This is a genomic window from Collimonas sp. (assembly GCF_035566375.1).
Lineage (GTDB): Bacteria > Pseudomonadota > Gammaproteobacteria > Burkholderiales > Burkholderiaceae_D > Collimonas.
In genome coordinates, this window is the sequence record NZ_DATMRK010000045.1 from 1 (window position 1) to 56,279 (window position 56,279).

Here is a 56,279-nt window from a genome sequence, read left to right on the forward strand (position 1 = left end):
ATTTGAAAGACGCTATTTTATGGCAACAGGTACAGTCAAGTGGTTCAACGATTCTAAGGGCTTCGGCTTTATCACTCCGGATGACGGCGGTGAAGATTTGTTTGCACACTTTTCCGCAATCCAGATGAACGGCTTCAAGACTCTCAAAGAAGGTCAAAAAGTCCAGTTCGAAGTCACGCAAGGCCCTAAAGGCAAGCAAGCTTCTAACATCCAAGCACCTTAATTTCGCTTTGCGTTATTAAGCGGTTTTTGTAAAAAACCTCACTGCGGTGAGGTTTTTTTATTCGTGTGGTCAGAATCTAGCAAAACAGCGCGAAAAAAAAGCCAGAACAAGTTCTGGCTTTTTCTTATAAAAACAACAAAACTTACATGTTTTCGATCAGGACTTCGCCGAAACCGGAGCAGGAAACCTGAGTTGCACCTTCCATCAAGCGTGCAAAGTCGTAGGTGACCTTTTTCGATGTGATCGATTTTTGCATCGATTCAATGATCAGGTCAGCAGCTTCGACCCAGCCCATGTGGCGCAACATCATTTCCGCCGACAGGATCAGCGAACCCGGGTTGACATAGTCCTTGCCGGCATATTTTGGTGCAGTACCGTGGGTCGCCTCAAACATGGCCACCGAATCCGACAGGTTGGCGCCTGGAGCGATGCCGATGCCGCCGACTTGTGCTGCCAGTGCGTCGGAAATGTAATCGCCGTTCAGGTTCAGGGTGGCGATTACGCTGTATTCGTTCGGACGCAACAGGATTTGTTGCAAGAACGCATCAGCGATCGAATCCTTGACGATGATTTCACGGCCGGTTTTCGGGTTCTTGAATTTCGCCCATGGACCGCCATCGATCAATTCAGCGCCGAATTCTTTTTGCGCCAGTGCATACGCCCAATCACGGAAGCCACCTTCGGTGAACTTCATGATGTTGCCCTTGTGGACGATGGTAACGGATGGCTTGTCGTTGTCGATCGCGTATTGGATCGCCTTGCGTACCAGACGCTCGGTGCCTTCACGCGAGACTGGCTTGACGCCGATACCGGAAGTATTCGGGAAACGGATCTTCTTGACGCCCATTTCCTTGATCAGGAAATCGATCAGTTTCTTGGCGCCGTCGCTGCCCTCTTGCCACTCGATGCCAGCATAGATGTCTTCCGAATTTTCACGGAAAATCACCATGTCGGTCTTTTCCGGCTCACGCACCGGTGAAGGCACGCCCTTGAAATAACGCACAGGACGCAAGCAGACATACAGATCCAGCTCTTGGCGCAGCGCCACGTTGAGCGAACGGATGCCACCGCCGACCGGCGTTGTCAAAGGGCCCTTGATCGATACGACATAATCCTTGATCGCTGCCAAAGTCTCTTCCGGCAACCAGACATCAGGACCATACACTTGCGTCGATTTTTCACCGGCAAACACTTCCATCCAGCTGATCTTGCGCTTGCCTGCATAAGCCTTGGAGACAGCGGCGTCCACTACCTTGATCATGACCGGGTTGATATCCACACCGGTGCCATCGCCTTCGATGTATGGAATGATTGGATTGTCAGGAACGTTGATCGAAAAATCGGCGTTGACGGTGATTTTTTTGCCTTCAGCAGGCACTTTGATATGTTGGGACATCAGTGTATCTCCGGAGTTGAGGAGGTAAAAACTACCAGTGCGGTTGGATTTGAAACACGGTTGGTCTTATATAAGACATAAGACAAGAATTCCATATTATGCACTAGTATTTTACTAGACGCTATGTTTTTGCGACACCGGTCGAGTGCCTAGGGCGTGTTGACATATGATTTGGGAGATGCGTTCCAACCAAAACGTGTGGTGGCAAGGCGCGTGGCGCAGCTGGGGCTGGTGCCCCAGCAAGCCATGCAACGCGGCCAGCGCACGTTTTGGTTGGAACCCTCCGGGAACGGCTGCAGGCGTCGCATGCCGCGCGTTCGCACTCCCAAGTCATATGTCAACACGCCCTAGCCAATCATGAAGCACTATACTAGCGGCATGCCCCTGATTTTATTCAACAAACCATTTCAAGTGATGTGCCAGTTTTCGGCCCATCCCAGCCGCCCTACCCTCGCTGACTATATAACCATTCCCGACATCTATCCGGCAGGACGTCTCGATGCCGATAGTGAAGGATTATTGCTGCTCACCGATGACGGCCAACTGCAGCACAATATCAGCCACCCTGCACTGAAACAGCCAAAGACTTACATGGCGCAAGTGGAAGGCACGCCAACCCAGGCGTTGCTGGCGCGCTTACGGAACGGCGTCGATCTCGGCGATTTCCGCAGCCAGCCGTGCCAGGCGCGCGAGATCGAGGCGCCAGACTGGCTGTGGCCGCGCGATCCGCCGATACGCCAGCGCCAGGACAAGCCCACCAGCTGGCTGGCGCTGACCCTGACCGAGGGTAAGAATCGCCAGGTGCGGCGCATGACGGCTGCGGTGGGATTGCCGACCCTGCGGCTGGTGCGGGTGGCGATTGGCCAGGTGTCACTGCAGAGCCATCCGTTATGGCCGGGCGAGTCAATGGAAATCAACCCGGCAGATCTGACAGACTTAAAAAAGTAACAGGAAGTAGGCCCAGATACAAATTGATGCAGATTTTCGATCTTTTTAAAAAAAGATGTCAACCATCGCTTTCCGAGCCTCGTTAATTGCAGTGATTCAAGTGAATCATCGATTGATTAACTCGCTAACTGACTGGATTTAAAAATGAAAAAACTGATCGCTGTTCTGATTGCTGGCCTGTTCGCTTCTTCCGTTTTCGCTGCTGACGCTGCTCCTGCTGCACCAGCCGCACCTGCAGCCGCTTCTGCAGAAGCTTCGGCTCCTGTCGCTAAGAAGGCAACTCACAAAGTCAAGAAGGCTAAAAAAGCCGCTAAAGCTAAAGCTGAAGCTCCAGCAGCTGAAGCCGCTCCTGCTGCGAAGTAATTCCAGCATCAGCTTCAATAGAAAGGCAGGTGCGTCCTGCCTTTTTTTACGTCCTGAAACAAATAAAATCCAGCACCGACGCCCCTCCGCCGATTTAGCTCTCTGTATAATCTCCCGATCCTAAAGGAGCTTTATCAACATGAGAAAAATTCGCGCCACTTACCTTGCAGCAGCGACTGCATGCATCGCAACCTTCGCTGTCGTCGCCGCTGTTGCCACAGCCCCCGCAGCCGCGCAAGAAAGCCAGCAACTCCCGGTAACGTCCCTGAATATTGGCATCCACGTGATCAAGGCTGAAGTTGCGCGCTCGGAGCCGCAACGCGAGCAAGGCCTCATGTTCCGCAAGAAAATGGGCAGCAACGAAGGCATGGTATTTGTGTTCGATACACCGGCAGGCATCTGCATGTGGATGAAAAATACCCTGATTCCGCTGTCAGTCGCGTTCATCGACGCCAAAGGCACAATCCTGAATGTCGAGGAAATGAAGGCGCAGACGCTGGATTCCCATTGCGCCCAGGGAGCAGCATCTTATGCGCTGGAGATGAACAAGAGCTGGTTCAAGGACAAGAACATCAAACCCGGCACTGTGATCCAAGGTTTGCCACAATTATAAACACCGCCGGCGGCAGTAGCTTGAGCACTTGCCGCCGAGATAGCAAAAACAAAACAGAAAAACCCTGCATAACATATGTCATGCAGGGTTTTTCTTAATCCACTAACAAGCTAGTACGACAGGCAGCTGAGCTGCCAGTCAAATACTCAAGCTCAATTAAGCAGCCAGCGCTTTCAGAGCGGCGTTCAAACGGCTCTTATGGCGTGCAGCCTTGTTCTTGTGGATGATTTTCTTGTCCGCGATACGGTCGATAACCGATACGGAGTTTTGCAGAACCAGGGCTGCTGCAGCTTTGTCGCCGCCAGTGATTGCCTTACGTGCAGCTTTGATTGCTGTGCGCAGGGTCGAACGCTGACTGGAATTGTGCAGGTTTTGCTGAACTGCTTGACGAGCACGCTTACGTGCTTGTGCGGTATTTGCCATTTATATTTCCTAAAACGAGGTCGGGAATGCTTACGCGGCATAAACAAACCAGACCGCGACGCAGAATTCTGTAAAGCCACGGATTATAACCAGTTTTTGAAAAACAGGCAAACACCTCTTGCTTCGCAGGCAATTCTGTCGCAAGAAAGCACATTTGCCAGAGTGACAAGCCGATATTATGTTCGCCACGGGAACATTCCGACCCGGACGTTATCACAGTCAGTGTTTGCCGGCAGCAAGTAAAATCCGGCTGGCGAATCCGCTACGAACTCCGCTTTTTCACCCTCCGAGAAAGCTGCGGCAGGCGATCTGCTCCAGCTATAATGCCGCTCCATGAACTTGCATAAAACGCTTGCCACCGTCTCTGGCATGACAATGGTGTCGCGTGTGACGGGCCTGATTCGAGAAATCTTGTACGCGCGCGCTTTCGGCGCCGACGGCTATACAGACGCCTTCGCCATCGCTTTCCGTATTCCCAATCTGTTGCGCCGGTTGTTTGCCGAAGGCGCTTTTTCGCAAGCCTTTGTGCCGATCCTGGGCGAATACAAGAACCAGAAAGGCGAAGCTGCGACCAAACAACTGGTCGATCACGTCGCCACTGTGCTGACCTGGGCCATGCTGTTTACCTGCATCATCGGCATTCTGGCCACGCCGGTGCTGGTGTATTTCATCGCCACCGGCCTCAAAGACAACAAAGAAATATTCGACGCCTCGGTGTTCATGACCAGAATCATGTTTCCCTACATCGGCTTCATGTCTTTTGTGGCCCTGGCTGGCGGCATTTTAAATACCTGGCAGGAATTCAAGATTCCCGCCTTCACCTCAGTGCTGCTGAACCTGGCCTTTATTGTCGCTTCGCTATTCGTTGCCCCCTATCTGCAACACCCTATTTATGCGATGGCGTTTGCAGTGCTGGTCGGCGGCGTGCTGCAGGTGGCGCTCCAGGTGCCGGCGCTGATCAAGATCGGCATGCTGCCACGGCTTGCGCTCAATCCCATGATCGGCATGCGCGACCAGGGCGTGCAACGGGTGCTGAAAAAAATGGGGCCGGCGGTATTTGCAGTGTCTGCCGCTCAACTCAGCCTGCTCATCAACACCAATATCGCCTCACGGCTAGGGCACGGCAGCGTGTCTTTATTGACCTACGGCGATCGCCTGATGGAATTCCCGACGGCATTACTGGGCGTCGCCCTCGGCACCATTTTGTTGCCTAGCTTGTCCAAAGCCAACGCGGATAAAGATCACGGCGAGTACTCATCGCTGCTGGACTGGGGTTTGCGCCTCACCTTTTTGCTGGCACTGCCGTCCGCAGTCGGCCTGGCAACCTTGTCGGTGCCGTTGACGGCGACCTTGTTCCAGCACGGAAAATTCGATGCCGCCTCGGTCGCGGTCACCAGCCAGGTCTTGATTGCCTACGGCGTAGGCTTGATCGGTCTGATCGTGGTGAAGATCCTGGCGCCGGGCTTTTATGCCAAGCAAGATATCAGGACACCGGTCAAGATTGCGATCGGCGTGCTGATCGCCACCCAATTGATGAATTACCTCTTTGTACCGGTTTTTGCGGTGGCCGGCCTGGCGCTATCGATCAGCGTCGGCGCTTGCCTGAACGCTGGCTTCTTGCTGTGGAGCCTGATGCGGCGCGGCATCTACAAGCCGGAAGCAGGCTGGATTCGCTATTTCATGCGCCTGCTCGGCGCCCTGTTCCTGATGGCGGCGGTGGCATTGTGGAGCAGCCAGCAATTCGACTGGACCGGCCCGCATACCAGCTCTCTGGCGCGCATCGCGGCCTTGTGCGTAGTGATGGCGGCCTGTGGTGCTACTTACTTTGGAGCATTACTGGCGATGGGGTTCCGTTTCCGCGATTTCAAACGTATCGCACGCTAAGCCAATCGCGCAGGAGAAAATAGTTTGCTAGGATAGAGTCATGACGATCACATCACTAGACTACTTTACCTCGCTGGTGCAACAAGCCAACGATGTTCCTTTGTTCGAGGCAGCACTGGCGATCGCGCAGGACGTCTATCCCCAGCTGGATTTCGACGTGCCCCAGAACGAGCTGGACCGGCTGGCCAATACCTTGCGCCAGCGCCTGCCTTCGGACTCTTCGGCGATCCAGAAATTACGCCAGCTGAATCACTTCTTCTACCAGGAGCTAGGATTCGCGATCAACGTCAATCATTATTACGACACCGACAACAGCTATCTGCAGCGGGTGATCGCTAAACGGCGCGGTATTCCGATTTCACTGGCGCTGATCTACATGGAACTGGCGCAACAGGTCGGCTTGCCGGTAAAAGGGGTGTCCTTCCCCGGCCATTTTCTGATGAAACTCACTGTGCCGTCCGGCGACATCATGATCGATCCGGCCAACGGCGCCAGCCTCTCACGCGAAGAACTGGAAGAGCGGCTGGAACCTTATCTGCCGACAAATACCGACGAGGAAAAAGCCGCCAGCCGGCTATCGCTGATCAGTTACCTGCAAATCGCCCACCCGCACGACATCCTGGTTCGCATGTTGCGCAATCTGAAAGCCATCTACCAGCAAGGCAATCACTGGCAACGGCTGCTGGAAGTACAACAACGGCTGTTGATCCTGTTGCCGGGCGACGCCGTGGAACGGCGCGATCGCGGACTGGCGTTCGCGCAGCTGGATTGCCCGCAAGCGGCCTTGGAAGATTTGGAAAATTATCTGGCGCAACGGCCGCAGGCTTCGGATGCTGCAGTCTTGCTGCAGCAAATTGCAGAGTTGCGTGAGGCCTGCCGGCGTTTGAATTAATCGGGTTCGAATTAATCGGGTTCGAATTAATCGGATTTGAATTAATCAGTACTAGCGGCTGGCCACTCGCTACGCAGCAACGAGAGCTGCAACATGTCGTGGTACTGTCCGCCCCCAGTAACCAACCTGGCGCAAACGCCCCTCGTCGACGAAACCGAGTTGACGCAGCAATTTGAGAGACCCCAGGTTATCCGGATGGACCATGGCCTCGATACGATTCAAGGCCATCTGCGCAAAACCCCAGGTCATGACGGCTGTCAGCGTCTCCCGCATGAAACCCTGCTTCTGAGCATGCGATGCAAGTTCATAACCAATCATGCATTTGCGCCAGTTTCTATCCCACCTGAACAAGCCGCATGTGCCCAGTAACCCTGGCTGCTCTTTGACCTGAATTCCCCAGCGCGCTCCCGGATTTTCATCCAGCCGCCAGCTGGCAAACCGCTTGATCAAACCTTGTGCCTCCGCCAGGTCTGTTAACGGATCGGTGCCAAACCAGCGCATCAGTTCTGGATCGCCATGCATGGCAAGAATCTGCCCGGCATCGCGCGCGATTATTTCGCGTAGAACCAGGCGTTCGGTCTGGATGACTGGGAAAGCTGCTGTTTCACTCATTGCTTAACTATGTCCTTAAATGAAGAATAGCTAAATATTAAATGAAGCCGCAGCATTCCGCCCGCAACAAGATTTTGCCGTGTTACGCCTTACTGCGCGCCTCGATCACTTCCCATTTCTCCAGGCTCTCCAGCAGCAAGCCGTCGATTTCAGCGAAGCGGTCGTTCAGGCGCTTCACTTCATCCGGTTTCTGCTTGTACAAATCGGGATCGGCCAGCTGGCTGGAAATGGTTTTCTGTTCAGCTTCCAGTTTGGCAATCAGCAGCGGCAATTCTTCCAGCTCACGCTGCTCTTTATAGCTGAGTTTTTTCTGCTTGACAGCAGCTTGCACCGGCTCGGCTTTCGCTTCTGCCTTGGCTTTGGCGATCACTGCCGATTGCGTCGGACGCACCCGTTCCCAGTCGGTGTAGCCGCCCACGTATTCGCGCCACATGCCGTCGCCTTCAGCGGCGATTACCTGCGTCACCACATTGTCGAGGAAGGTACGATCATGGCTGACCAGGAATACGGTGCCGCTATAGTCTTCGAGTAATTCTTCCAGCAGTTCCAGGGTATCGATATCCAGATCGTTGGTCGGCTCATCCAGCACCAGCACGTTGGCCGGCTTGGCGAACAAGCGCGCCAGCAGCAGACGGTTGCGTTCGCCGCCGGACAGCGATTTGACGGGCGAGCGCGCGCGCTCCGGAGCGAACAGGAAATCGTTCAGATAAGTCATCACGTGTTTGCGCTGGCCGTTGATTTCAACCCAGTCGCTACCCGGCGCGATGGTGTCGGCCAGGCTTGCGTCCTCGTTCAACTGCGCCCGCATCTGGTCGAAATACGCGATCTGCAATTTGGTGCCCTGCTTGACCGTGCCGCTGTCCGGCTGGTCTTCGCCCAGGATCAGTTTCAACAGCGTAGTCTTGCCGGCGCCGTTCTGGCCGATCAGGCCAACCTTGTCACCGCGCATGATGGTGGCGGTGAAGTCACGCACGATGACCTTGCTGCCATAAGCCTTGTTGACATCGGTCAGCTCGGCCACGATCTTGCCGGAACGTTCGCCCGACGATACATCCAGCTTAACCTGGCCTTGTTGATCGCGGCGTGCGCTACGCGCCAGGCGCAACGCTTCCAGGCGCCTGACACGGCCCTCGTCGCGGGTGCGGCGCGCTTGCACGCCCTTGCGGATCCAGACTTCTTCCTGCGCCAGGAACTTGTCGAACTTGGCATTTTCGACTTCTTCGATTTCCAGCTGCTCAGCCTTGCGCACCTGGTATGCCGTGAAATTACCCGGGAAGGACAGAATCCGGCCGCGATCCAGTTCGATGATGCGGGTGGCGACGTTATCCAGGAAACTGCGATCATGGGTAATGAACAGCACACTACCCTTGTAGTCGCGCAGCAAACCCTCAAGCCACATGATCGAACTGAAATCCAGATGGTTGGTCGGTTCATCAAGCAACAGGACATCGGGCGCGCTCACCAGCGCGCAAGCCAGCGCGACGCGCTTTTGCATACCGCCCGAGAGTTGTCCCATCAACAGGTTTTTATCCAGGTTCAAGCGATCCAGCGTGGTCTCAACCTTGTTGGTCAGGCTCCAGGCGTCAGCCGCGTCGAGCTTGCTCTGTATCTCGTGCATGCGCTCCATGATGGCGTCGTCGTTGTCGCCGCCAAACTGACCAGTCAGCGCATCGTATTCGTTCAGCAGGGCCTGCATCTCGCCCATGCCGGACGCCACTGCGTCAAAGACCGACATCTCTGATTCGAAATGCGGCTCCTGATCAACGTAAGCGATCTTGATCCCTTGCTGCATCACCATCAAGCCGTCGTCCAGCTTGGACACGCCGGCGATGGTTTTCAGCAGCGACGATTTGCCGGTGCCGTTACGACCGATCAGGCCGACCCGCTCCCCCGCTTCCAGGGAAAATTCAGCGCGATCCAGCAGCGCGACGTGACCAAATGCGAGTTGCGCATTGGTGATAGAGATGACAGCCATAATTTGGATAAAACCAGAAAAAGAAAGATCTGCGGAGCACTACAACGACAACACGCAGTCAATTGGATGAATGAACCGCACATTGTACCTATACTCGCGCACCTAGTCGTACATTTGTCGCAGCTGCCACCTTTGCCCGCCTTGCCCGGGCAACCGCCGGTGACGCGACCGTCTACTCCTGCCCACAGGCCTTTTGGCCCGCAACTTGGATTTACAAAATATTTCTGGAAATATATTGCTGCATAGAAATTTTAGCCATATATTATTTCTACATAGAAATATTTATCGCCGAGATCGATATGCGCCGTGGTGTAACTCATTAGCGTACTCAATTGCGTAACTTAGCTGACCTGATTCAAGTAACAATATCGCTGCAAAAAAACAATAACGAAGAGTGCACTGCCTTTGCCTCTCACGTTCATACAACAGGGAGAAAGCCATGGATCCATTGCTAGGCCATTTGTTAACGCCAAGATACGACGCCGCTCTGGTTTTGTTGTCGTACATGATTTCATTCTGGGGCGCGTTACTGGCTCTGCAATGCGCCAAATCCATGTTTCGCACGGACGGCACGCTGGACCTGCGCATGACCATCTGCGCCGCAGCCTCGCTCGGCGGCATCGGCATCTGGTCGATGCATTTCCTGGCCATGCAAGCATATCGCCTGACGGTGCCGATTGCCTACGATGCGGTGCTGACCGCAGCATCGTTGCTGGCTGCGATCCTGATTTCCGGCATTGCGCTGTACCTGGCCGGCGGTCACGGCAAATTCAAGGTATCCGGCTGGCTGGCTGGCAGCCTGCTGGCTGGACTGGGGGTGTGCGTGATGCACTACATGGGCATGTATGCGATGAATCTGCGCGCCACCATGTCACTCAATCCGACCACTGTCGTAATCTCGATCGTCATCGCGATTGCCGCCGCCTCTGCGGCGCTGTGGCTGGCCTTCAATCTGACCCGGCTGCTGCATAGAGTGGTCGCGGCGCTAGTGATGGCGCTGGCAGTGTGCAGCATGCACTACACCGGCATGTATGCCGCCGACATGATCTGCACCAGCGATGCGCCGCTGATCCCATTAAAAATCGGCGGCAACTATCTCGACGTCTCGGTCTACGCCGTCGCCGGCTTGCTGTCCTTGTGCATTTTCTGGGTGGTCCTGGGGCGCAGCATGGACGTACAAACAAGTAGTGAAGTAATTGAGTAGATAAGCAAGTTCGACAAAAATGGACGTCAATCAAGTAAAACGATTGGCGTTTTAATATAAAAGGCATCCAATTTCGGTGGGTGGGGTGGAGAAGCTTTGTTTGAATATCGTGACGGCCAGTTTCACGCCTTTGGTTTTCGGATCGGTAAGACGTTCTCACCATTCAACTGGGCTAATCTCTTTTTCGTTTCGTATAGCTCGGCTAAGAGGGAGATCTCCCGTGCAAGGGCCGCATCCAATTGTTCACGTAGAGTTTCTGAATTTTTCTTAATTTTACTTAGCAGATCAATCTGCTCCCGCTGCGGGCTTATCTGCTCACTGGCAGCAGCATCAATGGCAGCAATTAAATCCCGAAATATATCCCTCGATTTCTTGATACTGCCTTTCTTCCGCCCAGCTTCAAGGGACACGGCATCGTTTGTAATCTTTGCCCCCTTTTCCACGACAAAAGGCCGCCCCTTCTTCAGGCGTTCCAGTGCCTCGAAATACTCTATCAACGATTCAGAAATCATGCTATTAAGAACCCGCAACGCCATTGGAAATATTTGCAAGAGTAGCTTCAAGAATTGTAAGATTTTTCTTCTCGTGGCGATATTCCGGTGATTTCGGATTAACGCTATTCAACTTCTTAACCAGCTGTCTTTGAGCCGCAATAACTCGCTCCAGTTTTTTCTTATTGCCTACCATGTTCTTGCAATGACTCGTCAAACAATCAACGTTTAGAAGGTCCATGGGATTTTTGTTGCACTCCCCAACTTTCACACACCCACCCAGAAGTGTCTCTTGATAAGCCAATTCGCCCTTTTGGAATCGTTTCAGCGTTACGTCACGATCAAACACCAAAATTCCGTCATTATCGCGAAGCCGATTCGTAATCCAGTGCGGGTGAACTCCAAATAGTATGTCATCGGTCATCAGAACATGCGCAGCGTAGCTGAGGAATTGACTGACCGGTTGGGCATCTTGCCAATCTTTTCCGAAATGCCCCCCATTTTCCCCATCGTCGATAAAATTGGTCGCGAAAGCAGACCCACGAGCATAGTACGCGGCCATTTCCTGGGTGATATGTTGCAGCTGCCGCTTAAGCGATGGCAGTGTTACTAGGCCGGACCGTTGGGCATATAGCGCCAAAGACCGACGCAACTGATGACTCGTTAGCGTCCAAGGACGTCCGATCTGAAATCTCTCCTCGGAACGCCATGCCCGGTGCGGATCGATGTTCTCCAATTCGAGTAAGTCTTGTTCCTGAATGATTGGCTGCAACCGTGCCCGCAGAGCAGGAAAACGGCACAAAGGTAGAAGCTGAGGCGCTCTTCTTTTCCGTTCTTTGGAAGGAAAAAGGTTAAAAGAATTGATATTGACGTCACTACCCTCACACGTTTCACCGCGCGCTGCATAGATCGCTTTGGAGATACGCTGCCCAAGTCTAATAGCCGCACGCCCACTCTCACTGGTAACCCACTGCGCACGCTTTATTTTCCCGTGGGTATACTTGGTGACACGACCTCTAACAATATAGTGAATACTGTCATCCTCATCTCGTCTCACTTCATCCAGACAGTGGAGAGGAAGCGAATTTACTTCACTCAACCTCATACCGGTGAATGCCTGGATTTGCAAAGCGATGGTAGACATCGTGCTGCTCAAAGCAATTTCCAAACCGCTCAGGGCTTTCGCGTAATCCATTTCTACCCAATAGTTCTCTAGATCGTATTGCGTCAGCAAGTCTTGAAATGATGGGCGTTTCGCGACCTTCCCCAGTCTCAATTGCGCTCTCCTGATTCTTTGTGTCTTACGTGCTCGCCCCAACAACGTGTCCCTCGCGCATTCCTGTAAGAGATCAAGAACGCGCCCCGCGACATGTTCAAACCGATCCAGCTCCCGTGAAAGCGTCGAGAGAATAGATGAATACAGACGGGTTGGAATTGGCGGATGTTGTTTTTTACTCTCAACCCAGTCGCGAGCAATTTTTTGCAGATCTAGCACTGTTTTTTTGTTCACAACATCGTACCCAACCACATCGGGACCAAGGTTTTGTAGAATTCCAAGAAGAGAAGCTAGTTTCACAGTCCGCATCATCCCTGTCCCCTCCAAACCTTCGATAAGGAGGAGTGGGTTAGACAATACATCCTGCATTTTTTTAGAACGCGACTCACAAAATCGCGCCATCCAAGCCAATGCCGTTACATACGCCTGGAGTGTTCGATTACTAAGTCCATGTCCTGCACGCAAGTAAATCAACACAAATATCAACCAACGCATTTCACGTGCCAATAGATCACGCTTGGAAGTTATTTCACTCTCGCCCCAGAAATTAAAATGAAAGGTACAAGTGCGGTTATCTGGATCATACGGAGTCCGGTTCCAACTTAAATCACCGTACACAGACAATGCTCGCCCCTCTTTGTCTCTCGTCACTACAAAGTTATCGGGCGGGATACGTGCTCCCAATACGTTGTATACGTCAGGAGTACCAGCATCGGATACATGCTTGATTTTCGTCTGAGTTTTAATCACACAAGCTCCAACTCCATCAACATCTCCAATTTATTCGACCAGAAGACATCCAACTCTCCGTCCATATCCACCTCACGTTCTATTCGCTCGACCATCTTTAAATCGTGACGCTTGACTCCCATTAGGATGAAATCAATCCGCTGTAAAACCCCACCAAATAGCAAGTCAAAATGCTCTATGCTGCTTGCAAGGTGAGATATTTTCCTGATGCAGTATCGAGCACTCAAGAGCTTACGTGTATCAGTGTCATCGGCGTGGACACGACATTGATCGCAGAATAAACAACCTTCTGCCCCCTGGCATGAAGGAATCACCGGAGGATAATCCCCAATAGACTTCGGATTATTTGGGGATATACATACTCCTACCGAATTTGTCTCACTCCCCGGAATCTCCTCTCCTCGTTTGAGCACTACTTTTTCCACCTGGCTAAAGAAAGAACTTAGCTCTATTTGCTGGCTGACCTCTGACCCATTGCTATATTTCCTGAGGGCGGTCTCTTGAGAGTGCTGCATGATGCGTGCCGCCGTAGCAGGGTCGTAGTTGCGAATGACGTAATTTTGCTTTGCTGCACGCCATTCCTTTGGAGTGACCGTCCGCAGAGCTGGAATCATGCGTTTAAGCTTGCCTAATATCCGTTGTATAGTCCACGATGCTGCCGGCACTGGGCCAGTTTTCAATGCACGGAGATTTGGGCCGTAACTAAAGAAAAGATAGTTACTCCGCTTGCCCATGAGAAGATAGTTTCGTAGTTGTAGAAAGCGGCGCAAATACGGCATGTATTGGACGCCGATTTCAAAAGTCACCAGAAGATTGTTGGCCCTGTATTTGATCATGCGGAAATGCTGACGCTCCACCGATGGATTCAATATTACTTCCTCTAACTCTTCGCTCCAGGGAGTCTCGACGGCCGGTGTGGAGTTGCAAGCGGTGCAAGCGATGAAGAGAATCAAGAAAGCATTCATGGCCAGAATTCCCCGCTCAATTCTGTCTGCACTGTAGAAATCTTGATTGGATCTAGCTATCAATCTTTTTGCTTTCTTCACCGCTAATAAATTACCGCTATGTGAGTCAGATTTTCCGTACCGATGCTCAATTTCTTCGCCGGTACGAACAACCCCATTTTGAAAGTCATACGCCCTAAATTTGGCCTTACGCTTGGTATCAGGTGTTTCATACCAATTTTTCGTTGGAAATATCCACAGTCGATTGTCCGGCCAATTCATGTAGCCTGGAACGGTCAACGCAAAGGGGTAATATTTTTGATCAACAACAAGTTGGCAGAAACCTTCTAACAAGCATTTGCACCACGCCAAAAGTTTTTCTTGAGAATCATCGTCGGGTACAGGAGTAGGGTTATTTGCCCGATTGCTGCCCACCAACAAGTTTATGCCTTGCCCCAAATTTTCCACATTAAAATAGCTTTCCAGTCCTTTTTGTGAAAAGTCTTGATAATCTACTGCCGAATTTATACTGAGTTGGTTTTGATCGACCAATCGCCTCAAATCATCCACATAACTACCAAATGCAGCACGAGCCTGCATTTCATTCGCGAGGCAATCGCTACAGTGATGCAAATCACACCAATCAATAAAACGAGTAAACGTACGATCGCAACCGTGGAGCGTTATCGGTCGATTCCCGCTGTATTTCTGCCTTTCAGAAACGCATTCAATCAACACTCTGACTTGATGGCATCGTGTTTCATCGAAAGAAGAAAGATCCACCGGGCACCCATGCCCGGGTTTTCTTCGTTGGTCCGAACGCCGGAGGTAACATAGCGAACCGAAGTCTATGGAATAGCCTTTTTCATAAACTAACACTACCTTTTCAATAGATAGCATCGCGATATCCCCGGTGAGAGGGAGATCATAGTACGCAACCTTACGGTCAACAAATTCAGTCATCAGTTCGTTCCATCGCGCGACGCGCCATGCGCTCAAGTTTTTCCTCCCACCCATCCTGTACTGCGTGCACCATTCTCAAGCGACTACGAAAGCTCAAGTACAACTCGGTCGTAACCACTGAATTGTGTCCCATTCGAGCCTGTACGAAATCCATTACTTCCTTCAGAGTGGCCTTTTTTTCCTCCACTAGTTTTAATCTGTCGTCAACAAGATTCATGCCAAAAGTTGCCCGCGTGTCGTGGAATTTATAGTGAAAACGTGGGTGATACTTTCTTCGGATGAACGGAATAATGTAGTCGGTGATGTATTGACGTACCCCTTGACCGACTTTACTGTGCCGAAGCGCTGTTGCTTCTGCATGCGTCCGATCTGACTTTGCTACATATAGAGGCGCCCCACGGATACTTAAAAACACGTATTGATTCTCGGTATCACCGCCGATGGCCCTTAATCGTCTCTTTTTTGCACGTTCACTCAAAGCATAAGTGCGAAGCATTTCGTAGAACCAGACTGGAATGTGCAGTACTAATTGCTTGTTGTACTTTGTGTCAATCCCGGTTCCAGGTCCGACAGGGTAACGTAGGAAATTTTGAAGACTCTCGCCATTTTCTCGCAGCACGTCTCGTACCCGAAACGTCAAAATTGTCTGAATTCGCGCGCCAGTCACTAACCCAAAGAGATGGATCAGTGTCATCTCCGTGTTACCTAGAGAGATCAATGCATCCATCAACCATTCTTGTTCGTTCTGGGGCATTGGCCGCAATTTCCCGTCGTCATTGATGCAATCATCGTACGGATTGTCCTGTTTCTGAGCACGGATCGAAACGTCGGTCGTCTTTACTTTTCCAACGACTCTTTCGCCGTGATGTCCGGCAAAATTTACAAAGCGATCACCATCTTTCCACGCGGGGTACTCGGGCACAAATACATTTTCTGAAATAAGCCATCCATAGAAACGGATTACCACTCCCATTCGACGCTTGGCGGTGCTTGCAGCAATCTCTTGATTCTGAATCAAATGCTTCAGGTGCCCATTGAATCGGTAAGTAGGGCGTGCCAGCTTTTGGGAAGGGAAATTGAGCCAATCAATGTTGTACTCTTCGATATATCTTGCGTAGGCGGTCAGATCCTCTGACGTACTATGAAAACTCAAGATGTTGGGATTTACCTGGTCTTCCAAGCAAGCAAGTATCCAAAGATTGGCTTCCGCCCATGGGGTGCCGTCGCCGCAAAGAATGACAGGGTATTGATGGAATTCTATCGGCGCCCACCTAAAAGCCCCATCCCGACGATTGCTTTCTCCCGGGGTCATTTGTGGTCGGACGAAATAACTGGCGCAACTGTTGCAGGCAAGTTTTATATTGATCTGTGTCGCAAAAGAATCTCCTTCTTCAGCCAAATTAGTCTTAACAAATTTTGGAAGAATGGTTTTCCGAGCAAGCGTAGTCATTTGCATGTCTCAACGGAATTAATCGCCTCAAGAAGATCTTGGTGAAATGGAAATAGTACAGCTTACGACTCGCCAAACTAAATTATTCCCACCTCTCCCGCCTCCCCCTCAAAAAAATCGGTAACTGGACCACCGATTTTGGCGTACGGCCTATCACCTTCGACCACCCATTAGGACAAAGAGAATCGCCGATGTTTTAGTGCCCCGCTGACCACGCTATTTTCGTCGCGAGTGTTTTCCGATCAGACTGAAACGCTGTCTACCAGAATAGCTGACTGATTCAGAAAATGCGCCTAAAAAAAAAGAGAAAGATCCTGGATTTCAGGATTTCAGGATTTCAGGTTCACATTCTTGCTAAATTGTTGCCGATCGCCCAGTTACATGCAGAATTGATTTTTCTCCATTGAATTATTCGCCACTATGAAGCAAAAGCACAGTAGAGTAGTTACCCATTGACAATTCATATTGGGGTGTACATGTTCGTATGCACGCCGTTTAGCCGTTTCATCAGTCATCGGCTTCTCGTTGCGTCAGAAATAACTCCAACATCTTGTCGATGCGCCTATCGCAGCGCCTTCATTTTTTTGGCTCGCGTAGAAAAATGGCGTGATATGCGGCCTCGTCATAAATCGGCTCCGGCGTGGTGGCTTCGTTGCATAAGTCTGTGAGCTTCTTGACGGTCTGGTCGTAATCATGCCGATCTATCGCCACCGCCGCCCCTAACAACTTACTGATTTCCTGCGCATTGCCTCGATACTTCTTGAGTAAGCCTGCACCAATACTCGCTAAGGCGCGGACTTCTATATGCGATAAACGCTCGCTAGTGCCATTGAGAACTGAAGGTAGCGACATCACGCCCCGTTGATTTTTGAGCTTCTCTCTCTTTATTTTGAAAGGCGCTCGGATCGCATCTTCCATTTCCTCGCTCGGCAAACCATGCTGTGCCGCGTATTCTATGAAAGCCAACGTTTCATCGTCATCGCTAAGTGAATCACCTGCGGCAGCTTCTCCTATCATGTCCATCGCTTTAGCCGTCGCGTTGAAATAGTGACTGTCGAATGGGCGAGACAACACCAACAAAACCTTAATAGCCTCGACGTCGCCTAGATGCTTTCTGAGCAGACCAGCTCCAATCATCGCTAAAGCACGAATTTCGGAATGCGGCAATTCTTCATCAGAAACCCCCGTGCTGAAAAAAGCAGTTAAAGCTGTGGATTCTGGTTTCATCACAACCTAGTTAAGTGCTTTCAAGATCATTACTGTACCATCATAGTCAGTGGGTTCAGAGAGCAAACTATCTGCTCGATTGCCCTATGTGATGATCAATTGGCCCTCACTGCAGGGGGCAGAGATTTCCGCAGTCTTTGCCTTCTCATACCCTCCGATAAGCTGGCAAAGGAAAGGTAGCTTTGGCCGTCATGGTTTTTCCCTAACTAATACCGCTTAATCTGCCGATCTGATCAGTGCGCCCGTGCACAAATTTTGAGGTTCTGGTTAAGCGAACAAACAACTAAAAAATTCGCATCACTGCAAGTCTTTAACTTAGAGCGTTCTCGCACGTCGCATCAATCTCCTTCTGGCTTGATGTATTTCATGCCCATCCGAAATTTTTTACGACGATCTCCCATTAGAATTCGCAATTCCCCAATGGTCAGATCACTGACTTCATGCATTCGAATTAACAATACCGCACCTATTGGTTTACGGCGAGTTCGAATATTACTAATTACTGGAGGATCAACTTCTAGCAGATGAGAAAGTGCTGCATCGCTTTTCACGTGCAATTTTTGGGTCAGCGCGTCCAGCAATCGATTGGGATCATAGGTCGTCTGGTCATTGTTGTTTTCGATGACCGGTGCGCTCGAAAAAGTGTTAGTGCTCATAATCAAAGACCTAGGTTGGCTTCATCTCTTCAAAGCGGTGCGCCAGTTCCTGGCGCAACTGCTTGCGCAGGATGGCGCCTTCAAACCGCCGCTTTTCTTCGGCGCTGAACGGACGCAACGGCGGCACCGCAACTGGATGGCGTTCGCCGTCCACCGCGACCATCGTAAAAAAGCAACTATTGACATGGCGCACCACCTGGGTCCTGATATCCTCGGCCACCACCTTGATGCCGACTTCCATCGATGAGGTGCCGGTATGATTGACACTGGCAAGGAAACTGACCAGTTCGCCTACGTGGATTGGCTGGCGAAAGGTCACTTGGTCCACGCTCAGGGTCACCACGTATTGTGCTGCGTAGCGACTGGCGCAGGCATACGCTACCTGGTCGAGTAATTTGAGAATCGCGCCCCCATGCACATTACCGGAAAAATTAGCCATGTCGGGCGACATAAGCACGGTCATGGTGAGTTGGTGAGATGGCATATCCATAATTGACGGGTTGTCCCTTGGTTTTAGGGGAGATAAATATCAATTGGTCAGCCTTGATCGACAAGCGCTGTTAGCTCTTGCGATGGGCGACCACAAGTTGTAGTTGAAGGGCATTAAGGTAGGTACAAAAAATATTCCTGGCCACAATCCCATTGTCCATTTTTATGTATGTTCGTAAGAGACATGAGTGCGCCAGTTCGTTCGTATAATCAGCCATGACGAGCTGTAGGCAGCAACGTTTTCGAGTGTCGCTCAATTGGGTCGTACCAAATTTTCAATTGCATCTTTTGTTGCGCCAAGCGCTCGGCATCTCGCACGCTAAAACGTGAGTAACAGGCTGGGCAGGATAAATGGCGGCCTGCGACATGATCCCGACCTGAAAAACGTTTTTCTCCACCGACACCGCAACGCGGGCAGCGAATATGAGGCCGCGGCTTGATCCCCAAACGGACGCGAGCCTCCCATTTACCGGATGGGTCTAGCTTTAGCAACCATATCCGGAATCTCTTGGTCCTGTCTGCGACAAATTTGTGACCAACGCCAAGCCGCCTGCGAGCTTCTTCATATGGCAATTGCTGCGATAGCAAGCGAATAAATGCGGATATCACTATTAGGTCGTGTATGCCCGCCAACGGCGTATCCGTTAATCGAGTAAAAATTTTTTTGCATGCCTTGCACTCAAAATATGGGCTAGGATAACGATGTTTTGAAATCGGCACTTGGGACAAACTTGTTCTATCTGAATGACAACGCGGGCAATCCAACGGATCTAAACTTAAAGACAGTATTTCACTCAACACATTCTGCAGATAAGACGTCAACTCCAGGTCTTCAGAGTCAGACAAATCCTCGAGTTGGTCAATTAGAAAGCGATGGCCCGTCGTGACTATGGGAGATTCGGGTGGTTCAGGTAGAACGCCACCTCTAGCAATGATTTTTTTCAACGACTCCGGCCATCGCCGTATGGAGGGGACACCTAATTCCTTACGGCGAGCCCGCACCTGATATGCCTTGCAACCCAGTTTCTGTGCAATATCGGGATCAGAAATCTTTCCCAAAAATGCATCCATCTTTGGATTCCATTCAAACACGGCTCTACCGAAAAAAGGAATACCCAACTTGGTTCTGCGCTTACGGACGGATATCGTAGCAATATTTAATTGTGCGGCGATGACAACGTCCGGAACTGATCCCAACAGCGCGTCCGCTTCGGCAGTCCAAATCATTCGCTTACGCAAACGTGTGGCTCCAGCATTTACCAAGCGTTGCTCGATATCGGGGATCGACTCAGCGCTTGAATTTTGTGTTTTCCCAAACATTATTATTCAATCCAGATTTATTAAGGATGAAACGCACGATCACATTTCGACAAATCCGAATCTCGCAAACACAAAATGCCACTATTGATAGTCATTTTCATGATGCGTAGATCTATTGAACCACAGACCGCGACTGCGGTTCGAACGAAAGCGGTGTATGCGAAAACAGTCAATACGGTAAAAGCAGGGATCGTTTTTTTCATTGTCTAGTCTCCGGAGTTTTATATAAATATTTATGTACTACTTTCAACAAATCGAATTTTCAAATTGCTTAAATTTTTACTCGCTCCACCACGCGAGCTACCAAGCGTGCTGCTACCCGCGCGGTGCGTTGATCAATATCGTGTGTTGGATTGAGTTCAGCAATATCAGCAATTCTCAACTTGCTGCTAGCAGCAACCACATCGACAATCGCCTCAATCACGTCTAATGACACGCCACGCACAGCCGGTGCACTGACGCCGGGCGCCAATGAACTGGGAAGTACATCGAGGCAGATTGTGAAATAGATGTGATCCACTTCAGTTAGAAAATCGCCTAACGTTGTCAACGTTTCTGGCAGATGCCTAGATTCCATTTCTTCGTCCGAGCGCCAACGGACTCCTAGGCTATTGGCTCTTTCGAACAATGGTTCAGTGTTGGAAAACCTACTGACACCAAGACAGCAATAGTGGAACGTCCAGCCCTTCGCTTGGCAGTCTTCTGAAATCTGTCGAAACGGCGTACCAGAACTGGCACGCTCAGTTAAACGTAAATCAAAATGCGCATCGAGATTGATGATGCCAATACGAGGCCCCACCACCTCTGATGTCGTTACAAAAGATCGAGCTAAACCACTAAAGGAACCATAGGCCATTTCGTGGCCCCCTCCCATTACTATCGGCAAAAAGCCACGTTCCAGCAAATCCGCAACCACATCCGCCAATTCTTCTTGCGCTTGCTCCAGTCCGTCGCTGTTTCCAACGGTGGAACACACCACATCACCCGCATCAATAATCGCTGTGCTGCGATGCACCGGCATATTACCGAGCATCGAACGCAAGGCCGCGGGGCCATCGCTGGCACCAGGACGCCCATGATTTCGTGCAACACCGGCATCACAAGCAAAACCAATTAAAGCCGCGCCAGTGACCTCGTTAGTTGACTCCAGGGCCTGCACAACTTGGTGCCAACGTCGGCCTGATATTCCCTCCTCCTCGTCAACTCGACCTTTCCAGCGGCTCATATCTGCTGCCTGCCTCATTACTTACTCCTAATGCTTCTCTATATTCGCGTGACAAGACACGAAGATTCAGTAATATCGTTTACGCTACGCATATCGATCCCACGCCGTGGCCTATTGCCCATACAGAGCGCGCACGATGCACGTCGTTAGAAGCGCAAAGTAGCGCGTCAATCACCTGATCCTTTTTTGCGTCTGATGGTGATGCGTGTGATGGATTAACTACGTGGCACCATCGGTAAATTTAGACCATTGCGGCGGGCACAAGCAGCTGCCGTTTCGTATCCAGCATCAGCATGACGCATCACGCCTGAGCCGCAATCGTTGATCAGTACACGCTCCAGACGTTTTGCCGCAGCCTCGCTACCATCCGCCACGATCACCATTCCGGAATGCTGCGAGTAACCCATACCGACGCCGCCGCCATGATGCAGAGAAACCCAGGTTGCTCCACCCGAAGTATTTAACAGCGCATTCAGTAGTGGCCAGTCGGACACTGCATCAGTGCCATCCTTCATGCTTTCTGTTTCACGATTCGGACTGGCGACTGACCCGGTATCAAGATGATCGCGACCAATAACAATCGGCGCTTTCAGCTCGCCGCTACGGACCATTTCATTAAATGCCAGGCCGGCGAGATGACGTTCACCTAAACCAAGCCAGCAAATCCGAGCTGGCAAACCTTGAAAAGCGATGCGGTCATGCGCCATGTTCAGCCAATTGTGGACGTGCTTATTATCCGGAAACAACTCCTTAATCTTGGCATCCGTCTTGTAGATATCTTCTGGATCGCCGGATAGCGCCACCCAGCGAAACGGTCCTTTGCCTTCGCAGAACATTGGACGGATATAAGCTGGCACAAAGCCGGGGAAGGCGAACGCATCCTGTACGCCCTGATCGAAAGCGACCTGACGAATGTTGTTACCGTAATCGACGGTTGGAATACCCATTGCATGGAAATCCAGCATCGCCCGCACATGGTTTGCGCAAGAGGCTGCCGCGTCCTGTGTCAGACGGACATGTTGGTTAGCATCTTGTTGTGCCGTTTTCCATTCATCGACGCTCCAACCGGATGGCAAATAGCCGTTGATCAGATCATGTGCTGAAGTTTGGTCGGTCACTAGATCCGGTTTAATACCACCGGCCTTGGCGCGCTTCACCAGTTCCGGCAAGATATCTGCCGCATTGCCCAGCAAGCCAATCGATACAGCCTCCTTTCTCGCGCAATGGTATTGCACCAAGGCGATGGCTTCGTCGATATCCTTAGCTTGTTTATCAACATAGCGGGTACGCAAGCGGAAATCGATGCTGCTTTGCTGGCATTCGATGTTCAACGACACCGCGCCAGCCAACGTCGCAGCCAGTGGTTGCGCGCCGCCCATGCCGCCCAAACCTGCGGTCAGGATCCAGCGGCCACGCCAGTCGTCGTTAAAATGCTGTTTGCCCGCTTCGACGAAGGTTTCATACGTACCCTGCACAATACCTTGGCTGCCAATGTAGATCCAGCTGCCAGCGGTCATCTGCCCGTACATGAACAAACCTTTACGGTCGAGTTCGTTAAAATGCTCCCAATTCGCCCATTTTGGCACTAGATTGGAATTGGCGATCAGCACACGGGGGGCATCGGTATGGGTTTTGAAGACGCCTACCGGTTTTCCGGACTGCACCAGCAACGTTTCATCGTCGTTTAAATCCTTCAACACTTCGAGAATTTTGTCGTAGCATTTCCAATCGCGCGCGGCACGACCTATACCACCATACACCACTAAATGTTTCGGATTTTCTGCGACTTCTGGATCCAAATTATTCTGGATCATCCGATATGCAGCTTCGGTTTGCCAGCTTTTACAGGTTTTATTTGTTCCGCGAGGCGCGCGGATTTCACGACTAGCATCGAAGCGCGGGTCGTCAAGAAATTGGGGAAATTCAGATGCTGTGGACATATACTTTTTCCTTAAATGAATGCGGGTTGAGATTGAAGAGCAGCATGTGCTGAATAGCCACAGACAGCCGTCCGTCTCAACCCGCGCAGCAAGGAACTGCTTTAAAAAATGATAGATGCTCAGTTAAAACGACGTGACCATCCCGAGTGCAAAACTGTTCTTTTTGGCGGCCTTATCGTAAATCGCGGCGTTGTTATCCATGCCGCCATACAGCGCATAAAAACTTGTTCGCTTTGTGAGATAGTAGTTACTAAATAGCTCCCATGCAGTGGCCTTGGCGAGAGTGTTATGAGCAACCTGGGCACCAACATTAACTGATGCACCGATAGGTACCAAAACGCCAGCGCCATAACCTTTGCCATCAGTATTGAGGGCGTTGTCGTAGTAGTTAATGGAGGTGACGAAGCTACCGAAATTATATTTGGCACCGGCTCCCCAGTTAGCGCCTAATCCAGGAACATTTCCGTGCTTGGACTCATAGGCAGCACCAGCCGAAAACTGACCGGCAACATAGTTCGCACCAATTTGATAGACGTTATCCGGTTGTTTGAGGACGACGCTGTTAGGGCCAAGGACATCGTTTTTATCGATAAATCCCGTTTGAATTGAAAGGCCATAAATTGGCTGTGTCCAATATTGAAGTTGGGCACTGCGGCGGGTTCCATAGGCAGCATCATAAATCGCCTGAAGGCCTACGTTCCCGTATGCCGAGGTGGCATTGGCACCGTAGTTAAGATCATACTGGAGTAGCACTTGGTCTATTACCGAAGCCTGACGTCCCATTCGCACCTGGCCAAAGTCACCAGATAGTCCGACCCATGCTTGACGATCGAAACCAACAATACCACTGGCACCGCCGACACCAGTTAGCGGCTTGAATGTCTCTTCCAAAGCGAAGTTAGCTTTCATACCTCCGCCGAGGTCCTCACTGCCTTTTATACCCCACCGAGAAGAATTGTTGGCATTGTTAACTAGCGTAGGTGTAGTAATTCCCCCCTCATATCTCCCGCCATCTCGTTGCGCGAAGCCAACATCCATCAGGCCATAAATGACTACGTTGGACTGAGCTGCCGCGCCACCTGCACACGCCCCCAGTAGTACGGTCATAATTATTTTCTTCATTGCAAGTACCCTCCTAAAAGTAGATTCAATATTGCTCTATCGGACTAGTCGAGTTTCATATGAATTGATCGACGTCCTCCCGTTCTTAAATGCTCTTGAATTGCTGGCAATTTTTGAATCGGTAATCTATAGTATTTATAATTTCACTGATTTACAACATGAATTTATTCATGTAATCTAAAACATGAATAAAAAATCGTCATTTCGTAAAAAGTGTGGTGAACGCGGGACACTCGAAGTTCCTCGTCTTGCTAGCTAAGCGGGGTGTGCGCAAAAAAAGGAGCTAGCCGATTCTCGGCTTGCGCTGATTACACTGATATATAGTCAGGTTCAACCACAAAAGGAGATGTCATGAAGCGGTATCTTGTTATTTTCGCTCTATGTGTAGTAACAGCATCAACAGCAATCGCCCAAACTAAAGACCTAGTTGTCGCGGCTTTCGGAGGAGCCTACACCGAAGCGCTCAAGAAAAACATCGCGGGCTTTGAGGCAGCAAACAACGTTAAGGTCCGTTTTGTACCTGTCTCAGGTGCGGAAGCGCTGGCAAAAGCAAAGGCCGGCGAGGTCGATGTTATTCACGCAGATTTTGCTTGGGGCTTTCGGGGCGAGGCGCAAGGGCTGTTTGAGAAATTGGATCCGGCCATCGTAACTAATCTTGATTCGCTCTTTCTAAAGGCGAGATATTCAGACTACGGTGTTGTTGCCAACTTTGGTCAGTATGGAATTGCTTACAACCCAAAATTAGTAACGCCACCACCTACCTCTTGGTTCGACATGTTTAAGCCACAATATAAAGGCAAAGTGACGACGGCTCAATTCGACGATGCCAACGTCGAACTGCTTGTATTGTTTGCGAAATTGAATGGTGGAAGTGAAGATAACATCGATCCCGGCTTTAAGAAAATGGCAGAGCTAAGTCGAAATATCGATGTTTTTTATAGTCAGCATCCGCAATTATTGGACCTGTTTCGCTCGGGCGACATAGTGATGGCACGCTGGCTTCGTGGGCGCGTAACTTGGGCTAGCGGAAAGGGAGTGGATCTTAAATTCGTCGTACCTAAAGAAGGCGCACTTGGACTTGTTTCAACTGTCCACGTTGTAAAAGGACGACCTAACAAGGTGTTAGCGCTTAAATTTGTCAACTACCTCCTCAGCAAAGAATGTGAGATTGAATACGCTAGAGCACTAGGCTATACACCATCGCGAGCAGATCTCGATCTTCACAGCATGAACATTGATGTTCCATACGGCGCACAAGTTATCAATACGCTCCGCATAGCTGATTGGCGCAAGGTAACGCCAAAATTAGGCGAATGGAAAGAGCGCTGGGATAAAGAAATCGAACGTTGAAATCTTTGTTCATTAGTTATCTTGCTGCTCGAGCCTACTCGAGCAGCTCTGAAGAGGTAGATATGCATCAAATCACATTAAGCGGCATCAACAAGGTTTTCGACGACTCGAAGGTTCTGAACGAGGTTAATCTATCAGTCCATAGAGGCGAGTTTCTGTCCATTCTCGGCCCGAGCGGATGCGGAAAAAGCACACTTCTGCGTATCATCGCTGGCCTGGAGACGCCGACTAGCGGCGACATCGTAATAGCTGGGCGGACGGTTACACGTGATCCGGTTTGGAAGCGGAAAATTGGTTTTGTTTTTCAGAATTTTGCGCTGTGGCCGCATTTAACTGTACTGAGAAACGTTGCGATGGGCCTGGAATTGCGAGGCATGAATAAGCAGGAGTGTCGTGATCGAGCACTAGCTGCCTTAAGCCTGGTTCAGCTTGAATCGTTGGCAAATCGCATGCCAAGTCAATTGTCCGGCGGGCAGCAGCAACGAGTGGCAATCGCACGCGCTATCGTGCTTGAGCCAGAGGTACTCTTGCTTGATGAGCCTTTGAGTGCTCTCGACAAAAATCTTCGTCAAGATATGCAAGTAGAACTAAAGGCGCTCCAGCAGAAATTGAAATTGACCACTGTCTTCGTGACCCATGACCAAGAAGAAGCAATGTCATTGTCTGACAGAGTTGTTGTAATGAATAGCGGTGTCATTGAGCAAATCGACACGCCGGAACAAATATATAACAGACCAACGTCATTGTATGTAGCACGTTTTGTAGGGGAAACGACCTTCTTTGAAGGGCAACTTGAGCATTGCAATGGCCGTACCAATCTTCGAACACTCATTGGCGAGTCAATTCCAATCGAAGACGAAGTAACAGCAATTAACGGGCCTGATGGCGTGGCGTTCGTAAGACCAGAATGGATCACATTGGTCAAACCAGAACAGGTTCAAGATTCATCGCTACCGATGGGTAGAGTCGAACGAATTATGTTTTTCGGTTCATCAAGCGACTATTTGATCAGACTAGGAAATTCGCTAGTCCGTGTGAAGACGGCAGGGGCAAATCATTTTTTCCAAATAGGTGATCGTGTAGCGCTGCAATTTGTCGCTCGTCTTCTGCCAAACGGACAGGTGCGGACATGAACACAAACATCAGTGCTAAAGGCGGAACCCAGTTTCTTTTCGTTCCAGCACTTTTAATACTCGTCGTCTTCTTTTTCATTCCCTTAGTCTTGATCGTTATATTTAGTTTCATGACATCAGGCCAGGCTGGCGCAGTCGAAATGCCGATGACTTTGGCAAACTACAATCACTTTCTAACCGACAGCTACTATCTCAAAGATCTACTTTGGCGCACGGTTCGACTTTCTGCTCTCGCCACCTTCTTCGCCGTGATCATTGGATACATTGGGGCTTTTGTAATTACACGGGCCAGCGAAAAACTGCAGCCTTGGCTGATTTTTTTAAACATGTGTCCGCTGTGGGTGAATTTGGTCATTCGAACACTGAGCCTGATGGTAATACTTGGCCGAGATGGTCCCATCAATCATTTGCTGATTGCTTTGGGTGTCACAGAGCGCCCTATTCAACTTCTCTACAATGAAACCGCAGTGCTCATTGGAATGGTGCAGGTTTCAATTCCTTTTGTTGTGCTTTCTCTCTATGGGGTACTGAAATCCATTCCTCGTGATTTGGAGCATGCGGCGATGTCAGTCGGTGCCAATCCAATCTCAGTCTTCATTCGCGTAATTTTACCGCTGAGTGTTCCTGGTATTTTCGCCGGCAGCATACTAGCGCTGGGAATAAACATGGAGTCATTCGTTGTGCCCATCTTGTTGGGAGGCGGACGAGTGCGCTTTATGAGCGTTGCGGCGTATGAAATGGCGACAGTCTCCAATAATTTACCTTTCGCAGCAACGATTGGAATGATTTTACTGATAGTGACTTTACTAATGCTTGGTGTATATCAATGGCTCGTTCATTCCGTGAGCCGTATGCCAACCGCCTTGCGCTCAGCGTGAGTGCGATATCTGACTAATAGGAGTAATGATGCTCAAACTCAAGGTTAGAGACGTCGTATGGTTTGTCACTACGATAGTGTTTTTTTGTTTTCTTTTGCTGCCTCTGTTGATACTCATAGTGGTTTCGTTTAACCCGGTTGCGATGGTATTTCCCCCACAAGGTTTTACCCTGCATTGGTATCGAGTAATTCTCGACAAACCTGAATTTCTTTCTGCTGCATGGGCGAGTGCTGTGATTGGGATAATGACCGCAGTTATCAGTACTACCGTTGGAGTACTGGCTGCAATCGGTCTTCATCGCTACACGGGACGTCTTCGTAAACCCATGGAATTTGCACTGCTTTCCCCACTGTTCTTTCCTGCGGTGATTGTGGCGCTGGCCATTTTCCAACTAATGATGGCGATGGGGATGATGACCAATCTGGTGGTTCTGGTAGGGGCGCATGTGGTTGTAACAATGCCATACCCAGTACGGAACGTTACGGCACAGCTCTCACGGTTCGACCGTCGACTTGAGGAGGCCGCCATGACAGTGGGAGCCACGCCAAGACAAGCCCTTCTTAAAGTAACCATACCGTTGCTGCGAGCTAGCATCGTGCCGTCGTTGATCATCACTTTTGTTTTGTCCTGGAATAACTATACGGTGTCCGCCTTCCTGGCCCAAACCGATTGGACAACGCTTCCACTGCAGCTTCGTGCTTATGTTCAATATGAGTACGAACCATTCCTTGCAGCTATGTCGACAGTCTTGATTCTCATATCTGCCGTATTCCTATTTATTGTCGAGCGCACTTTCGGTATGTCTGGACGAGGCAAGGTCTGAGAGAAAGTGCTTGCATACGGCGTCCAAAAAAATTGAACGTAGAAGTAAAACTATTTATCCAAAGGATTAGCATGAACGAATCAAAAGAAACATTGGTCATCTCGCCGGGAAATGTAACGCTATCGGATCTCCGTCGCATATATCTTGGTCACGTCAAACTTGAACTGGCGCCAGGTGCGCGCGATGCGTTGAAAGCATCGCAAGCTGTGGTACAAGAAATTGTAGATGAAGGCCGTATCGTGTATGGGATTAGCACTGGTTTCGGCAAGCTCGCAAATACCAGTATCCCGGCACATCGACTGGAGGAGTTGCAACGGAAATTGGTGCTTTCTCACAGCGTCGGCACCGGACCAATACTTGCCGATGGCGTAGTCCGATTGGTGCTCGCAACTAAGGCTATTAGCCTTGCGCGCGGTCACTCAGGAGTTCGAGTCGAATTGGTGGATGCTCTTTTGGCTCTGTTCAATAATAACCTACTGCCGCGAATTCCTTCGAAGGGCTCTGTAGGGGCATCGGGCGACCTTGCGCCACTTGCACATCTTGCATGCGTGTTAATTGGTGAAGGTAGCGTTACTGCCAATAAAAATGTCGAAAAAATTTCCGGCGCTGATGCAATGCACATGATCGGACTGGAGCCATTTATTTTAGGACCGAAGGAAGGCCTGGCCTTGCTAAACGGCACTCAAGTTTCAACGTCGCTTGCACTTGCAGGATTGTTTGGTGCTGAGAGTGTTTTTGCAGCAGGCATCGTAGCTGGAGCCTTGTCTCTTGAGGCAATAAAAGGTTCTATCACTCCCTTTGACGCCAGAATTCACACTGCTCGTGGGCAAGCTGGGCAGATTGGTGTCGCTTCGGCCGTAAGGGCGCTACTTGATGGTAGCGAGATCGTTCGATCACATGCGGACTGCAACCGCGTTCAAGATCCCTATTCAATTCGGTGCGTACCACAAGTCATGGGAGCCTGCCTTGATAACCTCACACATGCGGCGCGCGTGCTTACTATCGAAGCAAATGCGGCATCGGATAATCCTTTAGTTTTCACGGACACCAAAGAGGCAATTTCCGGAGGCAACTTCCATGCGGAACCGGTAGCGTTTGCCGCTGACATCATCGCGTTATCTATATCGGAAATTGGCGCTATCTCGGAACGTCGTTTAGCGTTGCTGCTGGATTCTAATCTATCCGCATTGCCTCCGTTTTTAGTCAATGATGGCGGCGTGAACTCGGGCTTTATGATTGCCCAGGTGACCGCTGCGGCTCTCGCATCCGAAAATAAGTGCCTCTCACATCCATCCAGTGTGGATAGCATCCCCACCTCTGCAAACCAGGAAGACCATGTATCGATGGCAACCTATGGCGCGCGCAGGCTGACTGATATGGTTGAAAATACAGCAGTTGTGGTTGGCATCGAAGCGATGGCAGCTGCACAAGGGATGGAATTCCACCGCCCTCTCAGAAGCTCCCGATTGGTCGAAGCAGAGTTCGCCGATATTCGTACTCGCGTCGCATTCCTCGAAGAGGACCGTTACATGGCGACAGATATCGACGCAGTCAAACAGTGGGCTTTGAAGATGGATTGGAGAGGACCTGTTGGAGAACTGCTGCCAAGCGCGTGAAAACTTTAGCCGGCAACGATTGAAGTTAGAGAGTTGAATGTTCTAAACACACGCTAAATTATTCTTGTAATTTCACTGATTAACGGCAGTAACAGAACGTCCCTGGGAGCCCACCCCAGCCTTGTGCCCATTCACATTTGAATGGGCATTTTTTTAATTTCTGCATATTCCGGCAAAGTTGACCGCCCGCGCCGGTGGTCATTGACCGGTCCAGCCACATTTCGCTGGCATTTACCATGCCTACCAAGGGCCTGCTGTTAGCATATACTGTTAGCCGTAACGGGCCGCAGTCGGCCAGAAGCAGTCAATCGCATTCGACCACCGAGCGTCGGCAAAGCGAGAAATTTCAGCCATACGGTACCCAACCGCAATCATACGACGCTGAAGCAGGATACAGCATCAGCCAGTCAGTCTGGCCGGTGGTCGCCGAAGAACTGCGCGGTTAGAAAGGCTTCATTGGTTCGTCGGCGGAACGGATGCGAAAACAGTCGTCGCAGAGCCGAAGCGTACCTGGCCCAGCCGCCGGCATACTCACCAAGGCGTAATCGCGGACCGGATCATCCGCACAGACACTGCACACATCCAAACTTCCCGTTGCCCTAGTGGCCGCTTCCGCCATTGCGGCCTGCTTGGGATTCCATTCGCGCAGCGAAGCAAACCACTCAGACGTGTGCGGACGGAGCAGCCTAGGAGGCGCGGGCTCAAGCAGTCCCCTGCGCTCAAGCCAGGTAGTTGCTGCCTTAATGCGCCGAGCACGAAACTGCGTCAGGAGGTCATACAGCTCTACCTTCAGGGCGAAGTATTGGCGAGGGTGCAACGTGTTCACGGTCACGTAGCCCGCGTGGTTCAGGACAAAACGGTTTTGGCACAACCTCTCGTCTGCCAGCAGCTCTTCGCAGTACCTCTGCTTGCGCTGCTCCGAACCATCGGCCCCTTCCATCAAGGCGACGTGGTACTGCCAGGAATTCCTTTCGAATTCATCTCGCCACAATTCCAGGTACCTCGAAGATCGCAGGGCTTGCACAAGGTGAGCGTCTCCCTCCGGATGCTCAACCAAGTAGGCATCGATGTCGTTGAGCGACTCAATCTCAGAGGACATCTTGCGGGCCTCCCCAAGCAAGGCGTTGGTTGAGTCGCGCATGGCCTGAACGTTGTCAATATCCTCACGCCGGTCAGCCTCTTCTTCTGAACTGAGATTCCTAAGCACATTAGGCACCTCGACAAGCGCCGCGCTCTTCAGCAACTCTCCGGGGTGGCAAAAGTCGGCATCCGATACTAGGTTCACGCCGGCATCACGATAGGCCTGCGCGACCAAACGCGAGCAGAACTGCCTCCGGCCGGCCACGAAACCGGCCAACACGCTCTTGGCGGCGCTGGTTATGGAGTATCGAGTACCGACCGCAGCTCTGGCAAAAGAGATGATGGAGTGCAATTGCTCAGTCGTCAGCGGTTTCACCGGTCGAAGCACATGACCAGCGCAGCCTGGCTCAAGAATGAGCCGCTCAAGGTTGCGTGCGTGAACACCGTCGCCAGTGGAATCGATCACACTCGACTTACCCACACAAATCATGGCATGAGAGATGTCCGCGCCGGTGATCATACGGATTATTTGGCTCGCCGGTTCGGGCGTCGTCGTCAGGACAACATCGCCGGCCTGGATGAGGCCGGCGACGAACACGCTACGCCGCAGTTCCGATTCATTCATCTCACAACTCATATTGGGCATCAATCCGGTGCAGGTACTGAACTATGGGGTCTCCGCTGTAGCTATGCACCCGCAATATCACGCTGAACCGATCCTTGGATGTATTTTCTCGAACGAGGGTCGGCGCGTTCGGCGACGAGCTCGTCAAGATCTTTCCAACATCAGGCGCTCCTTGCGTTGTAAACCACATTTGAGTCGTCAAGTGCTTCAATGCGTGGCCACCGTGGCATTATAGATCCGTCGTGTCGACGGGAACTCAGTGCCGCGTAGCTATTTGGCACGCATTGCCTGCGAACGGCCGATATTGCGCATGAAGCCGCTGTTTCCTGCCGATTGATGAAAGACCACTTCAGGTCGTTTGTTGCCCGTCACAACGCGCGTCTGTTGGTCACTCATGAATTGTGAGGTCAATACCGTCAGGATAGGTCAGCGCGGACCAGCGCAGTAGGTCAGCCAGAATCGGCGCAGCGGTCAATGTGCACCAGCGCCTGCAATTTTCTCGTTAGCGGAAATTTTAATCGCCTATCTTTCGCGTTCGCATTTTTTTTGACACCTGGGCGATTAAGCACTCTTGATCAATCGGTGAAGTAGGAGGCAGGATTGGTCATGAAAGATCCGAACTTATGCCGGCAGAATCACAAGGTTATCGATGCTGTCGTCCCGAACGATAAAATGACTCGTTGGTCGATGGAGGGCTGCCATCAACTCGGCGTATTGCCAGTGAGCGGGAGGCCATAGATGCAGGCGGTGATATTTTTCCGACGTCAAAGTGAATGCTGTGAGCGCCGAGATCAGTTTTGGTTAACGCACAAAAACCTTACGTCGCATTGACGAACGATCACTGTATTCAAGACGTGCTTCAGATTGTTCGGGCATGGCGTCACACATAGCATCAAGAAGAACTGAGATCAACATCATTGCACCGACGCTCGAATCAAAGACCAAATTCGAATTTATGCGTGCGGTAAGAAGAAGATCTGCTAACTCTCCTTGATTGCTAAAAGTTGAATCGCTGACGAGAGCGATCTTCAAACCTAGTTGTTTAGCGTATTCAATCGCTTTTATCGTCTCACGCGGATATAGAGGCATCAGGAATACAAGCAACCAAGTCGCTCCTGCAGCGTAAGCTTGCTCGAGCTGATCTTCAGTCAGCGATCCTCCGTCGAGAATGGGGCGAATGTCATGATGCACCTTGGCAGCGAAGTAGCAGAAATGTTTCGCGAGCCCTGTTGACGCCCGAAGTCCTAGCACTGGAAGTGGCCGTGATGAGGCTAATACCTGACCAAATTTCTTGATGATAGTAAGGTCTGAAAATGTGGCAGAAAGTTCAACCAGATTCGCTGCTTCCGTTGCCGCCGCGGTTTGATAGCGATTATGTGAGACTTGAGGTACCGATACCGACGGTTCAGGGTCAGCAATCGCGCGAAAGCAACGGCGCATATCAAGGAAGCCATCAAAGCCCAGCGCTAATGCAAATCGTGAAACCGATGGTTGGCTGACATTTGCCAATTCAGCTAGCTCCATACTGGATAAGAAGCCAATTTCGGGGGCATGGTCAATGAGGCATTGCACAATTCGTCGATGTGCAGGAGTTAGTCTTTGCCCCTCCATACGTCTTTCGATTTCTGCGCGCAATGACATCGGTTGGGTCGTAACCTCCACGGCGGATTTCTTCGGTTTAGACTGTACGCGAGGGCGAGTTTCTGGCAATTTTCTCTCCGGAGGTATTCGGAATAACATTTTAGGATTTCTAGCGCCCAGATACTAACCTTGACCTGTTCTTGGCATCAAGCACAACAAAGTAATCTCGTTGACGCCGGGGAGAAAAGATGAATTTAGTTGCTCATCTCGATCGGATTTAAGCAAAAACATAAAGAGCGAAAGGTCGTGGCAGATCGATAAGCTGACAACTATAAACTATCTTGATTGCATTCAGTGAGTGTCGACGTCTTGTACTTATTTGATGGGTGGCCAGTTGACCACCCATTTCGTCGATCGAAGGAAATTAATAGCAACATATCGGGCACCGAGAAGCTTAGGCTACTGTGCCAATATTTGACGCCGTTGGGATACCGGATCAGACTTTACTAGTAATTTTGGCAATAGCAGCAACTTCAGCAGGTGTACGATGTGGGAAAGCAACGCCCAAATTCCAAGGAAAGATGAAATGAACCCAACGGTGCATTCTGATGACATAGGTCATCATCGCGCCAGTGAGTTGAATATACTCTTCTTTAGTTTCTAATTTATCAAGTGAATCAGCATAGGCTTGTCCGATTTCGTGCATATTGGTCAAACCAAGATCCGTCATGAATTCGAAGGCATTAAATGTGCCTGTCAGAAATTCTTTGGTCATCCGCGTAAGGACTGGCAGCTCCATATCTGGGTATTTAGCTACCTTTAAAAACCGATACATGACGTCTGCGCCAACGAGCATTAGGTAAGCCTCCAAATGCACAAGTACGCTGAATGATTGTTGACCGCTCCCAGCCCCACTATCGATGATTCCCCATCGAACTTTCTGGATTTCCTCTGGTTCGTCGAGCCAAACACGATCGATCTGGCGTTCGATTTCGGCCTTGGCATCTTGCCAGGTACCTTCATATTTTTTGAATGCAGACATTATTCAGCCCTCCGGATAGTGATGTTGACAACGCTCTTGCGTGGTTGCGCAATTGTTTGGTCCCAAACGTGTGCTCCCAGCTGACTCAAGATATGCAAGTCGCTTTCGAGAACTTGACCGAACTTATTGACAAGCGCGCTTTCCGTAATGCGCCCATAAGTTAGGCAAATCGTTTGCCCAGGAGCATATAAATAGACCGCGCCTGGCGAACGCTGAACCATATTGGTGCCGCCCAAGTGGACGATCCGGGTAGGTAACCATATTGCTTCGCCGGAAACAACGACGTGACCAAGCGTGCTCTGTAGAGGCAATTGCTTAAGTACTTGCTCTACGACATCTGGGTTTTCTTTAGTTAACAATTGGACTCTGAACTTGAGATCCAAGCTTGGTGCGTGAAATTCGAGTAGGTCAGGAGATGACATTGAAATACCTCATGTATTGAAAAATTCATTAAGTGTGATGAGATTAAAGAATAGAATATTTCATACATAGAGTCAATGAATATAAAATGAAACTTACCCATAATGAAAACGTGATCGAATAATTACTTTAGGCATGAGTGACCTGTGTGTAAGCGCCTTACCAGCACCGTTCTTGACTTTTCAGGTGCGAAGCTGGCGAATTGCTTATGCTATTTTTTGCGTCAGGCGATCGGCGACATTCCAAGGCAGAAGGTCAGCAATCCGATTGATCGGATAGTCAGCTATGTGCGTGAACACATAGCGCAGGTAGGCTTCCGGGTTGATGCCATTGAGTCGGGCGCTACCGATCAGTCCATACATGGCGGCGGCCCGTTCGCCGCCGCTGTCGGCACCAAAGAATAAAAAATTCTTCCGCCCCAGGCAACAGCCGCGCAAGGCATTCTCCGCGATATTGTTATCGATTTCCGCGACGCCATCCCCGCAGTAATAGATCAGCGCCTGCCACTGGTTGAGCATGTATTTGATGGCCTTGGTCGTGTCCGATTGCGTCGAGAGCGTCAACAACCGGTTGCGCAGCCAGGCTTCCAGTTCATCCAGAAGCGGGCGCGCCTGCAATTGCCGGATGCGCTTTCGTTCGTCCACCGGCTGGCCGCGGATCTGCGCCTCAATCGCATACAGTTCGCCGATCCGGCGCAGGATTTCCGTCGTCGTTGGCGTGGCCTTGCTGGCGTGGAGATCATGCACCTTACGCCGCGCGTGCGCCATGCAGCCAGCCTCCTGGACCATGTCGCCAGCGACGATTTTGTTGTAGCCCGCATAGGCGTCCGCCTGCAGCACGCCACGGAAATCGGCAAGGTGCGACTGCGGATGCAGTCCCTGCCGATTCGGCGAATAGGCAAACCACACCGCCGGCGGCGCCTTCGATCCGGCATTGCGGTCGTCCCGCACATAGACCCACAATCGCCCGATCTTGGTCTGGCCATTTCCGGGAGACAGCACCGGTATGGTGGTGTCGTCGGTATGGACCTTGCCGGGCGCGAGCACATAGCGGCGCAGTGCCTCGACCAATGGCGCAAGCAATTCAGCGCAGGCGCCCATCCAGCGGCCAGTGGAGGCAGGATCGAGTTCCACGCCTTGCCGGGCATGCATGACTGCCTGGCGGTAGAGCGGTTGATGATCGGCGAATTTGCTGACCGCGATATTGGCCAGCAGGCCGGGGCCGGCGAAACTGCGCTGAATCGGGCGGCTTGGCGCCGGTGCCTGAACGATGCAGTCGCAGCAGGCGCAGGCCTTCTTGCGGCGCACATGGCGGATCACCTTGAAGGCCGCTTCGATCATCTCCAGTTGCTCGGACACATCCTCGCCCAGCAGCTTTAATGCGCCGCCGCAGGCCGGGCAAGATTGCTCCTCCGGCTCGATGATGTGTTCTTCGCGTGGCAAGTGTGCTGGCAGCGAGACATGGACCGACTTCTGGCGCGGCATCGTCGGTGCAGGTGACTTCTGCTCGGCCGCGCCTTCCTCGGCCACCAGGTCTTCCAGGCGCGCTTCCAGCTGCTCAAGCTTGCGGTCGATCTTCTCGGACTTGCGGCCGAACTGCATGCGCTTGAGCTTGGCGATCTGCAGCTTCAGTTGCTCGATTTCCAGGGTGCGCACCGACAGCGCCAACTCCAGCGTCATGACGGCGCCGCGCAAGTGCGCCAGCTCGCCATCGCGCAGCGCCAGCAGTGCCTTCAAGGCTTCAATGTCGTCGGGAGGTGGGGTAGCAGCCATGCGCGGAGTTTACGCATGTCCTGCCGTGTTTACAAGAGCGACAGCGGCGGCCAGGTGCGTTCTGGCTGCTTCCAGTTGATCCCTTCGAGCAGCATCGACAATTGCGCCTGGGTCAGGTGCACCTTGCCGCTATCGGCCTGTGGCCAGACGAAACGGCCTCGTTCCAAGCGTTTGATCAGCAAACACACGCCATCGGTGGTGGCCCACAGCACCTTGACGACATTGCCGCGCCGGCCGCGAAACACAAACACATGGCCCGACAGCGGCTCCTCGGCCAGCGTCAATTGCACCTTCGCCGCCAGGCCATTCATGCCCGCGCGCATGTCCGTCACACCCGCGGCCAGCCAAATGCGCGTACCCGCCGGCAGGCCCATCATGGGCGCAGCATCCGCACCACGGCGCGCAGCCTCGCCAGATCGGCCTGACCATCGAAGCGGACGGTGGCATCGGCAATTCGGATTTCGATGATGCCTTGCTGTGGCAGGCCGGAATCCATTGCAGCGGCTGATGCCGCCGGCTGTTTCAACTTCGTCGATGAACCCGTAGTTTCCGGCGCATCGGCAATCACGACTGGCAACATCGCCTGTTGGCGCACCGCATTATCAAACTTCCCCGCCAACAGATACCGCCGCCACTTGAACACCATGTTGACGTTGACGTCATTCTCTTGCGCCAGTCGGGAAACCGAGACCCCCGGTTCGCATGCGCGCTGTGCCAGCGCCTTCCGGAATTCAGGTGAGAAATTCGGTCGCCGCTTCTTGCGGCCAGGTGTGACTATCGAATCCAAGGTAGCTCCCGTTAAATAATAGCGGGAACTACTTTGGATTCTTTGGAAAATTGCGTCTAGACGGTGCAGCCGAGGCGCTTACACCTGTGTTACTCAATGACGCAGATATATCTAGAGACAAGGTGCTAACCCACGCGGTCTAGTACTTAACAAATTTAGAATTGAGTTAGCGCCATGTCAGGAGGGTTGTGTTCTGAATTTAGGTAGTAGGCGGAGCCACGCTGTGCTTGCGTTGTACCTTCTTGGGCTTTCTTACTGTACGCAAGAATCATGTTCACTCACCCTAGCGCCATGACCTTCTCGCATGATCTTTCCGCAGGATGTTTATTTATCGCCTGTTGAGCAATTTTTAGAATGTTCTGCCCTGGAGGTATTGCTTCCGACACCAATAAGATGGCACCAGATATAGGCATGTTTACTAATAGCATTTAGCAAACGTTTTTGCTGGATTGGCATGGAGATGGGCTTGGTCAAACGAGTGATAATCGTAGGACGCCGCCAGGGACAATTAGGTGGGCAGGCCGATAGTTGCTATCGGTGAGCGCAAGTAGATTTCAGGCGATCGTGCCTGTACTCGCAAAACGGATATCTAGGGGGTGAAAGTCAGGGTCATCAATTTAATGACATGGACGCCAGCTCAATGCTGCTGGACCCTGATCTACTGCAATCGCATTAAGGTTTCCGCCACTGATCAGGCTTCCCCTTCGATGTATGGCGTACGCGTTCGACGTGCGGTGCAACACCATTGTTCAAATCGCGGGCGCGTTGAATAGCTTCGCCTTGAGTGGGTTTCACGTCACTCGCCCGTTCGGAATTTGGCCGCCTGATGGCATAGTCACCCTCTGGCCGTTGTTCAACGTAAATTCTTTTATCAGTCATTATAATTTCCTTTAAAGAAATATTTATACTACATTTAGTGCAATTCACACTAAGTACTACTATAGATGGAATTTTTTGAATGACAAGGAATTTTTGGCACTCATTCCACTAGAGTGCCAGTAGCCTAAAAACACCATCATTTTTGAGGTAACGAGAGCAAATTGTCTGTCTTCCGTCCATCTGCAACAGTTTGGACATATTTAGTGTGTCCGTTGTTATGAACGTGTACCCAAGCACCCTGGAGCTGTGGATTGCGATCAGGACACCACACCGAGTTGTTGCCATTTTTCTCGATGAAGACGACCATTTCCTCCCGTGTGTTGACGCCACTTTGAACGACCTTCTTCAAATCATCAATTTGATCCCACCAGAGATGGCTGATGTGTTCATGCCCTGTGCCGCCAGCCATCCGACGCGCCGTACATTTAATTGTTGTTGCCATAGTGAAGCCCTTTATGAAAGCACCAAAAAACGAAAAGTTCGGTATAGGCGCACTTTAAGTATCGACTTAAAGAATTCACTTGTCAAGCAAAAAAAATGCGTCTACTCTGAACATTAAGTACATGGAGAGAGAAAAGTGGCAACAGCAATAGGTGAAAAAATACGTGCGCAACGGAAGCGTTTAAAGTTAACGTTAGATCAACTTGCGGAAAAATCAGGCTCTAGTAAGAGTTACATCTGGGAATTGGAAAACCGGCCGGTGATACGACCATCAGCAGAAAAAATTGCACGCATAGCCGAGGTCTTTGGAGTTACGGTCGAATTCTTGCTTGATGATGCAAAACAGGAGTTTGCGGAATCTGATGCCGATAAGGTTTTTTTTCGACGTGTTACACAACTAGATGCTAACAAGCGGGCGCAGCTAGAAAAATTCCTCAAGGCTATTGACGATGAGTGACCCGACAACGCCAGCTGCGTGGGGTATTCAACTAGCCAAACTCTGGTTAGCAAGCGGTCAAGGCTTCCCAGTCAATGTGGAGACACTTGCTCTTGAGGTTACTAAGCAACGCTTCTCTGAACCCGTGGGCATTGTTATGCCGCACGGAATCGATGGGATCGATGGGATGCTTTCGAAGCGAAAAAAACATAAGGACTGGTGTATTTCTTACGACAAAAAGGTCGTGGTTCCTGGGCGAATTAACTTCACTATTGCCCATGAATTGGGGCACTACCTTCTCCACCGGACATTGCACGAGACGTTTCAATGTGGTCAAGCTGAAATGATGGACTATGACAGCCTTGAATCTAAGCGGCTCGAATCGCAAGCGAACACTTTTTCCTCCTATTTGTTGATGCCGCGAAATGACTTCGACGCTCAGATAAAAGGGCAGGAAATATCATTTGAGTTATTAGGTCGCTGTGCGGAACGTTACCAGACTTCGCTGACGGCAACGGTGTTGAAGTGGCTAGAGTTCACAGAAGAAGCAGCGATGCTAGTAGTAGCCGATCATGACGAATTTATTTGTTGGTCGTACTGCAGTCAATCTGCGAAGCTTCTGCGCGCATATAAACCGCCTGGAGAATCGGTGCCTCCGTCGGTACTGGAACATTTAAGAGCGAACCTCTCGGGTTCTCGCACGGCGCGTCGCGTAGAGCCCGGTGTCTGGCATCCAACCGAAGAGGCCATCGAGTCAGCGATAATTTCCGATCAGTTCGAACAAATAATTTTTTTGATTCGCTTTCCATTTGCCTCTGCTCCCAATCATGAAGAAGAACCAGAATCAGACTCGCTCACGGAGCTGACAGAAAAAGCGCAAGGTTCAGGCAGTTAGACTGCAGCTCCTTAATCCAAGCAACACCGCTAGTGTCCACGGCCGGATGGCGAAACTCGACCTTGATCGCTCCGCATTTCGGGAGCGTCGCCGCGCCATCCGATAGCCATCTAGAAATGGACAGAAACGTATCATCAGTCCATTTTTTGTTGGCATTTTATGGACATCATCAATTTTGATAAGTCATTGATCTAAAAGAAAAAGAGATTTGTCCATTAAAGCTTTACTTGGCAGTATTGGCGAAAACAAACTGGTCGAGACGCTGCGCTGAACCGACCGGCAGCCTTGGTGCTGCGTCATCCGCAACGCTACGCTACAGATCAAAGCGCTTCATGACGCCGACTGTCATCAGGTCGGCGTCATTCTTGTTCCTGAAGGTGACTACCCGGCCGAAACTGGCGAAACCCCTGACGCTGCTGCCAAGATCGCGGCCGACTTGCAAGCTGAACAAGCCATTGAGTTTCCAGTCGCCCGATTCGCGTTGATTGGCCGCCAGATACGGCCCGGCGCCAGCGCTGATATCCCAGTGCTCGGTAATCGGCTGCACGTACCAGCCCTGCGCGGCAACCCCATGCCGGTTCACGCGCACGCCGTCATCCCCCTCTTCAATCGCTGAAACCGAAGCGGCCCACGGCCCGTAGTATTTTTTGGCTTCAAGCGCATAACTCAGCCGCTTGCCCGGTCCCGATTGATTGGTCTGGGCAAAACCGCCCAGCGCCGCCAGCCATAGCCCGTGACTGCTATCCGCATCAGCCGCAGTCACATGCGCCGCGCCGAGCTCCTTGCCAATGCCGACCAGGAACGCATCCGACGAAGGCGCGCCCGGCACCAACGCATGGTTGTACGCCAGCCGGATGCTCAGGCCGGGCGAATATTGATCCAGGCGCGCCAGCAGCGCCACGGAAAGCAAACCGCCCAGGCGCGCATCGTCTTTTTCCGTGCCGTTGATGGTGCTTCGATTCATGCTGAAATACGGACCGGCAGCCAGTTCAAGGTCAAAACCGGGGTGCAGTTTCTGGCGGTAGACCATCTGCGCGGCATAACCGTCGCGGTGATTGTTGTCAGGATGGCCTTCGTTGTAATACACATAATCAAGCCGGGTGCTGGCGCCCGCTGGCAGATGTCCGCCGGCAGCCAGCCCGAACAGATCGATGGCCGGCCCGAACCTGATTTCCGCAGCGCGCCAACGCATCGGCTTCTGGGTGTCCAGGCTGGTGCCGTACATTATGCCGTTGCCGAGTGCCGCCGAGACATAGCTGTTATCGAGCGCCGGCGCCAATGGCGGCACAGTCGAGGCATCGGCAGCTTGAGTGAGGGGATGCCAGCAAAGAAACGTACATGCCAGCGCAAAACTCCAAATTACTTCTTTTTTCTTTGACATAACGACTTTCTGTATTGCTATTGTTTAAACACTTGGCCACTTGCTTATGCAGCTTGATCGACGCCGACGTCTCAAGTCAAGCTCTGCGCGAATGTCGCGCAGCGGCGGTTTGATCAACGCCGATGGATTTTGTTTCATTTCTTGACTTAGGAAACAAACGTTTCCATAATCAGCGGATGTCAGATCCCTCCTCAAAACTTGCCCATATCTCGCGCAGCCGCGGCCGGCCGCGCGAGTTCGACATGGACCAGGCGCTCGACAAAGCGGTTCGGATATTCTGCGAGCGCGGTTATCACGCCACCTCGGTGTGCGACCTGACGCATGCCATGCAACTCGCGTCGGGCAGCGTCTACAAGGCATTCAAGGACAAAAGAAGTGTCTTTCTGGCAGCGCTTGATCGCTACAAAACCGTGCGCGATGCGCAGTTGCGGGCGGCTGTCGGCATCGGCGCCACGGGCAGAGAACGGCTTCGTCTGGCGCTGGCCTTTTATGCTGATGCATCGCATGGCGCCGCCGGCCGTCAGGGCTGCCTGGTCGGCGGCAGCGCTGCGGAACTGGCCACTTTTGACCAGGAAGTCGCGCAGTGGGTCACTGCCGCACTGGCCAGGAATGAAATGGTCGTTGGCGAGCTGATCCGGCAAGGGCAAGAGGATGGCTCGATCCCGCCGCACGTTGACGGCGCGGCAACAGCCCGGCTCATGCTCTGCCTGATTCAAGGCATGCGCCTTGTCGGCAAGACGGGCCGGAGCCGGGATGAGATGGCGGCGCTGGTGGATATCGCAATGAAAACACTCATCTGATTTTTTACCCATTTAGGAAATATTCATTCCCCATTCCCTTTTTTTAGGACGCGCAATGACCACAACCTCAATGACCGCCGACATCAAACCCGAGCAGGCTGTGTCGGCCTGGATGATACTCCTGCTGGCGTTTGCCTGCGGACTAATCGTCGCCAATATTTATTACGCTCAGCCGCTCGCCGGACCGATAGGCGCGGCGCTAGGCCTCTCGCCCGCAGCCACCGGACTGATCGTCACCCTGACGCAGATCGGCTACGGCGCAGGGCTGTTGTTTATCGTCCCGCTCGGCGATCTGCTTGAGACGCGCCGCCTGGTGCTGACGCTGATTGGACTCGCCACCTTATCACTGCTGGCAGCCGCGCTGTCGACCCACCCACTGCCGTTCTTCACGGCGATCCTCTGCATCGGCCTCGCCTCGGTAGCGGTACAAGTTCTGGTGCCGTACGCAGCGCACCTGGCGCCCGAGGCCGTGCGCGGCCAGGTGGTCGGCAATGTCATGAGCGGCTTGATGCTAGGCATCATGCTGGCACGCCCGGTCTCCAGCTTCATTGCCCAGTTCACCTCGTGGCACACGGTGTTCTTCCTGTCAGCAGCTGCGATGGCCCTGCTGGCGCTCATGCTGAGAATAGCCCTGCCGCCGCGTAAGCCAATATCGACGCTCTCATACAGAAAATTGCTGACCTCGATGGCGCAGCTGATGCGAAGCACACCGATTCTGCAGCGCCGCGCCTTATACCAGGCCTGCCTGTTTGCTGCCTTCAGCCTGTTCTGGACCACCACCCCGCTATTGCTGGCTGGGCCCGAGTTCCGGCTATCGCAAGGAGGCATTGCGCTATTCGCGCTAGCCGGTGTCGCCGGCGCCATCGCCTCGCCTATCGCCGGCCGCTTCGCAGATCGCGGCTGGAGCAAGCCGGCAACTGCGTTCGCGATGCTGGCGGTTGCCGCTGCATTTCTCATCACCCACATCGGCGCCTATGGTTCGCCGCTCGCCCTGGGATTACTGGTTGTGGCCGGCATCTTGCTGGATTTTGGCGTGACCACCAATCTGGTGCTGGGGCAACGCGCGATCTTTGTATTGGGGGCTGAATACCGAAGCCGGCTCAACGGCCTGTATATGGCAACCTTCTTCGCCGGCGGCGCGCTTGGTTCGGCGCTTGGCGGCCTGGCGTTTGCTCATGGCGGATGGCTTCTGGCGTCCTGGTTAGGGTTCGCTTTGCCGGTTGTTGCACTACTTTATTTTTTTACCGAGCAACGATAGAAATCCGCCTGGCGGAAGTGTCCGCGCTGCCGGGGAAAGCCATTATTTAAAGATCAGCGCTTGGGATATGAATAATTCCCGCTCTGGACGGCTAGTCCTGCAACCTGGCACGAAACAGAATGTCCCGGAGAATGTGATCATCATCGAAAACGATTTTTAACGCATGGCCTAGCACCGTCAAATTCGTCTTTGTTCCGGCAATCGCAAAAAAACTGGCGTCGGAATCGAAGGTGAATGCGTCGGCCAATTGAGGCAATTGTTCCGCGATGACGACTTCCGCAACGGAATTCCAGTCGCGACCGTTGCCGGTCCAACCTTCCCCCGCGCGTTCCTTAAATATGTGCGCTTTAGTTTCACAATAGAAATCAAACAAGATTAATGCTGTGCAGTTGCCGCAAATAAGAATGAATGGCGCAAACGTTGTACTGTCAACTGACTCATTTCCTTCCGGTTGCATACAAATTATCGGTGAGTCTTGGGCAGTGGTCACTATCAGATCGACCTTCATTGAATGCCTCTCTTTGAATATAGCCAGGCGCTTGGTGCGTCGATACGTTTTGACACGGGGTCAAAAAAAAGGCCGGAATATCGCTATCCGGCCCATCCCTTGCTCGGCTTCAACACCACGGATCAGGCATCGATTCGTTATGCCTTGCTACGCGATGTAGTCGATGACTTGTAGAGATCAAACTCCTGGGCGTATAGCCGAAGACTTCTGATTTATTTCGTTAAAGTTAATTAATGGCAACCAGTGAAGCGGCATATTCCAACGGTTTTTTGTATTCCGGCAGGCTGTAATGCGCGACATCGGCCATTTTTGTCAATCGGCTTTTGAATGCCAAGAGATTCGCCGTCGCATCGGATCTCTGACGAAAGAGGAAATAACATGCTTCGCTGATGACGGACTGAATGGATGCGTCGACATTTTGTCCGTACAGAGCCAGGACTGCCAATGCTTGAACTCTATTGATGTACTCGTTAACCAATTCTTCTTCGATATGCGCGTCCATAGCGAACTCCCAAAACCGAAACTGTAGAAAAAATGACATTAATTCATCTTAGTAATCGGGATGAAATTTGTCCATGCTCCAGATCGGCTTTAGAAAAATTTATAAATACCTAACGGCAACGGCGCCAACTTTTCAGCGGCTTCGCGTGACCATGCCAAAATTTTGTGCATGACACCGCCATATGATCGTCTCGTTACAAACGGCCACTTCCATATAATTTTTTGTTCTTAGTGCCAATTTGTATCATCTGTCAACATCAGTACAAATAGATAACGCGATGTCGAATGTGGAACCGGGCCAGCTCCGCAGATGTGCTCAATTCTCTCGCTTTCGAAAGGTGATTTCATGAAAAATCCTTTACCAGCGCTTCTTATTTTGTTGGCCTCCTTGCCCGTGGCGGCTCAGACGGCGTCCCCACAAAAACTTAAACACGCGACGGAACTGAGCTACGCGGCAGGTGACGGAAGAAAATGTGTAGCGCATCTCGAATCGAGTGATTGTGAGTTATGCGGAACGCCAGCACAAAGTACTCATGATCCGCTATGGATCACCAGTTGCAGAAAAGACAAGCAAGAATGGCTGAGGTATCAAGGCGGTGATGGCAAACTTTGGTGGGCGAAAATTCATGCTTCATACGATCCGGGCATGGACTACATTCATATGGCATTCGAGCATCATGGCCCGGATGATCCACATCATCCGGGCGATCCAGATCACTTGCCAAATGGCACAAACGAGTCCAACGAGCATCACATCAGATATTTTGGTGCGGATGGAAAAAAATACGATGCGAATTTGTCGGGTGCCAAGAGGCAGACTCAACCGGCATTCATAGTCAACTTAGTCAGTAAGCGATCATCTCCCACCACCTCCCGAAAAAATAAACAGCGATCGACGATGAGAGCCCATCAACAAAGTGAATGATCATGGAGCTTGCCGCTCTGCGGTTAAGCCTTGGCGCGCAAGAAGCTCTTGACCGCGTCGGCAAATTCATCGGGCAACTCGTCATGGATAGTATGGCCGGCGGAAAACTCGAGATAGGTGCAATTGGGATGATTAGCCCGCATCCACTGTCCATCTTCCGTTCGCATGACCCTGCTGCGCGTACCGTGCAACAGCAGCGTAGGACATTGCAGTTGCAGCCAATCGCCGCGCCAGTCGCCAGTCAAAGCTTGCTCGGAGCGGGCTATCCAATGCGGGTTGAAACGAAAACCCCAGCCATCGTCATATTCGCAAGCGCTATCCAGGAAATGCCGATCGCCACTTAGCCCCTTGTCGGTCAGTAGTTCCAGCAAATCGGGCAAGCTGGCGTAACGATGCGGCCAGTCGGCAGCGAACCCGATCTTGGGGGAGACCTGCACGCCTATGTCTTCCACCACCAATGCACTAACCATATCAGGCTGCTGAGCTGTGAATTGGTAGGCATTTACTCCGCCAAGCGAATGCCCTAGTAAAAACAGCGGGCGTTTCGGACTAAGATGCCTGACCAGGTTGTGTAAGTCCTTGACATAGGCGCCTCTGGAGCAATCTTCTGGATGCTGACTCCAGCCATGACCACGCTGATCCAACGCGACTACGCGATAGTCCTGCGCCAGCGCCTGTGCCAAAGGCGAAAAATTGCGGGCGCAGCCAAAGTGCCCATGCAATGCCAGCAACAACGGTGCGTCGACGCCGGAATCGAGGTAAGACAGGCAGACGCCATCGCTATCAAAAGTAAATCTTTTCATGCTCAATTATCTTCAAGCCATTAAACCGTTTTGAGCCTACATTATTTTTTTATGTGACTTACGGTGATTTATGAGGGAATCAGAGAAAAGGGACTTGGTCCCGCCAACAGGAATCAAATAGTCAATAAAATCAATAATATACATATAAATTTCGTAAAAAATGGGGAGAAGCATTGAAAATACTACAAATTAGTCTCCAGCTGAATATGGTGGTCCGCTGGTCCCACATTGCCCCTTTTAGGTAGCTGACTTCTTGCGATATTCGTCCCAAACTAATTGCCATAGAAAAATCTCAGCGTTACGCTTCTCTATATCCCCTTACTGGTGAAGCACCATGAGCGTTTTGTCCACGATCCTCAAATTTTCTGTCGTCATAGTCCTGCTGTCTTCAATCGTCGAAGCAATCGTACTATCGATTACGCTAGGGAGAGATGCTTATGACTGGAAGGCGGCTTGCGTATCAGTGGTCGATTTCCTAATCCGCGAATATCCATTGCACTGGTTGCTCCCATTGCTGTTTTGGGTTGATATGATGGATTGGTTCTGGCGACATCGGCTATGGACGTTGCCGATGTTCCATTGGAGTGGCTGGCTTGCATGCTTTGTCGGGCAAGAGTTCTTCTATTATTGGTATCACCGCATGGCGCACCGAGTGCGATGGTTCTGGTGTACCCATGCTGTTCACCATTCGCCCAATCAGCTCAATTTGTCGGCAGCATACCGTTTTGGATGGACCGGGCGTCTTACGGGCTCGTTACTGTTCTTCATGCTTGCCCCGTTGCTCGGCATGCCACCGCGTATTGTCATGATGTTGTTGTCGCTCAATCTCTTATATCAGTTCTGGATTCACGCAACCTGGATTCCACGCCTTGGACCGTTGGAGTGGCTGCTTAACACGCCGTCGGCTCATCGCGTGCACCATGCGTCGAATCTAGAATATCTAGACGGAAATTACGGCGGCGTGCTGATTATCTTTGATCGCCTCTTTGGTACGTACATCAGCGAGAGAGCCGATGTGCCATGTCACTTCGGATTTGTAACGCCTGTCAAAACTTACAATCTGCTCGTCATCGAATTCGACGAGTGGAGAAAGCTAGCTCATGATCTGAAAATGGCGCGAACAGCACGAGAAGTTTTGACCTACTTACTGAAGCCACCGGGTTGGCGACATGATGGGAATGGGGAAACGACCGAAGACCTTAGGCGGAAGTCTGTATTGAGAAATACACGATAGTCTTTAAAATCCGGCCACTTTGACGGCGTTAGGGCGACTGTAATAGTGCCAAGGTGAGACTTGGCTGTAACCCGGATGGATATTTACATACGGATGCTGGGCTATCGCTCTACAGGTCACTTTACCTGCCATCCGTTAGTTCACGGCGTGGAATGAGACTGGAAACCCGCGCCAGCTCTGCCTCTCACTATTTGCTGTAGCAAATTCATAGCATTCAACTTTTCCCGGAATTTATTTTGTTTTGATGCTAGATCGTCACTAGCTGCGCAATGGATAGAGCGAGCATCGCTTGGGCCTAGACGCGGGTTCGATTTTTCAATATTTAGAACGAGTCTCCGGTCCGGTCTGCTGTGGTGGTTGCGGGGGCAGGATTTGTTCGTTATATACCAATCCGACTGAAGTAACGGAAAGCCCTACGGGCGCAGCTTTGGTAGCGACTTACTAGGCCAGGCCGACTCGAACATCAAATTAGAATCTCGGACATAAATACATGCTCGTCGGGCCTATAGAGGAATTAGTTCTCTGGAAAGAAGCCTTGGTAGAGCAGTATCAATAACGGTGAAATAAAGCCCGCCAACGCCACTACCAACCAAGTTCGCATGAGCTTCACTTGAATCGAAAGTGCGCGATCGCCAAGGCATTCATGGTCGCGGGAAAATAGAAATCGAATCAACACCTCCGTGTGAACAGGATTTTTTTCATACGTCGTAGGTCGTCCCATATCCTCATATTTTTCTGGATGGCGGTTCGCCAGCGCTTTAAAAAGAGATTCAACCAAGACAAGCCATCCGATTACAAAAAGAACAAGAGCTGCCAGCAGAATGTATTCCATAAAATATAACTTGTTATAGATTGCTAAATCTCAATTTATCTTAGCTCTGCTTGCCAAGCGGAAAGTAGCTCTGCGCGACTGTGCATTTTGCATTATATTGCTCGGCTCAAGTTGCCGCAGTGAAAATGATCGGCTTTCATGATTGCACTTTATTTTCTTCGTCAGGGGCTAAGCATGCATTTTGAACTACCAGAAAAAGTGACCAGTTCCGCCAGGGAATTTGCGTCTCATTACGTGATGATCGTCGTCTCCATCCTGACGGCGCTGGCGCTGGAGCAGGTTGTGGTGACGATTCACCACAAGGCGGCAGCGAATATGGCCTCGGCAAATATTCGAGCGGAACTGAGGGAAAATTGGACGTATGTTGCAAACTTGCGCAAAGCCCATGCGGAGAATGAAGTAAAACTGCAGGCCATCGTGGATACTCTGACCGATCACTTGAGCAAGGGCGGCAGCATTGATGCCGAACAGCTGAACAAACTCGCTCAGGAAGCCACGCATATGTCAATCGACACTGCGCTCAATCGTACCAGCGCATGGGATACGGCGATTGCCAATCAAGCCTTGGCTTATATGGACCAGGCAGACTTGAATCGCTATTCTGCCGCATACGCGGGGATGCGACACGTCGAAAGCTTCACTCCCGCCCTGGTGACCGATAAGCTATTGCGCGACGCCGCAGATCTGCGCCTGGCCGTCAAAACCAGCAAGGTCGACATGCAGGAGGCTGCGCGGATCCTGTCGCGCAGGCTCATCACCATGCAAATAATCGGAAATCAATTAAAGGACCTGGACGGGGCACTAAAAGAATTTGGCGGGGATGTAACAACGCCTTGATCGGGCCGATTAGTCCAACCGACTCAAGAACGGCACCCAAGCATGCGTCGAAATGCGTGAATTTAGAAAATGCCCGGCCTGGCTCGCTGCCACGCCGGGCTTAATTTTCGCCGTAGTGCAAATTTGATTCAAAAGCACCCTATTTAGCGGAAAGGCGTGGGGGGCAATTGCGCATCGTCCCGCACTGCGGATGCGGGTTCGATTCCCGCCGCCTCCACCATTAAAAATCATACCAGACCGCCGCAGACCTCATAACTACTAGGGGTTACAAAAACTGCGAAGTCTGGCGATGGCTCAAAAGGTCTCCGTTTTCGCCTAAATTTCGCCCATGTTCGGCTAAGTGATCCTTGCAAAAGGATGCTGCGGCGCTGCTTCCGCGATTTAGTGGTTTGGGTTTAAGCCAGGATGAGAGCTTAAAGGCGTACTGATCAAGAGCACTCGGAGTGCGTCGACTTGGATACGCAGGCTCTATGGCATCAGAGCGTAGGTAACGTCTGACAGTGTTTCTGGAGATGCCCAAACGTCTGCCGATCTCCCTCAATGGGACTTGGTCACGAAGGTGCCAGCGTCGAATAATGCCTAATAATGCCACGTCGATCACTCCATGCTTGCGCTTGCGCCTGCGCCTTAGTGACGAACGTTGCTGATTCGCGCTTCCCTTTGATTGAAATCTGTACTCGCCAGCCACCTGGACTTTTTACGATCGATGCCATATGTTCCGCTCTTGCCGGAAAAAATAGCGATTACACCATGAATGGGGAGATGACGGGGAAAATCTGGGGGAGGCGCAATCAGCAATTAGTGCTTTTTTACGGTATTTTACGAAATCCGGCGCTGACCAAAATCGGCCGAAAAGCCTTTAAATACATGGCTCGCGGCGACTTAATGCGATTTCCGAAAAATGGGGATGGTCCCGCCAACAGGAATCGGACCTGTATCTAGCGCTTAGGAGGCACTCGTTCTATCCATTGAACTATGGCGAGACAGGGAAATTCAAGGAGTGGAATAAGTCCTTGATTTTGACAACTTAACGCAATAAACCCAATGACTTAAAGGTTTTTCCCACACCTCATCGGCCATTCTTGCTCATGCTAAATCATGCGTTTTAACATTTCATTTGCTACAGATTTGCTCAAATCTCCGATTGAAAACAAGGGATTTATGGCATCCATACTACCTGCAGGCATACGTCAGCGCGTTCAAGTTTGCATTAAAGGCAGGAGTATAGCAAAAACCTTGGCGGCCAAGACGGAGAAATAGGCTACCGTTAATGGTTGCGGGTGGCCTCACTGCGGTCCTGCCGATTTCTGTATCATTCCCCCATGGCAATTTTCCAAAGCATAAAATTCCGTCTGATCGGCCTCGGTGTGTTGATTATCGTGGCCGGTGTCATGTTGCGTATGTTTTTTGCATTACCTTACGCACAGGGGCTTTTGCGCGACGAGGCGGCAGCCCAGCAATTATCGATTGCCTCTTATATAGCCCGCGACATTGACCATAGCATCCAGGCGCGCCAGGCGCTGATAGCAGAATTGAGCTCCGCACTACCGCCCGCACTGTTGTCGCAGCCGGAAAAACTGTTCAATTGGATTCGGGAACGGCAGCGGGTGAATCCCTTGTTTAACAGCGGTCTGCTGGTGCTACGGCCGGACGGCAGCGGCCTGCTGGCGGAATATCCGACGGTGGCTGGGCGCAGCAGTCTGGTTTTTTCGAATACCGCCTGGTTTCAGGCGGCGCTGCATGCCGATTCCCCAGTGATGGGCAAGCCGCAGCGTGGACGCGCCAACGGCGAACCGATCTTGATCATGGCGGCGCCGGTACGCGACGCCGCCAGGCAAGTAGTGGCGGTGCTGGCGGGCGTGGTGGTGCTCAACACACCCGGCTTTCTCGATCGCTTGCAAGAAACCCGGCTCGGCTTCAGCGGCGGCTTTCTTTTAGTGTCGCCGGCCGACAAGCTGTTCGTCGGCGCCAGCGACCCGTCCATGGTGTTACAGCCGACTCCGGCGCCTGGCGTGAATCTGCTGCACGATCGCGCCATGGCCGGTTATCGCGGCACTGGCATAACGATTAACGCCAAGGGCGTCGAAGAGCTATCGGCCATGGTGACGGTGCCGAGCACCGGATGGTTTGTCGTCGCCCGCATGCCAACCGCGGAGGTGTTTCACCCGATCATGGAAATGCTTGGTTTCTACCTGAAGAACACGCTGCTGATAGTGATCGGGATGATTGCAGTACTGATGTTGCTGTTGCCGCGCACCTTGCGGCCTCTGACCGACGCCGCGCATGCGATGCGTGAAATGGCAGATGGCAAGCGCCAGCTGGCGCCGCTGCCGGTCAAGCGCCAGGATGAGGTCGGCGGCCTGGTGCTGGGTTTTAATTATCTGGTGGAACGGCTGCGTGAAAAAGAAACGGCGCTCAAGGCGAGCGAGGCGCGCATGGCGTTCATGGCGCATCACGACGCGCTCACCGGCTTATGCAACCGGGCTATGCTGGAAGATCGCTTGCAACAGGCTTTGGCGCGTGCCCAACGCGACGGCACGCATTTTGCCTTGCTGTTTTGCGATCTCGATGATTTTAAGCCAATCAACGATGAATACGGACATGACGCCGGCGACGCCATCCTGTGCCAGATCGCGGCGCGCCTGCTGGACGAACGCCGCGCCACCGATACTGTGGCGCGCCTCGGCGGCGACGAGTTTGTCGTTCTGTTGACGGATCTCAACGATGCCCGCAGCGCGGCAGTTGGCGTCGCTCAGCAATTGCTGGCGGCGATCGGCATACCTTTTAATATCGCCGGCACGATACTCGAACTTAGCGCCTCGATCGGCATTGCCCTGTATTCCGGCGCCAGCATCTCCACTTCGCAATTGATGTCGCAGGCCGATATCGCCATGTACCAAGCCAAGCGGGCTGGGAAGAATGAGTTTTGCGTTTTCGACGAGGCGATGGAGCCCACCAGCATTTAATGCAGAAAGGCAAACGCGTGATAAGGCAGCTGCTATCAGCCGCAGAGCAGGCCTAAGCCCGCTTGCCTGCTGATTTGAAGCGCTGCAATTACTTGGTAGGAAGAGGGAATGCGCAAACGAAATTCATCATGACTTCGGCGACCGAATCCTTCGCCGGCGCAGCATAAGTCGAATTTTTCAAGGCGTCGCTGTGATCCACCTTGGCGCCGGCGCCGTCAGCGTCAGCAAACAGGATCTCTCGCTTCAGGCTCAAGGTCTTGGCTTTGCAATCGTATAAAGTGAAATCCTGATACGACTTAAAGGTTGGCAATACCTTGGCGTCGCCATCATTCTTGCGCGCCTCTTTGAAGTTCCACATGGACCATGCTTCGCGGATACCCTTGGTTTCCTTGATCGAATTCTGGTCCAGCTTGAGCTCTGCAGTATCGCTGGAGCCAACCGGTTGCCAATCGGCAGCAGCCTGAGCGGCAACACAAGCCAAGCCAAGAGTAAGGGTGAGCGCTAATTTTTTCATCATATGGGTTTCCTTAAAAAGTGCGAGCTTGGTTTCGACTTTGCATAGTAAACATTAATTCCCGCAACGAGTATGCAATTTGGTAACAAAATGAAAAAAGCCCCGTCTAAAACGAGGCTTTTGAAATGGGGCTGCCGGAATTGCCGTTACAGAAACGTCTTATGCCTTTGGCTTCGACAAGCACTGCTTCATGAACGCCTTGCGATCGTCACCCTTCTTACCGGTGGCGTCGGTATTGCATGCTTTCATTTTTTCTTGCTGCGACATCGGAGCGGCCGCTGCCGGTTTTGCGCTCAGACAATCTTTCATGAAGGCTTTGCGGTCGTCGCCGGTTTTACCGGTGGCATCCTTGTTGCACGCTGCCATCTTGCTTTGTTGCGAATTTGCGGCAAATGCCGGGTTAAAAATAAAGCAGCAAGCGAGCAGTGCCAGACCTGTCAGTTTTTTCATGATTTTCTCCGTTTCCACAGTAGGGGTTATATCCAACAACACCGCACTACCCTGCGACGATGCGGCTTGCTGCATTACAGCACGAAAATTGCCAACTGCCAATATGCTAGCTATATGCTTATGCAACCCCGATATAAGACCGTATTCATACGGCCAGATCTGACTGATATTCACAAACGGTATGGCAAGTATGTGAAAGCGAAATTGGATTAGCCGTTTCAGATTATTTATACTGCAATGCAACATAGACGATCAATTGAAAGGGAACATCATGGCCAGCATCTCTCCTCCACTGCCGCTGTCAACACGCGCGATGCAAGCTCAAGCTCGCCCTGATATGCATTTCCATGGCAAGAATCTGACTAAACAGCAGCCAAGCCTGCTGGACAAGGTACTAGCCGTCTGGAGCGCTCCTTACAAAAAACTGGGCGGCTCGTTCCTGCGTTTCTGAAAACAAAGCGCCGCTAGCCTGATCCACCAGCCCCGCCGCCTGCGGGGCTTTTTTTTGTCCGCACAACAAAGTTGTTCGTTGCGCTCCCAAGTTACCCACAGAAAATGTGTGCAAGCCTGTTGATAACCTCATGCTAAAAATCCCAAGCCTTTGATTTACATGAATTTTTAAGCGATGCTCGCAACAGCGTCAAAGCATCCGGCGGACAAGATCCGATGCCAGATACGTATTGCACAGGCAAAAAAAAGCCCGCTCACCTTGCGGTTGCGGGCTGAATCCAAACCTTAGGAGGTGTTGGAGGAGACAGGTGTAACTATATGGCGACGCAGCATTCGTGTCTGCTTTATTTAACTGATAACAGATATTTTATATTCATATATCAGCGCCCTCACCCGCTGTACTTACCTGCTCAGACTGGCTTTCATTTGGGTGCGTGATCGTGACCACGGCAGGCATCGGTACGCGCCTTGCGCATTGTCCCATCCTTGCAACGCATTACGCTGTGGGTTCCAATGCGGCGAGTTCCGTCGTAATAAGAATCCTGACCCGAATCCTGCCCCGAATCCTGACGCCTGTCATTTCTGGCGTCCGGATGTCCCTCCAGCCCCACTCCCGGCTCGGGTCGCGGCATAGGCTGGTCTTGCGCGTGAACCAAGGACGTAAAAGCCAGCAACAGCATAAGTGCGCCTGGAAATTTCCCCATATCGGACCTTTCGTGACAAGTTGAGTAACTGCTTGAGTAACAAGCTGAATAAACAGGACGATCTCTGCGGCGACGACTTTGCTTCGAGTCAGGCCTGGTTCTTTCCGTTCCGCTATTTCAACAAATCCTTGCCGCCGCACTCGCGATACAGCGCATCGCCAGACCACGGTTGCGAGCTGCCTTGTTCAGCGGCGTGAATCAGCGCCGTGATACGTCGGTTGGCGGGAGCATCGCGCGCCAGAGATTCGGCCAGGCGGACAATCGCACCATTCAAATAATCGACTTCCGTCAGACGCCCCGCTTGCAAGTCTTGCCACATCGAAGAGCGCGCCTCAGGATCGATTTTCAGCATGGTTGCCGCAACCCGCTTGAAAATGGCGTCGGGCAAACGCAATAAGGCCGGCAACAGCCGCGGCCCAACCCTGGCGATCCTGGCCGGACGAATCCCTGCGGCATGCAGCAAACCCAGCGCTTCTTCAATCAACAAAGCCAGGCAGCGCCGATAAGCGCGCTGCGACAACTGACTTTTGAGCGCCAGGCCGGACAGCGCATTCAGCGCATTATTCAAATTCAGCAACAGCTTGCCCCACTGGACAGCCGCGAAATCGTCGCATAGCTGCAACGGCAAATGGGCTTGGCGAAATAGCGCCAGCCAGGGCTCCAGCCTGGCATTTTTCTCAATCATCAGTTCACCGCCGCTGGCGCGATGAAAACGATTGCCTTCCATCTGCACCACATTAAACGGCACCATCGCCGCCAGCACCTGCCAGCCGCTCAACAAACTGCGCAACGTATCAACGTTACCGACGCCGTTTTGCAAACTGACGATCAGCGCTGACGGCTTGGCGTGTTCAGCAATCGCGATCGCCGCCGTAGCGCTGTCGGCGCTCTTGACGGTGACCAGAATCAGATCGGCTTCGGCCAGTGCGGCAGTGCTTTCCTGATACGGGAAATTCTTGCCCTCAAAACATTGCCGGCGACCTTCCAGATCGCTCAACAGCAAACCCTGGCTGACAATCTGCTGGCGCATGCGGGAGCGGCCGATGAACAGCACATCGGCGCCGGCGGCCAGCAGTGAAGCGCCGATATATATGCCGATCGAACCAGCACCAAAAATGGCGATTTTCATCGAATCAATGCGTCAATCCCTGCGCATCAATAGGCGATATGCAGGCGGCGGTACAAGAAGCCCAGGACAAACAAGGGGCCGATCAGCAGGAAACGCAAATCGTCAAAAAAAGAGGGTTTTTTACCCTCGATCTTGTGGCCGATAAACTGCCCTATCCAGGCGATCACAAACACGCTGATCGAAAGCGGCAGCACCAGGCCGGGCGGCAAGACGTAGAGCAGCGCCAGCATCGCGGCCGACATCAGCAGCATGCCGAACGCGAGCGGCGCCGATAAGGAAAAATAGTAGAGCATGGAGGCCAGCGCCACCGCCAGCGCCAGCCACGGATGGATCGCCCACAGCAAACCCAGGAGCGTGAAGACGATGACTGGCACGCAGATGAAATGAATCACTTCATTCACCGGATTCAGATGACTTTCGGAGTATTTGGCCAGCAAGGTATCTATAGAGCGGCCAGTTGCCGGTTGCGTATCCTGATTCATGACGGTCTCCGTTTTTTTAATATACGACATCTTAGACCATCATTTTTCCTCACGCTTGAACGCAATCGCCATCTTTTGAAGCTCCGACGGCAGCACGCCGAAAGTATTGCGGAAGGTCCGGCCCGTCAGACTAAATATGCGACTAAATATCAAACTAGAATTTGTGGCAGGTGCAATTACCCCAGCGGTACAGATGCATCTTGTGGAAAACGTTTTTGATTTCGTTCGGTACGCCGCCAAACAATACCTCGGCGGCGGTCAGGCCAAACACTCCCAGGCTGATCGACGGCTCCAGCGCTACCACCGCGTGCCAGGTGCGCTTGGGAATGAACAGCGCATCGCCCGGCTCGACCCTTGCATA

At 51.7% G+C, this 56,279-nt stretch carries 56 protein-coding genes, 1 tRNA gene and 1 pseudogene (1 of these 58 running past the window's edge); 22 read left to right on the plus strand and 36 right to left on the minus strand.

Translation table 11 applies throughout. The features are described from left to right. The first annotated feature begins 19 nt into the window (after positions 1-19). Entirely contained in the window at positions 20-223 is a 204-nt protein-coding gene (cspE, locus tag VNZ60_RS13665; RefSeq protein WP_009665919.1) for a transcription antiterminator/RNA stability regulator CspE, read from the plus strand. Between the two features lie 142 nt (positions 224-365). Here the strand turns inward: cspE and icd are convergent, their stop codons facing one another. Further along, entirely contained in the window at positions 366-1,619 is a 1,254-nt protein-coding gene (icd, locus tag VNZ60_RS13670; protein ID WP_325659988.1) for an NADP-dependent isocitrate dehydrogenase, read from the minus strand. A gap of 378 nt (positions 1,620-1,997) precedes the next feature. Between icd and VNZ60_RS13675 the strand changes: the two genes are divergently transcribed. The 3 genes from VNZ60_RS13675 to VNZ60_RS13685 all read left to right on the plus strand — a co-directional run bounded on the left by VNZ60_RS13675 (position 1,998) and on the right by VNZ60_RS13685 (position 3,543). Continuing rightward, the gene (locus VNZ60_RS13675) at positions 1,998-2,567 is read left to right on the plus strand and encodes a pseudouridine synthase (protein WP_325660120.1); all 570 of its coding nucleotides are present in this window, start codon (positions 1,998-2,000) and stop codon (positions 2,565-2,567) included. A gap of 144 nt (positions 2,568-2,711) precedes the next feature. Further along, positions 2,712-2,930 (plus strand): hypothetical protein, encoded by a 219-nt coding sequence (locus VNZ60_RS13680; protein WP_325659990.1) that lies wholly within the window; start codon positions 2,712-2,714, stop codon positions 2,928-2,930. A gap of 139 nt (positions 2,931-3,069) precedes the next feature. After that, positions 3,070-3,543, plus strand: coding sequence for a DUF192 domain-containing protein (locus VNZ60_RS13685; protein WP_325659991.1), 474 nt, complete (start codon positions 3,070-3,072; stop codon positions 3,541-3,543). A 156-nt stretch (positions 3,544-3,699) separates the two neighbouring features. Here VNZ60_RS13685 and rpsT read toward each other — a convergent pair whose 3' ends face one another. Beyond that, a complete protein-coding gene (rpsT, locus tag VNZ60_RS13690; RefSeq protein WP_211466967.1) occupies positions 3,700-3,966 on the minus strand; it encodes a 30S ribosomal protein S20 in 267 nt (88 codons plus the stop codon). A gap of 333 nt (positions 3,967-4,299) precedes the next feature. On the opposite strand from rpsT, the gene murJ reads away from it, so the two are divergent. Continuing rightward, entirely contained in the window at positions 4,300-5,850 is a 1,551-nt protein-coding gene (murJ, locus tag VNZ60_RS13695) for a murein biosynthesis integral membrane protein MurJ (RefSeq protein WP_325659994.1), read from the plus strand. 40 nt (positions 5,851-5,890) lie between these two features. Continuing rightward, positions 5,891-6,742: a SirB1 family protein gene (locus tag VNZ60_RS13700; protein ID WP_325659996.1), complete on the plus strand. Its 852-nt coding sequence runs from the start codon at positions 5,891-5,893 to the stop codon at positions 6,740-6,742. 69 nt (positions 6,743-6,811) lie between these two features. Here VNZ60_RS13700 and VNZ60_RS13705 read toward each other — a convergent pair whose 3' ends face one another. Together VNZ60_RS13705 and VNZ60_RS13710 are read right to left on the minus strand one after the other, a co-directional pair. Beyond that, positions 6,812-7,354, minus strand: coding sequence for a GNAT family N-acetyltransferase (locus VNZ60_RS13705; RefSeq protein ID WP_325659998.1), 543 nt, complete (start codon positions 7,352-7,354; stop codon positions 6,812-6,814). An 82-nt stretch (positions 7,355-7,436) separates the two neighbouring features. Then, a complete protein-coding gene (locus VNZ60_RS13710; protein WP_325660000.1) occupies positions 7,437-9,329 on the minus strand; it encodes an ATP-binding cassette domain-containing protein in 1,893 nt (630 codons plus the stop codon). A 439-nt stretch (positions 9,330-9,768) separates the two neighbouring features. On the opposite strand from VNZ60_RS13710, the gene VNZ60_RS13715 reads away from it, so the two are divergent. Beyond that, complete coding sequence (locus VNZ60_RS13715; protein WP_325660002.1) at positions 9,769-10,533, plus strand: MHYT domain-containing protein; 765 nt, start codon at positions 9,769-9,771, stop codon at positions 10,531-10,533. A 122-nt stretch (positions 10,534-10,655) separates the two neighbouring features. Here VNZ60_RS13715 and VNZ60_RS13720 read toward each other — a convergent pair whose 3' ends face one another. From VNZ60_RS13720 to VNZ60_RS13770, 11 genes are all read right to left on the minus strand, one after another. Beyond that, positions 10,656-11,084, minus strand: coding sequence for a hypothetical protein (locus tag VNZ60_RS13720; protein WP_325660003.1), 429 nt, complete (start codon positions 11,082-11,084; stop codon positions 10,656-10,658). Continuing rightward, positions 11,050-13,050 (minus strand): hypothetical protein, encoded by a 2,001-nt coding sequence (locus VNZ60_RS13725; RefSeq protein ID WP_325660005.1) that lies wholly within the window; start codon positions 13,048-13,050, stop codon positions 11,050-11,052. The genes VNZ60_RS13720 and VNZ60_RS13725 overlap by 35 nt, the downstream gene beginning before the upstream one ends. Further along, positions 13,047-14,957, minus strand: coding sequence for a hypothetical protein (locus VNZ60_RS13730; protein ID WP_325660007.1), 1,911 nt, complete (start codon positions 14,955-14,957; stop codon positions 13,047-13,049). Before VNZ60_RS13730 ends, VNZ60_RS13725 begins: the two co-directional genes overlap by 4 nt. Further along, positions 14,950-16,407, minus strand: a complete 1,458-nt coding sequence (locus VNZ60_RS13735; RefSeq protein WP_325660009.1) for a site-specific integrase — start codon at positions 16,405-16,407, stop codon at positions 14,950-14,952. Before VNZ60_RS13735 ends, VNZ60_RS13730 begins: the two co-directional genes overlap by 8 nt. Before the next feature lie 576 nt (positions 16,408-16,983). Continuing rightward, the gene (locus VNZ60_RS13740; RefSeq protein WP_325660011.1) at positions 16,984-17,634 is read right to left on the minus strand and encodes a hypothetical protein; all 651 of its coding nucleotides are present in this window, start codon (positions 17,632-17,634) and stop codon (positions 16,984-16,986) included. 338 nt (positions 17,635-17,972) lie between these two features. Then, complete coding sequence (locus tag VNZ60_RS13745; protein ID WP_325660013.1) at positions 17,973-18,290, minus strand: hypothetical protein; 318 nt, start codon at positions 18,288-18,290, stop codon at positions 17,973-17,975. Between the two features lie 10 nt (positions 18,291-18,300). Then, a complete protein-coding gene (locus VNZ60_RS13750) occupies positions 18,301-18,780 on the minus strand; it encodes an acyl-CoA thioesterase (protein ID WP_325660014.1) in 480 nt (159 codons plus the stop codon). A 209-nt stretch (positions 18,781-18,989) separates the two neighbouring features. Further along, the gene (locus tag VNZ60_RS13755; RefSeq protein WP_325660016.1) at positions 18,990-20,099 is read right to left on the minus strand and encodes a DUF746 domain-containing protein; all 1,110 of its coding nucleotides are present in this window, start codon (positions 20,097-20,099) and stop codon (positions 18,990-18,992) included. Positions 20,100-20,370: 271 nt separating this feature from the next. Then, the gene (gene hutG, locus VNZ60_RS13760; RefSeq protein WP_325660017.1) at positions 20,371-21,342 is read right to left on the minus strand and encodes a formimidoylglutamase; all 972 of its coding nucleotides are present in this window, start codon (positions 21,340-21,342) and stop codon (positions 20,371-20,373) included. 197 nt (positions 21,343-21,539) lie between these two features. Then, a complete protein-coding gene (gene hutU / locus VNZ60_RS13765; protein WP_325660019.1) occupies positions 21,540-23,264 on the minus strand; it encodes a urocanate hydratase in 1,725 nt (574 codons plus the stop codon). A 123-nt stretch (positions 23,265-23,387) separates the two neighbouring features. Next, positions 23,388-24,386, minus strand: coding sequence for a porin (locus tag VNZ60_RS13770; protein WP_325660021.1), 999 nt, complete (start codon positions 24,384-24,386; stop codon positions 23,388-23,390). Positions 24,387-24,737: 351 nt separating this feature from the next. On the opposite strand from VNZ60_RS13770, the gene VNZ60_RS13775 reads away from it, so the two are divergent. The 5 genes from VNZ60_RS13775 to hutH all read left to right on the plus strand — a co-directional run bounded on the left by VNZ60_RS13775 (position 24,738) and on the right by hutH (position 30,186). Beyond that, complete coding sequence (locus VNZ60_RS13775) at positions 24,738-25,736, plus strand: ABC transporter substrate-binding protein (protein WP_325660024.1); 999 nt, start codon at positions 24,738-24,740, stop codon at positions 25,734-25,736. Between the two features lie 62 nt (positions 25,737-25,798). After that, positions 25,799-26,869 carry an ABC transporter ATP-binding protein gene (locus tag VNZ60_RS13780; RefSeq protein WP_325660026.1) on the plus strand — a complete coding sequence of 357 codons (1,071 nt, stop codon included), beginning with the start codon at positions 25,799-25,801 and terminating at the stop codon, positions 26,867-26,869. Continuing rightward, positions 26,866-27,747: an ABC transporter permease gene (locus tag VNZ60_RS13785; protein ID WP_325660028.1), complete on the plus strand. Its 882-nt coding sequence runs from the start codon at positions 26,866-26,868 to the stop codon at positions 27,745-27,747. The genes VNZ60_RS13780 and VNZ60_RS13785 overlap by 4 nt, the downstream gene beginning before the upstream one ends. Positions 27,748-27,772: 25 nt before the next feature. Next, positions 27,773-28,570 carry an ABC transporter permease gene (locus tag VNZ60_RS13790; RefSeq protein ID WP_325660030.1) on the plus strand — a complete coding sequence of 266 codons (798 nt, stop codon included), beginning with the start codon at positions 27,773-27,775 and terminating at the stop codon, positions 28,568-28,570. A gap of 71 nt (positions 28,571-28,641) precedes the next feature. Further along, on the plus strand, positions 28,642-30,186 hold the full coding sequence (hutH, locus tag VNZ60_RS13795) for a histidine ammonia-lyase (RefSeq protein ID WP_325660032.1): 1,545 nt from the start codon (positions 28,642-28,644) through the stop codon (positions 30,184-30,186). Positions 30,187-30,628: 442 nt separating this feature from the next. On the opposite strand, the gene VNZ60_RS13800 is transcribed toward hutH, so the two are convergent. The 9 genes from VNZ60_RS13800 to VNZ60_RS13840 form a co-directional block, all read right to left on the minus strand. Beyond that, positions 30,629-31,891, minus strand: coding sequence for a YiiX/YebB-like N1pC/P60 family cysteine hydrolase (locus VNZ60_RS13800; RefSeq protein ID WP_325660034.1), 1,263 nt, complete (start codon positions 31,889-31,891; stop codon positions 30,629-30,631). An 801-nt stretch (positions 31,892-32,692) separates the two neighbouring features. Next, positions 32,693-33,601: a MurR/RpiR family transcriptional regulator gene (locus VNZ60_RS13805; protein WP_325660036.1), complete on the minus strand. Its 909-nt coding sequence runs from the start codon at positions 33,599-33,601 to the stop codon at positions 32,693-32,695. Positions 33,602-33,968: 367 nt separating this feature from the next. Then, positions 33,969-34,514, minus strand: a complete 546-nt coding sequence (locus VNZ60_RS13810; protein WP_325660037.1) for a cucumopine synthase-related protein — start codon at positions 34,512-34,514, stop codon at positions 33,969-33,971. After that, positions 34,514-34,936 carry a hypothetical protein gene (locus tag VNZ60_RS13815; protein ID WP_325660039.1) on the minus strand — a complete coding sequence of 141 codons (423 nt, stop codon included), beginning with the start codon at positions 34,934-34,936 and terminating at the stop codon, positions 34,514-34,516. The genes VNZ60_RS13810 and VNZ60_RS13815 overlap by 1 nt, the downstream gene beginning before the upstream one ends. A 204-nt stretch (positions 34,937-35,140) precedes the next feature. Beyond that, the gene (gene tnpC, locus VNZ60_RS13820; RefSeq protein ID WP_325660041.1) at positions 35,141-36,706 is read right to left on the minus strand and encodes an IS66 family transposase; all 1,566 of its coding nucleotides are present in this window, start codon (positions 36,704-36,706) and stop codon (positions 35,141-35,143) included. Positions 36,707-36,735: 29 nt separating this feature from the next. Next, positions 36,736-37,083: an IS66 family insertion sequence element accessory protein TnpB gene (tnpB, locus tag VNZ60_RS13825; RefSeq protein WP_325660042.1), complete on the minus strand. Its 348-nt coding sequence runs from the start codon at positions 37,081-37,083 to the stop codon at positions 36,736-36,738. Further along, positions 37,080-37,493, minus strand: a complete 414-nt coding sequence (tnpA, locus tag VNZ60_RS13830; protein WP_325660044.1) for an IS66-like element accessory protein TnpA — start codon at positions 37,491-37,493, stop codon at positions 37,080-37,082. The genes tnpB and tnpA overlap by 4 nt, the downstream gene beginning before the upstream one ends. Before the next feature lie 672 nt (positions 37,494-38,165). Beyond that, on the minus strand, positions 38,166-38,372 hold the full coding sequence (locus tag VNZ60_RS13835; RefSeq protein ID WP_325660046.1) for a DUF2188 domain-containing protein: 207 nt from the start codon (positions 38,370-38,372) through the stop codon (positions 38,166-38,168). Positions 38,373-38,508: 136 nt separating this feature from the next. Further along, positions 38,509-38,814 carry a DUF3892 domain-containing protein gene (locus VNZ60_RS13840; protein WP_325660047.1) on the minus strand — a complete coding sequence of 102 codons (306 nt, stop codon included), beginning with the start codon at positions 38,812-38,814 and terminating at the stop codon, positions 38,509-38,511. A gap of 135 nt (positions 38,815-38,949) precedes the next feature. On the opposite strand from VNZ60_RS13840, the gene VNZ60_RS13845 reads away from it, so the two are divergent. Both VNZ60_RS13845 and VNZ60_RS13850 read left to right on the plus strand, forming a co-directional pair. After that, positions 38,950-39,270 (plus strand): helix-turn-helix domain-containing protein, encoded by a 321-nt coding sequence (locus VNZ60_RS13845; RefSeq protein WP_325660049.1) that lies wholly within the window; start codon positions 38,950-38,952, stop codon positions 39,268-39,270. Beyond that, complete coding sequence (locus VNZ60_RS13850) at positions 39,263-40,144, plus strand: ImmA/IrrE family metallo-endopeptidase (RefSeq protein ID WP_325660050.1); 882 nt, start codon at positions 39,263-39,265, stop codon at positions 40,142-40,144. Before VNZ60_RS13845 ends, VNZ60_RS13850 begins: the two co-directional genes overlap by 8 nt. A 313-nt stretch (positions 40,145-40,457) precedes the next feature. Here VNZ60_RS13850 and VNZ60_RS13855 read toward each other — a convergent pair whose 3' ends face one another. Continuing rightward, positions 40,458-41,525, minus strand: a complete 1,068-nt coding sequence (locus VNZ60_RS13855) for a hypothetical protein (RefSeq protein ID WP_325660052.1) — start codon at positions 41,523-41,525, stop codon at positions 40,458-40,460. A gap of 176 nt (positions 41,526-41,701) precedes the next feature. On the opposite strand from VNZ60_RS13855, the gene VNZ60_RS13860 reads away from it, so the two are divergent. Both VNZ60_RS13860 and VNZ60_RS13865 read left to right on the plus strand, forming a co-directional pair. After that, entirely contained in the window at positions 41,702-42,325 is a 624-nt protein-coding gene (locus VNZ60_RS13860) for a TetR/AcrR family transcriptional regulator (RefSeq protein WP_325660054.1), read from the plus strand. A 55-nt stretch (positions 42,326-42,380) separates the two neighbouring features. Further along, a complete protein-coding gene (locus VNZ60_RS13865; RefSeq protein WP_325660056.1) occupies positions 42,381-43,583 on the plus strand; it encodes an MFS transporter in 1,203 nt (400 codons plus the stop codon). Positions 43,584-43,674: 91 nt separating this feature from the next. On the opposite strand, the gene VNZ60_RS13870 is transcribed toward VNZ60_RS13865, so the two are convergent. After that, on the minus strand, positions 43,675-44,091 hold the full coding sequence (locus VNZ60_RS13870) for an Imm51 family immunity protein (RefSeq protein ID WP_325660058.1): 417 nt from the start codon (positions 44,089-44,091) through the stop codon (positions 43,675-43,677). 3 nt (positions 44,092-44,094) lie between these two features. Here VNZ60_RS13870 and VNZ60_RS13875 point away from each other — a divergent pair, with 3 nt between their 5' ends. Further along, positions 44,095-44,265, plus strand: coding sequence for a phage virion morphogenesis protein (locus VNZ60_RS13875; RefSeq protein WP_325660060.1), 171 nt, complete (start codon positions 44,095-44,097; stop codon positions 44,263-44,265). 52 nt (positions 44,266-44,317) lie between these two features. Here VNZ60_RS13875 and VNZ60_RS13880 read toward each other — a convergent pair whose 3' ends face one another. After that, positions 44,318-44,593 carry a hypothetical protein gene (locus tag VNZ60_RS13880; RefSeq protein WP_325660062.1) on the minus strand — a complete coding sequence of 92 codons (276 nt, stop codon included), beginning with the start codon at positions 44,591-44,593 and terminating at the stop codon, positions 44,318-44,320. A 345-nt stretch (positions 44,594-44,938) separates the two neighbouring features. On the opposite strand from VNZ60_RS13880, the gene VNZ60_RS13885 reads away from it, so the two are divergent. Further along, on the plus strand, positions 44,939-45,517 hold the full coding sequence (locus VNZ60_RS13885) for a hypothetical protein (RefSeq protein ID WP_325660064.1): 579 nt from the start codon (positions 44,939-44,941) through the stop codon (positions 45,515-45,517). Positions 45,518-45,540: 23 nt separating this feature from the next. On the opposite strand, the gene VNZ60_RS13890 is transcribed toward VNZ60_RS13885, so the two are convergent. After that, on the minus strand, positions 45,541-46,320 hold the full coding sequence (locus VNZ60_RS13890) for an alpha/beta fold hydrolase (protein ID WP_325660066.1): 780 nt from the start codon (positions 46,318-46,320) through the stop codon (positions 45,541-45,543). A gap of 334 nt (positions 46,321-46,654) precedes the next feature. Between VNZ60_RS13890 and VNZ60_RS13895 the strand changes: the two genes are divergently transcribed. Continuing rightward, a complete protein-coding gene (locus VNZ60_RS13895; RefSeq protein ID WP_325660067.1) occupies positions 46,655-47,554 on the plus strand; it encodes a sterol desaturase family protein in 900 nt (299 codons plus the stop codon). A gap of 514 nt (positions 47,555-48,068) precedes the next feature. Here VNZ60_RS13895 and VNZ60_RS13900 read toward each other — a convergent pair. Next, positions 48,069-48,386 carry a hypothetical protein gene (locus VNZ60_RS13900; RefSeq protein WP_325660069.1) on the minus strand — a complete coding sequence of 106 codons (318 nt, stop codon included), beginning with the start codon at positions 48,384-48,386 and terminating at the stop codon, positions 48,069-48,071. 138 nt (positions 48,387-48,524) lie between these two features. On the opposite strand from VNZ60_RS13900, the gene VNZ60_RS13905 reads away from it, so the two are divergent. Then, the gene (locus VNZ60_RS13905; protein ID WP_325660071.1) at positions 48,525-49,223 is read left to right on the plus strand and encodes a hypothetical protein; all 699 of its coding nucleotides are present in this window, start codon (positions 48,525-48,527) and stop codon (positions 49,221-49,223) included. Between the two features lie 356 nt (positions 49,224-49,579). On the opposite strand, the pseudogene VNZ60_RS13910 reads toward VNZ60_RS13905, so the two are convergent. Both VNZ60_RS13910 and VNZ60_RS13915 read right to left on the minus strand, forming a co-directional pair. After that, positions 49,580-49,824 (minus strand): annotated as a pseudogene (locus VNZ60_RS13910) (IS21 family transposase); the annotation flags it as partial. A gap of 307 nt (positions 49,825-50,131) precedes the next feature. Continuing rightward, positions 50,132-50,206, minus strand: a tRNA-Arg gene (locus VNZ60_RS13915). A gap of 339 nt (positions 50,207-50,545) precedes the next feature. On the opposite strand from VNZ60_RS13915, the gene VNZ60_RS13920 reads away from it, so the two are divergent. Then, positions 50,546-52,189: a diguanylate cyclase domain-containing protein gene (locus VNZ60_RS13920; RefSeq protein ID WP_325660073.1), complete on the plus strand. Its 1,644-nt coding sequence runs from the start codon at positions 50,546-50,548 to the stop codon at positions 52,187-52,189. An 88-nt stretch (positions 52,190-52,277) separates the two neighbouring features. Here VNZ60_RS13920 and VNZ60_RS13925 read toward each other — a convergent pair whose 3' ends face one another. After that, positions 52,278-52,706: a surface-adhesin E family protein gene (locus VNZ60_RS13925; protein ID WP_325660075.1), complete on the minus strand. Its 429-nt coding sequence runs from the start codon at positions 52,704-52,706 to the stop codon at positions 52,278-52,280. Positions 52,707-52,862: 156 nt separating this feature from the next. Next, a complete protein-coding gene (locus VNZ60_RS13930) occupies positions 52,863-53,153 on the minus strand; it encodes a PsiF family protein (RefSeq protein ID WP_325660077.1) in 291 nt (96 codons plus the stop codon). 271 nt (positions 53,154-53,424) lie between these two features. Between VNZ60_RS13930 and VNZ60_RS13935 the strand changes: the two genes are divergently transcribed. After that, the gene (locus tag VNZ60_RS13935) at positions 53,425-53,604 is read left to right on the plus strand and encodes a hypothetical protein (RefSeq protein ID WP_325660079.1); all 180 of its coding nucleotides are present in this window, start codon (positions 53,425-53,427) and stop codon (positions 53,602-53,604) included. 815 nt (positions 53,605-54,419) lie between these two features. On the opposite strand, the gene VNZ60_RS13940 is transcribed toward VNZ60_RS13935, so the two are convergent. The 3 genes from VNZ60_RS13940 to VNZ60_RS13950 all read right to left on the minus strand — a co-directional run. Continuing rightward, on the minus strand, positions 54,420-55,436 hold the full coding sequence (locus VNZ60_RS13940) for a 2-dehydropantoate 2-reductase (protein WP_325660081.1): 1,017 nt from the start codon (positions 55,434-55,436) through the stop codon (positions 54,420-54,422). Between the two features lie 26 nt (positions 55,437-55,462). Beyond that, positions 55,463-55,918 carry an Mpo1 family 2-hydroxy fatty acid dioxygenase gene (locus VNZ60_RS13945; RefSeq protein WP_325660083.1) on the minus strand — a complete coding sequence of 152 codons (456 nt, stop codon included), beginning with the start codon at positions 55,916-55,918 and terminating at the stop codon, positions 55,463-55,465. 154 nt (positions 55,919-56,072) lie between these two features. Beyond that, on the minus strand, positions 56,073-56,279 hold the final stretch of the coding sequence (locus VNZ60_RS13950; RefSeq protein ID WP_325660085.1) for a cupin-like domain-containing protein. It continues 741 nt past the right edge of the window; only the last 207 of its 948 coding nucleotides appear in the window; its start codon lies beyond the right edge, outside the window — the gene reads right to left on this strand; it ends in the stop codon at positions 56,073-56,075.

Excerpts from the sequence above, each read along its gene's own strand:
- VNZ60_RS13945 (WP_325660083.1), bottom strand. The coding sequence starts at position 55,918 with ATGAATCAGGATACGCAACCGGCAACTGGCCGCTCTATAGATACCTTG.
- hutU (WP_325660019.1), bottom strand. The coding sequence starts at position 23,264 with ATGTCCACAGCATCTGAATTTCCCCAATTTCTTGACGACCCGCGCTTC.
- VNZ60_RS13920 (WP_325660073.1), top strand. The coding sequence starts at position 50,546 with ATGGCAATTTTCCAAAGCATAAAATTCCGTCTGATCGGCCTCGGTGTG.
- VNZ60_RS13895 (WP_325660067.1), top strand. The coding sequence starts at position 46,655 with ATGAGCGTTTTGTCCACGATCCTCAAATTTTCTGTCGTCATAGTCCTG.
- VNZ60_RS13700 (WP_325659996.1), top strand. The coding sequence starts at position 5,891 with ATGACGATCACATCACTAGACTACTTTACCTCGCTGGTGCAACAAGCC.
- VNZ60_RS13705 (WP_325659998.1), bottom strand. The coding sequence starts at position 7,354 with ATGAGTGAAACAGCAGCTTTCCCAGTCATCCAGACCGAACGCCTGGTT.
- VNZ60_RS13865 (WP_325660056.1), top strand. The coding sequence starts at position 42,381 with ATGACCACAACCTCAATGACCGCCGACATCAAACCCGAGCAGGCTGTG.
- VNZ60_RS13900 (WP_325660069.1), bottom strand. The coding sequence starts at position 48,386 with ATGGAATACATTCTGCTGGCAGCTCTTGTTCTTTTTGTAATCGGATGG.
- VNZ60_RS13730 (WP_325660007.1), bottom strand. The coding sequence starts at position 14,957 with ATGACTGAATTTGTTGACCGTAAGGTTGCGTACTATGATCTCCCTCTC.
- tnpC (WP_325660041.1), bottom strand. The coding sequence starts at position 36,706 with ATGGCTGCTACCCCACCTCCCGACGACATTGAAGCCTTGAAGGCACTG.
- VNZ60_RS13745 (WP_325660013.1), bottom strand. The coding sequence starts at position 18,290 with ATGAGCACTAACACTTTTTCGAGCGCACCGGTCATCGAAAACAACAAT.
- VNZ60_RS13855 (WP_325660052.1), bottom strand. The coding sequence starts at position 41,525 with ATGTCAAAGAAAAAAGAAGTAATTTGGAGTTTTGCGCTGGCATGTACG.
- VNZ60_RS13935 (WP_325660079.1), top strand. The coding sequence starts at position 53,425 with ATGGCCAGCATCTCTCCTCCACTGCCGCTGTCAACACGCGCGATGCAA.
- VNZ60_RS13735 (WP_325660009.1), bottom strand. The coding sequence starts at position 16,407 with ATGACTACGCTTGCTCGGAAAACCATTCTTCCAAAATTTGTTAAGACT.
- VNZ60_RS13905 (WP_325660071.1), top strand. The coding sequence starts at position 48,525 with ATGATTGCACTTTATTTTCTTCGTCAGGGGCTAAGCATGCATTTTGAA.
- VNZ60_RS13715 (WP_325660002.1), top strand. The coding sequence starts at position 9,769 with ATGGATCCATTGCTAGGCCATTTGTTAACGCCAAGATACGACGCCGCT.
- VNZ60_RS13885 (WP_325660064.1), top strand. The coding sequence starts at position 44,939 with ATGAAAAATCCTTTACCAGCGCTTCTTATTTTGTTGGCCTCCTTGCCC.
- VNZ60_RS13890 (WP_325660066.1), bottom strand. The coding sequence starts at position 46,320 with ATGAAAAGATTTACTTTTGATAGCGATGGCGTCTGCCTGTCTTACCTC.
- VNZ60_RS13775 (WP_325660024.1), top strand. The coding sequence starts at position 24,738 with ATGAAGCGGTATCTTGTTATTTTCGCTCTATGTGTAGTAACAGCATCA.
- VNZ60_RS13925 (WP_325660075.1), bottom strand. The coding sequence starts at position 52,706 with ATGATGAAAAAATTAGCGCTCACCCTTACTCTTGGCTTGGCTTGTGTT.
- VNZ60_RS13940 (WP_325660081.1), bottom strand. The coding sequence starts at position 55,436 with ATGAAAATCGCCATTTTTGGTGCTGGTTCGATCGGCATATATATCGGC.
- VNZ60_RS13860 (WP_325660054.1), top strand. The coding sequence starts at position 41,702 with ATGTCAGATCCCTCCTCAAAACTTGCCCATATCTCGCGCAGCCGCGGC.
- VNZ60_RS13770 (WP_325660021.1), bottom strand. The coding sequence starts at position 24,386 with ATGAAGAAAATAATTATGACCGTACTACTGGGGGCGTGTGCAGGTGGC.
- VNZ60_RS13780 (WP_325660026.1), top strand. The coding sequence starts at position 25,799 with ATGCATCAAATCACATTAAGCGGCATCAACAAGGTTTTCGACGACTCG.
- VNZ60_RS13675 (WP_325660120.1), top strand. The coding sequence starts at position 1,998 with ATGCCCCTGATTTTATTCAACAAACCATTTCAAGTGATGTGCCAGTTT.
- VNZ60_RS13815 (WP_325660039.1), bottom strand. The coding sequence starts at position 34,936 with ATGTCATCTCCTGACCTACTCGAATTTCACGCACCAAGCTTGGATCTC.
- VNZ60_RS13870 (WP_325660058.1), bottom strand. The coding sequence starts at position 44,091 with ATGAAGGTCGATCTGATAGTGACCACTGCCCAAGACTCACCGATAATT.
- VNZ60_RS13740 (WP_325660011.1), bottom strand. The coding sequence starts at position 17,634 with ATGAAACCAGAATCCACAGCTTTAACTGCTTTTTTCAGCACGGGGGTT.
- VNZ60_RS13790 (WP_325660030.1), top strand. The coding sequence starts at position 27,773 with ATGATGCTCAAACTCAAGGTTAGAGACGTCGTATGGTTTGTCACTACG.
- VNZ60_RS13685 (WP_325659991.1), top strand. The coding sequence starts at position 3,070 with ATGAGAAAAATTCGCGCCACTTACCTTGCAGCAGCGACTGCATGCATC.
- VNZ60_RS13840 (WP_325660047.1), bottom strand. The coding sequence starts at position 38,814 with ATGGCAACAACAATTAAATGTACGGCGCGTCGGATGGCTGGCGGCACA.
- cspE (WP_009665919.1), top strand. The coding sequence starts at position 20 with ATGGCAACAGGTACAGTCAAGTGGTTCAACGATTCTAAGGGCTTCGGC.
- VNZ60_RS13850 (WP_325660050.1), top strand. The coding sequence starts at position 39,263 with ATGAGTGACCCGACAACGCCAGCTGCGTGGGGTATTCAACTAGCCAAA.
- hutH (WP_325660032.1), top strand. The coding sequence starts at position 28,642 with ATGAACGAATCAAAAGAAACATTGGTCATCTCGCCGGGAAATGTAACG.
- murJ (WP_325659994.1), top strand. The coding sequence starts at position 4,300 with ATGAACTTGCATAAAACGCTTGCCACCGTCTCTGGCATGACAATGGTG.
- VNZ60_RS13880 (WP_325660062.1), bottom strand. The coding sequence starts at position 44,593 with ATGGACGCGCATATCGAAGAAGAATTGGTTAACGAGTACATCAATAGA.
- VNZ60_RS13810 (WP_325660037.1), bottom strand. The coding sequence starts at position 34,514 with ATGTCTGCATTCAAAAAATATGAAGGTACCTGGCAAGATGCCAAGGCC.
- VNZ60_RS13800 (WP_325660034.1), bottom strand. The coding sequence starts at position 31,891 with ATGAATGAATCGGAACTGCGGCGTAGCGTGTTCGTCGCCGGCCTCATC.
- VNZ60_RS13755 (WP_325660016.1), bottom strand. The coding sequence starts at position 20,099 with ATGTTTGGGAAAACACAAAATTCAAGCGCTGAGTCGATCCCCGATATC.
- VNZ60_RS13875 (WP_325660060.1), top strand. The coding sequence starts at position 44,095 with ATGCCTCTCTTTGAATATAGCCAGGCGCTTGGTGCGTCGATACGTTTT.
- hutG (WP_325660017.1), bottom strand. The coding sequence starts at position 21,342 with ATGAGGCAGGCAGCAGATATGAGCCGCTGGAAAGGTCGAGTTGACGAG.
- tnpB (WP_325660042.1), bottom strand. The coding sequence starts at position 37,083 with ATGATGGGCCTGCCGGCGGGTACGCGCATTTGGCTGGCCGCGGGTGTG.
- VNZ60_RS13750 (WP_325660014.1), bottom strand. The coding sequence starts at position 18,780 with ATGGATATGCCATCTCACCAACTCACCATGACCGTGCTTATGTCGCCC.
- VNZ60_RS13710 (WP_325660000.1), bottom strand. The coding sequence starts at position 9,329 with ATGGCTGTCATCTCTATCACCAATGCGCAACTCGCATTTGGTCACGTC.
- rpsT (WP_211466967.1), bottom strand. The coding sequence starts at position 3,966 with ATGGCAAATACCGCACAAGCACGTAAGCGTGCTCGTCAAGCAGTTCAG.
- VNZ60_RS13680 (WP_325659990.1), top strand. The coding sequence starts at position 2,712 with ATGAAAAAACTGATCGCTGTTCTGATTGCTGGCCTGTTCGCTTCTTCC.
- VNZ60_RS13930 (WP_325660077.1), bottom strand. The coding sequence starts at position 53,153 with ATGAAAAAACTGACAGGTCTGGCACTGCTCGCTTGCTGCTTTATTTTT.
- VNZ60_RS13835 (WP_325660046.1), bottom strand. The coding sequence starts at position 38,372 with ATGACTGATAAAAGAATTTACGTTGAACAACGGCCAGAGGGTGACTAT.
- VNZ60_RS13785 (WP_325660028.1), top strand. The coding sequence starts at position 26,866 with ATGAACACAAACATCAGTGCTAAAGGCGGAACCCAGTTTCTTTTCGTT.
- icd (WP_325659988.1), bottom strand. The coding sequence starts at position 1,619 with ATGTCCCAACATATCAAAGTGCCTGCTGAAGGCAAAAAAATCACCGTC.